Below are 56,632 nucleotides of genomic sequence, written 5' to 3' on the forward strand. Positions count from 1 at the left end.
GCGCCGCTCAGGCTGACGCCCGTGCTGCTCGTCTCTTCCCAACTGTAGCTCAGCGTGTCGTCCTCGGGGTCGCTCGAACCGCTGCCATCGAGATTGACCGTCGCGCCAGAGGCCACCGACTGGCCCGTCCCCGCATTCGCCGTCGGCGCCGTGTTCGGCCGCGCCGGCGGGTTCACCGTCACCGTCACGCTCGCTTCGGACGAAAACTCCCCGTCGCTCACCACAAGCCTGAACACCAGATCGACCGGGCTGTCCGACCACAAAAGCGTCGGCGCCGTGAAGCTTGGCGTCGCAGTCGACGCGCCGCTCAGGCTGACGCCCGTGCTGCTCGTCTCTTCCCAACTGTAGCTCAGCGTGTCGTCCTCGGGGTCGCTCGAACCGCTGCCATCGAGATTGACCGTCGCGCCAGAGGCCACCGACTGGCCCGTCCCCGCATTCGCCGTCGGCGCCGTGTTCGAGCTCGCCCTGTACAATGTCGCAGGAGAAGATTGCCCGGACGTGATTGCAAAGCTGCTGTTCAACCCGGAGGCCGATGCGGACACGACCGTCGATGCGGAGGGGCTGGCCGGCGCGGTCCAGTTTGCCGTACAGCTTGCCGCCTGTGTCTCTTCTTTATTCCCGTGCGAAATCGAGAGCGTAGCCGTGCATGAGATCGGGTTCGGGATTCCATCAGGATTGCTGATCCCGGTGATAGAGATCGGAATCGAGTCGGGGCACCGTTGGCTATTGTTTCCTGTCGAGGCAACCGTGTACTGCACGCGGAACGTAAGGGTCGTCCCTTGCCCCCCGCCGGCAGCGGGATAGGTATAGCCCGACGGGTAGGTCACGGTCAGCACCGGGTTGGTGGCGGTACAGGCGGCCATAGCCCCTGCGGCGGACCCCACGACTCCGGCAAGACCCAGGACCAAGATGGCGCCTCTCCTCGCGAGGCGGCGCAACACCGCCCGACCGGAGGCCGCCCGCAACGTAGAGAAACCAGAAATTCGCTTAATACGCATGTGCTCAATACCTCAGCCTGAACCGATCGGCCAGATCGAGTAAATGGTTAACAAAGTATTAACGCAATGAATCGTTGCGCGGCGGCACGCATGCCCTGCGACTGTGACAGCGCCGCCACGAGGAGCCGCGCAAAATGCGTTTCATTCTTGGGTTTCTTGCCACGACACCGCACCGAAAGAGGCCGTTTGGTGCGTCGATCATCCCCACTCGAAACGGCGGATCGATTACCGGCCCGAGCCAGCCGAAACCCATGCCCTCGGCGCACAGACCCATTCACTCCGTTGCCCGAGCAATCGAACTCGACTACCCTCGCGCAAGGTATTGGCACCCCTCAAGCGGGCAATGGATTGCGTGGAGGCGATTTGATACTGTTCGGGCTCAGGTCACCGCTGGTTGTGGATTACGAAATAGCGGCGACAAGATCGGGAACCGATATCGCCTATGGCGTCTCGGTCGCGGGCCATCCCCGTGTTCTGTCCGACATCGAGATCGTGGAGCTGGCGGCGCTTGGCGACCGGCCCAGGGGCGCCGCGATGCCCTGCGCCTTCGCACCCGACAAGCGCGACGAGCTGGCGCAGCTGGCTCTGGAAGCCGGGTTTTCGTTGGCCGATGCGCTGATCGACCCTACCGCGATCTTGCCGCCCAAGCTGCGCATCGGACCGGGGAGCTTTATCAACGCGGGTGCGGTGATCGGCGGCGGATGCATGTTCGGGCAAGGCGTTCTGATCAACCGCAGCGCCTCGATCGGGCATCACACGGTGCTTGGGGACTGGGTCAGCATCGGGCCCGGTGCGATCCTGTCGGGGAACGTCCGGATCGGCGCGAACAGCATGATTGGCGCCGGTGCCGTCATTCAATCCGACGTGCGGATCGGCGCGAACGTGCGCGTCGCGGCGGGAACCGTTGTGCGCAAGCATGTCGAGGATAACGCGCTTGTTTCGGGCAATCCGGGCAAGGCGGTACGGATGCGCGCGGTTCCGTCCTCGCTCAACCGGGAGGGGGCGGAGTGAACGATCTTTCCGCGCGGCTGTGGCGAAACCTGACTGACTCGGGTTCGCGCGACTTCCTTGTCACCCCCGATCAACGGATTGGCTATCGCGATATCGCGCGCGGCATTCGCCAGTGGCTGGCCATGTTCGACGCGGCGGGGCTTGTATCCGGCGATCGCTTCGTGCTGCGCACCGCGCAGGACGAGGTCGCCTGCGCGGCCTTTCTGGCGGGCCTTGTCGATGGGGTGGTGCCCGTTCTGCTGGAAGGCAGTTGCCCCGACAACCGCCTGCGCGCCATCGTCGAGATGGTCGAGCCGGGGCTGGTTCTGTCCGACAACGCCCTGCCCGAGCTTCCCCAACCGACCGTGACACACCTGCTCGCACAGCGTAAGCCGGGCGGGCTGCGACTGTTCGGGGCGCGCAGGGCGTCGGCTGAATTCGGGCTTGAGATCGCCGAGACCACCCGCCCTGCCCGGCAACCGGGCGATGACGGGCTTGCGTACCTGCTGTTCACCTCGGGGACAACCGCAACACCGAGTGGGGTCGAGATCACGCGCGCAAACCTTGCCGCGAACCTGACCACCCTGACCCGGCTGTTCGATTACGGCCCCGAGGCGCGGATCTTCAACGACATGGTGCTGGCCCATGCGGACGGGATGATCCAAGGACCGGTGCTGGCCGCCTGGAACGGCGCTGCTGTGCTGCGCGCCGGGGGCTTCAAGATCGGCGCCATCGAGGACTGGCTCGGCGCGGTGCGGCGCCTGCGCGCGACCCATGTGCTGACCGTCCCCACCGTCTGGTCGATGATCGACCGGCTTGCCGCGCATGATGACTACTTCGACGCGCCCGAATGCCGGATGCTGATGACCGTGGCGGCCAAGATGCCCATACCGCTGTGGGAGCGGATCGAGAAACGCTTCGGGCGTCCGCTTATCAACCACTACGGCCTGACAGAAACCGTCGCCAGCGCGCTTTATGCGGGTGACGGGCCGGAACTCGGGGCGCGTGGCACGATCGGCAATCCTGTCGACTGCGAGGCGCGCATAGCCGATGGTGCCGCGCAGGGTGAGTTGCAGCTGCGCGGAGCGAACGTGTTTCACGGCTACTGGCGCAATCCGCAGCGCACCTCGGACAGCTTCACTCAGGACGGTTGGTTCCGCACCGGCGACCTTGCCCAGATGCGCCCCGACGGCAGCTACGAGATCATAGGTCGGGTCAAGACCGCGATCGTAACCGGCGGCGTGCTGATCCATCCCGAAGAGATCGACGACGCAATGCTGCGCCATCCCGACGTGTCGGAAAGCGTCACGGTCGGCCTGCCCGATGAGCTTTTCGGCGAGATCGGCGTCACCTGTGTCATCCTGGCCCGCCCGTGCGACGAGACTGCCCTGACCGAGCATCTGCGCCAGTTCGTCGAGCCGCGCAAAGTCTCGAAGCATATCATCGAGCTGCCGACGATTCCGCGGGGCCTGTCGGGGAAGCCACAGCTCGACAAAGTGCGTGCGCTGGCGACCGCCCGCCTGGCAGAACGTAGCACGGGTAAGCAACGCCCCGACCACGCGCAGACCGTGCTGGAGATCGCCGCCAAAGTGTTCCGCGTACCGCTATCGCAATTGACGCTACAAACCACGCCGCGCGATCTCGCGGCCTGGGACAGCTTCACCCAGTTGAACCTCGTGCTGGCGATCGAGGAGCATTTCGACTGCCGCATCCCCGCCGCTCGGGTCAGTGCGCTGCGCGCCCTTGGGGATTTCGCACAGGCGGTCGAGCACCAGCCATGAAGCATCCTTCTGGCCGGATGATGACCCTTGCCTGGGTTGCGGCGATACTGCTGGTCGCAGCCCTGTTCGGGTACACGAAGATCGCAAGCCAGCGCGCTCTGGCAAGCACCTTTGCGGGACACGAGATGGCGTTCATCGGCACCTCGCTGATGCGCGATGCCGTGCCGAACGCGGATGATGGGAGAACCGCACAGAAATTCTTTTCCGATACGTTCATTCGACTCGGGATCCCTAGCGCTAGAGAAGGGCAGCTTCTCTCGCTAGCGCGAGCAGCGGTGAGTGCCCGGGTCAAAACTCTTTATATCGAGGTCAACCCACTCGTTACACGGTTGGCCGGGCGAAATCCCGGTTGCGGATCACACTACAAGCTGGAGCGGATCTCTTACGACATCAAAGGGTTCGCCAAACCTGCGCTGCTGGAGCGGGATTTCCCACAGCGTTACTTGCAGGATTCTCGCGAACAAGCCCCGCGCGAACCTGACCTCGAAAGGATCGCGGCAAGCTATCCGCTGCAGTTCCCCCCGCTCTGCCACGAAGCTGCATGGCAAGAGCTGAGCACGAAGGCGCGCGGCACGCAGATCATTCTGGTCGCCATGCCCCGCGCCCCGGTCGCGCGCGAACATATCGGCAGTGTGGACATGGCGCGCTTTCATCGCGCGGCTGCGGCGCTGGCCGAGCGCCTCGGGGTGCAACTGTTCGTGGTGGATCCGCAAGGCACGTGGGAGAGCGATCTGTTCAAGGATCAGGCGCATGTGAATGCCCGTGGCTCGGCGCGCTTCATAGACGCACTTGCGGCCTGGCAAGGGGCGCAATCGTGATCGGCGTCGATTTCCTGCTTTTCATAGCCTTCTCGCTGGCTTGTGTGCCGCTTGTCTGGCTGGTCCCCCGCACCTATGCGTTCGACGCCGTGGCAGCCTGGACACTGGCGGCGCTGCTGGCCTATTCGCCGGCAACGGCAGCCTGGGTCGCCTCGATCGCGTTCGGACTTCCGATGCTCCTCACGCATGGCGCCCGGCGAAAGGACACGCTGGCGGCTGCGCTGAGCCTGCTCATCGCAGCCGCTTTCGTCTTCTCAAGGCTGACGCCGGGTTGGGGATGGATCGGCGGCGCCTTCTTCACCCTGCGCGCATTGCATGTCGTGATCGAGTGGTGGATGGGTCGCCTACGCGCGCCGGGCCTGCGTGAAAGCCTGCGGTATTTCCTGTTCCTGCCGGTCTTCGTTGCTGGGCCGATCAACCGCCTGCCCCATTTCCAGCACCAACTGCGCCGCTGGCGATGGGACACCGCCGCCTTCATGACCGGGGCCGAGCGACTACTGCTTGGCCTCGTTTTCATCTATTTCATCGCGGGGGGGCTGGTAGCGGAGCTTCATCGCGGGGTCGTGAAGCTGAGCGAGGGGGCACCCGCCTTCTGGTCAAGCTGGGCGCTCTCAGCGGTCGACTGGATCAACCTCTACTTCGTTTTCGCGGGTGCCACCCATGTTGCCCTCGGCATCTCGCTCATGATGGGGCTGACGCTAGAGGAGAATTTCGACCGTCCTTGGGCTGCGCGCTCGTTGATTTCGTTCTGGCAGCGCTGGCACATGTCGCTGACGCTTTGGGTGCGCGACTATGTCTTCCGCCCGCTTGCCGCACTGACGCGCAGCCCGCTCTTGGGGCTTGTGGTCGCGATGCTGGCGGTGGGACTATGGCACGAATTCTCGGTCTATTACGTGCTGTGGTCATTATGGCAATCCCTTGGCATTTTGGCTGCGCGCTTCGTACCGCGCTGGATTGGCATCGACCGGCTTGGCCCGCGCGCGATTGCCGTTCTGGGTCCGCTCTCGGTGTTCGCTTGGCTATCCGCCGCGCGCCCCGTGATCGGCCTGTTGGGAGTGATGCAATGACACCATTGGTGCGCTTCTACGCAAGGTTTCTGCCCGCACAGGCGATCTGGCTCGCGGTCACGCTGACCTACGCATTGGGGATCGTCTCGGTTCTCTTCTTCGGCAACGAGTCCGCCCGCGACGTGATCTACATTGACATGGAAAACGACAGATGAGCCGAGGTGACACCCCCTTCCGCCCACGCCGTGTTCTGGTCATCGGCGCAAGCTATGGGCTGCTGCCCGCAATCAAGATCGCGGCGGCGGATCATGCCGTCACTGTCGTGGGGCATCCGTCAGAGGTTGCCCTGATCGCGCAACACGGTGCCTCGCTCGACTTCGGCGAAGGGCGCGTCCTGCGCCCGCCGCTTGGCGACACGGCACTCAGCTTCACAACCCCCGGGGCGGTAGACCCATCGGGCTACGAGATCGCTTTCCTCGCCATTCAGGAACCGCAGGCGCGCAGCCCCGAGATCGCGTCGCTGCTCAAGCGGATCGGCGGGGTGATGCCCATCGCCTCGCTGATGAACATGCCGCCCCCGCCGTTCCTTGACCGCATTCCCTCCCTACCGCCCGCGATCCGCGCGGGCGTTTACGGCGCGGCCGAGGTCTGGGCAGCCCTGCCCGCCGAGCGCATGACACTGGCAAGCCCCGACCCGCAGGTCTTCCGCCCAGACCCCGCGCGTCCGGGCGATCTGCGGGTGACGCTAGCGTCGAACTTCAAGTTCGCCCCCTTCGCACGACCCGAGGATCAAGAGATCCTCGCCCAGATCGCCCGCGATGCCTCGCGGGTCGAGGCGGTCTGGGGCCGCGTGCCGGTGCATCTGCTCGCCAAAGGATCGATCTTCGCGCCGCTGGCCAAATGGCCGATGCTGATCACCGGCAATTGCCGCTGCCTCAGGCCCGATGGCTCTGCCATGTCGATCCACGATGCGATTGGCAGCCACCCCGAGGAAAGCCGCCGGATCTACGACGCGCTCAGCAAAGCACTTCTGGCCATTGGCGCATCACCGGCGGCTTTGGTGCCCTTCGACGCCTATCACCGCGCGGCGGGGCAACTCGTGCGGCCCTCGTCTCTGGCGCGCGCGCTGGCCAGCGGCGCCCGCGAGGTCGAACGTTATGACCTGCTGGCGCTTGGCCTGTTGCGCGAGACTGGTGCCGCCCCCGAGATGATCGAGGCTCTGCGCCGGATCAGCGCTACGATTTCCGAGCGGCTCGACCAGAACCGCGCGGCCCTACAGCCGTAAGGAGGTTGCCGGGGGCGCGAACGCCCCCCTTGCGATCAATGTGCGATCATGACGTGGCGCACGACCGAGTAATCCTCGAGTGCATAGGACGACAGATCCTTGCCGTAGCCCGACTGCTTCAACCCGCCATGCGGCATTTCGCTGGTCAGCATGAAGTGGGTATTCACCCAGGTGCAGCCGTATTGCAGCCGCGAGGCGACTTGCAGCCCCTTAGAGACATCCTTGGTCCAGACCGAGGACGCGAGGCCGTAATCCGAGTCATTCGCCCAGGCGATGGCCTGATCGGCATCGTCGAAGCGGGTGACCGAGACGACGGGGCCGAAGACCTCGCGGCGCACGATCTCGTCGGTTTGCAGCGCGCCCGCGATGACGGTGGGCTTGTAGAAGAAGCCGGGCCCATCGGGGATTTCGCCGCCAGTGGCGACCTCGATGTGGTTGGCCTCGCGCGCACGGGCGACGAAGCTGGCCACCCGGTCGCGCTGACGCAGCGAAATCAGCGAGCCCATCTCGTTTTGCGCATCATCCGCCTGCCCGTATGCGATGGACGAGACCGCGTCGCTCAGATCGGCGACGAAACGATCATAAACCGCGCTATGCGCGTAGACGCGGCAGGCAGCGGTGCAATCCTGCCCGGCGTTGTAGTAGCCAAAGGCGCGCAGGCCCTGAACGGTGGCCTCGATGTCGGCGTCGTCGAAAACGATGACCGGCGCCTTGCCGCCCAGTTCCAGATGCGTGCGCTTGATCGTCTTGTTCGCGGCCTCAAGGATCTTGCGCCCCGTCGCAATGTCGCCGGTCAGCGAGATCATCGCGATCTTCGGATGGTTGATCAGCGCCGAGCCCACCGTCTCCCCACGCCCGAGGATAATGTTCACGACGCCTTCGGGCAGGATCTCGGCAAAGATCGCGGCCATGCGCAGCGCGGTCAGCGGGGTCTGCTCCGAGGGTTTGAAGACGACCGTATTGCCCGCGCCGATGGCAGGTGCAATCTTCCAGGCCATCATCATCAGCGGGTAGTTCCAGGGCGCAATGGAGGCCACGATACCGATCGGGTCGCGGCGGATCATCGACGTGTGCCCCGCCAGATACTCCCCCGCGACCGGGCCGGTCATGCAACGCACGGCACCGGCAAAGAAGCGGAAGCAGTCAACGATGGCAGGGATCTCGTCGCCCAGTGCCAGATGGCCGGGCTTGCCGCAATTCATCGCCTCTAGCGCCGCAAGGCTTTCGGCCTCGGCCTCGATCCGCTCGGCGATCTTGAGCAGATAGCCCGAACGCTCGGCCGGTGTCGTGCGCGACCATCCGGCAAAGGCCTTCTCGGCGGCGCTGACGGCAGCCTCGACCTGCGACAGCGAGGCCTCGGGCAGCGACACGATCAGCTCGCCGGTGCGCGGGTTGAGGATCTGCTCCTCGGTCTCGGTGCCGCTCACAAGGCTGGCTCCAATCAGCATCTGGGTGTCCATCTCAGTCTCCCTGTTCTTGTCTTATTTCTCTGCGCCAGCGGTGTGTTCGCCGTCGCGGGTCAGGTAATAGGCGGCAAGGATCGGCAGCACCGTCACCAGCACGACGGCCATGGCGACGACGTTGGTCACCGGGCGCTGGCGCGGGCGCACCAGTTCCTCAAGCATCCAGATCGGCAGCGTGGTCTGCTGCCCCGCGGTGAAGGTGGTGACGATGACCTCATCAAAGCTGAGCGCGAAGGCGAGCATCCCTCCCGCCAGCAACGCGGTCGCGATATTGGGCAGGATCACCAGCGTGAAGGTCTGCACCCCGTCCGCGCCCAGATCCATCGCCGCGTCGATCAGCGCCCCCGAGGTGCGCCGGAACCGCGCCACCGCGTTGTTATAGACGATGACGATGCAGAAGGTCGCGTGACCCAGCACGATGGTCCAGGTGCTGAACGGGATCTCCAGCAGAGAAAACGCCGAGCGCAGCGAGATCCCGGTGATGATCCCCGGCAAGGCAATCGGCAGGATGACCAGGAGCGAGATCGTCTCGCGCCCGAAAAAGCGCGACCGGGCCACGGCGGCGGCGGTCAGCGTGCCAAGCGCCAGCGCGATGACGGTCGAGATCGCGGCGACGCGCAGCGACAGGAACAGCGCCTCCCACACGTCGGGACGGTTGAGGGTGACACCGATCCATTTCAGCGTGAAACCGGGCGGCGGCCACTGAAAGCTCTTTTCCTCGGTCGTGAAGGCATAGACGAAGATCAGCGCGATCGGCGCGAGCAGGAAGAACAGCCCTCCGGCGGCGGCCAGCTTGAGCGGAAGCGGTGCGCGGTTATCAGAGTGCATCGAAAGCCCCCATCTTGCGCGCGCCCCACAGGTAAAGCCCCATGATCACGATTGGCACCACGGTGAAGGCGGCAGCCAGCGGAATGTTCCCCGCCGTGCCCTGCTGGGTATAGACCGCCTGCCCGATGAAGAGCCGCGACGAGCCGATGATCTGCGGGATGATGTAATCGCCAAGCGTCAGCGAGAAGGTAAAGATCGACCCTGCCACAATCCCCGGCATTGCCAGCGGGAACAGCACCATTCGAAACGACTGGCCCGGCGTTGCCCCCAGATCGGCAGCGGCTTCCAGAAGCGGCGCGGGCACACGCTCCAGCGCCGCCTGAACCGGGATGATCATATAGGGCAGCCAGATATAGACGAAGACGATGAAGGTGCCGAGATAGCTGACCGAGAGCGAGTTCCCCCCCACCACCGGCAGCGCCAGCGCGGCCTCCAGCGCCCAGGTCAGGTGCAGCTTGGCAAACAGCCAGTTCAGGATGCCCTCTTTGGCCAGAACCAGTTTCCAGGCGTAAACCTTCACAAGGTAGCTCGACCACAGGGGCAGCATGACCCCGATATAGAACAGCGCCTTCCATTTGCCGCGCGCATAGCGGGCCGCGAAATAGGCGATCGGGAAGGCGATCACCGCCGAGGCCAGCGTCACCGCCGCCGCCATCGACACCGTGCGGATGATGATGTCGAGATTGTAGGAGCGGAACAGCTCGGCATAGGTCTTGAGCGTGAACTCATGCACGATCAGGCCGGAATATTCGTCGATCGAGAAGAAGCTCTGGATCAGTAGCGCGATCAGCGCGCCGATATAGACGATGCCCAGCCAGAGCGTGATCGGCAGCACCATCAGGAAGACGAACATGCGCGGGTGGCGGATCACCCAATCGACCGCGCGCGACAGCGGCCCCGAGCGCGGGGCGAAAATGGCGGGGGAGATGGCGCTCATGATCCGCGCTCCATCAGGTGAACCCGCGCCGGATCCCAGGCGATGCGCGTGGCTTGGCCCGCATCTGGCAGGTCGTCACGCGGAGCAACCAGCGCGGTCAGGGCCTGGCCGCCGACATCCAGCGCCAGTTTCACCACGCGGCCATGGAAATAGCGCCCGGTCACCACCGCCTCGCGCCCGGCGGGGTCAAGGGTGATGTCCTCGGGGCGCAGGCTCGCCCATTGGCCCGCGGCGCCCACGCCCGCGAAATCAGCCGGGATCACGTTCGACGAGCCCACGAAATCGGCGACGAAGCGCGAAGCCGGGCGGCGGTAGATGTCCTCGGCGCTGCCCACCTGCTGGATCCGGCCCTCGGCGAAAACCGCGACGCGATCGGCCATCGAGAGCGCCTCTTCCTGGTCATGCGTCACGAAAACGAAGGTCAGCCCAAGCGCGCGTTGCAGCTTGCGCAGTTCCTCCTGCATCTGTTCGCGCAGCTTGAGGTCAAGCGCGCCGAGCGGCTCATCCAGCAGCAGCACGCGGGGCTTGTTGATCAGCGCGCGGGCCAGAGCCACGCGCTGGCGCTGGCCGCCCGACAGCTCGCCCGCGCGACGGCTGCCGTAGCCCGCCAGTTCGACCATCGAGAGCGCCTCTTCGGCAGCCTTCAGGCGCTCTGCCCGGCTCACGCCCTTGACCCGCAGCCCGAAGGCCACGTTGTCGAGCACGTTCATATGCGGAAACAGCGCGTAGCTTTGAAACACGGTGTTGACGTTGCGCAGATAGGGCGGCACGCCATCGGCGCGCTCGCCGAAAATCTCGATATGGCCGGCGGTCGGCTGCTCGAAGCCCGCGATCAGGCGCAGGCAAGTCGTCTTGCCCGAGCCGGACGGCCCCAGCATGGCAAAGAATTCTCCGTCGCGGATCTCCAGATCCACCTCGTCCACGGCCCGTACGGGTCCGAAATGGCGCGAAACGCCACGGAAGGTCACAGCATCAGTCATGTCAGTTCTTTCGGGGGGAGGCTCCCGGACCGGCAGGGTGCCGGTCCGGGGCTTTCAGGCGGGGATCAGCGGCCGCCGATCACGCCGATATAGTCGGACACCCAGCGATAGTAGGGGACGCAGGTGCCCTGGCTGTCGCATTTCGAAACCGGCGTACGCCAGAAGTTGATGCGCTCGAAATCGCCCAGCCCGTTCGTAGCGCAGCCTTCGGCGTTCTGCATCCCCGAGCCGTCGGTGCAGGCCTCGGGAACCGAGGGAACCGCGCCGAACCAGACCGAAAGGTCCGATTGCAGGTTCGAATTCAGCGAATGCTCCATGAACATATAGGCGCAGTTCGGGTGCTCGCTGTCGGCATGCAGCATCAGCGTATCGGCCCAACCAGTCGCGCCCTCTTCGGGGATGACCGAGGCCACCTTGGCACTGTCAGCTTGCAGCAGGTTCACCTGGAACGGCCAGGAGGACGATGCCACGACCCCTTCGTTCTTGAAGTCGTCAATCTGGATGAACGCGTCATGCCAGTAGCGCGAAACCAGCGTGCGCTGACCGCGCAGCAGGTCAAGCGCGGCGGCGTATTGGTCCTCATTCAGCTCATAGGGGCTCTTGATGCCCAGTTCGGGCTGATGCGCCATCAGATACATCGCCGCGTCGGCAATGTAGATCGGGCCGTCATAGGCCTGCACCCGGCCCTTGTTCGACTTGCCGTCGGGCAGGTCCATCTCTTTGAAGACAACATCCCAGCTTGTCGGCGCCTCGGGGAAGGCCTCGGTGTTGTACATCAGCACGTTCGGACCCCACATGAAGGGGGTGCCATAGTGCATCCCGTCCACGGTGTGCCAAGGCGCGTCCTTGAGGCGGTCATCGACACGCGACCAGCTGGGGATGAGGTCAACGTTAACCGGTTGCAGGCGCTTGCCCGCGATCAGCCGCAGCGAGGCGTCGCCCGAAGCGGTGACAAGGTCAAAGCCGCCCTCGTTCATCAGCGCCACCATCTCGTCCGAGGTATTGGCGGTCTTGACCTCGACCTTGCAGCTGGTAGCCGCTTCGAACTTGGTCACCCAGTCGAAGGCCGGATCGGTCTCGCCGCGCTCGATATAGCCGGGCCAAGCCACGATCGAGACCGAGCCCTCGCCCGCGCCAAGCTCGGTCAGCATATCGGCAGCACCCGCAGGCAGCGCCATCGCCAGCCCAAGCGCCAGCGCCGAGGTGCATCCCATGTAGATCTGTTTCATCAGCGTCATCCCTGTTGCCATGGGAGCTTCGACTCCCTTGGCGCAGAGCCTGCGCGCGATGAACCGATTTCACAAATTCAATAATCTGGTTGGCGCTATCGGTGTTTCCGATAGCGGAATTTTACTTCGCATTATTATGAACTTGCGCAGCCAGAACGAACTCGCGCGCGGCGCGCGACAGGGGCGCACCCTTGCGCCAGACCACACCGACCTGCACCACCGGCAAGCTGCCGGACACGTCGCGCGACACGATCCGGTCGCCTTCCAGCGACCAGCGGCGATAGACCATCTCGGGCAAAAGCGCGATCCCCGCACCCGTCGCCACCAGCGAACGCACCGCCTCGACCGAGCGGGTGCGGAAGGCCACGCGTGGCCGCGCGCCAAAGGCCGACAGCAGCTTGCGCGTAGCCTCCTCGATCTCATCGACGCGCAGCATGATCATCGGTTCGTCGATCAGATCGCCAATCGAGACCGAGGTGCGCGTGCTCAGGTCATGCCCGTTTGGCAGCCACAGCTGATAGGGAGAGACGTCGATGATCTCGGTTTGCAGCGCCATGCGGTCGCGCATGTTCGAGGTGACCATCACGGCCACGTCCAGCTCGCCGCCGACCAGAAGGTGCTCAAGGTAATCGCCGCTATCTTCGACCGCATTCACCTCGACCTTCGGATTGGCGCGCCGGAACCGCGCCAGAATGTCCGACAGCACATAGCCCGCCACCAGCGAGGTCACCCCGATATGCAACGTGCCGGTAATGTCCTCGGCCTCGGTCGAAAGCGCGTGCCGCGCGTCCGAGACATTGCTCAGGATGCCCGTCGCATGGCGCAGGAACTGGTGGCCTTTTTGGGTGATGTCGAGGCCGCGCGGGTGGCGATCGAACAGCGTCACACCCAGATCGGCCTCAAGCTCTCGGATCGCCTCGGTCACTGCCGATTGCGAAATCGCCAGCGCATGGGCCGCGCCCGAGACCGTGCCTGCCTCGGTCACCGCCACGAAATATCGAAGCTGCTTGAGTGTGAAGGCCATCGCGCCCCTGCCCCTAACCTGCGCCGGATAGCACCACGAAGCCCGCCTGGGCTCAAGCACCTTCGCACGGCGCAATTCTCCTGCAAGTAGCGGATCGGTTCGACCGACAAGGCGAATACCGGGAGGATTGCACATGCCCCTGCGCGCCAGCCTACGTGTCATAAGGAGAAAAACCGTGGGCGAGCCTGGAACTATTCAATCATGCTGAAAGGAAATAACGGCTCGCCCACGAGGATCGCCGCAATTGCGACCCCACCAGGGAATGGGAAGTAGGTAAACACTCACGAACTACCAACGGACAATTCGGGGGATCTCCGGCGTGGCCGCCATCAAACCCCGATCTGACACCCTCATTTGGGGCACATCGGGTCGGCAGGTCTGTTCCTTGGGGAACATAAGGCGCATTTTTCTGAGATTTCCTGCAATTAGCCTGAACCTCGATCTTCAGCCATTTGAGGAGAATGGCCAAAACACCTTGCCGCCCGGGAGCGAACGGCGACCTTGCCGCCCGATGCACTTCACGGGTCGACCCACGAAGGCCGGAGCGCTATCCGGGCCTCGCGGGCCAACCAATCCATCGGGATGGGGCGGCCGCGCACTAGAAGCCGCGACCGCGCTGCATTCTTACTTCGGCGGCACATGGACCGCATAGCTGCGGCGCGGCGGGCCAACATCCATGCTCGCCGCAGTCATCGCCATTTCGGACCGCGGCGTGAGAACGCGGTGGTTCGGGCTGCCGCTGACCACAAAATCGAGTGCTGTCGCGGTGGCGCCACCCGCGGCGGATGCGCCCGACGGCGAAACCGCCGTAGCCCGGATCGGACCGCCGTCATCCGAAAACTTCAGCGCGCCGGGATCGAAGGTCAGCAGCATCGCCAAGGCGGCCGCAGAGCCGATAAGGGCAATCATCGGCCAAGAAGAGTGATGGTGCGCGTTTAGGATCGACATTTGTGTTCTCCCTTGCAGTAGGTATGACGTATCGCTTCCTGCTCTTGGATAAGGCAGGCTATCAGGGGCGGTCTGTCGCGGTGCTCCCTGCACAATCGAAGCCGGGTGACGAGGCGCGAAGGCGCGTTCTTGATTGGTTGCCGCGCGGGCGCCTTACATTACGCGAAGTAACTCTTGACCAGACGAAGATGCGCCGAGTCTCAGCCACAGGCTGTTTCTCAGGTAACGTAGGGTCAATTTTTTGCTGACGGGGCCCCGAAGACGTGGCTTGTTAAGCTCAGGCCGCCCATGGGGTTCACCTCTTCTCTCTTGCGGGACATGGCGCAGGTGGCGCAGAAACAAGCAGAGCAGCTGACGTGAGTGGAAATGGATAGTCTGGGTTCCGACGAGCGACGCAGGATCATCGAGCGCCTCCCCCTATTTGAGGGGCTCGGCGCCGAAATCGTTGCGCAGATCGACGAGCGCTTGCTGCCGCGCAAATGGGCACCGGGATCGACGATCTTTCAGCGCGGCGACGCGGGCGACTACATGATCATCGTCACCGCTGGCCGGGTCCGGTTGACGCTGGCGACGCCACATGGGCGCGAACTCGTGCTGCGCGATGCGTTACCGGGCGAGTGCGTGGGCGAGATGTCGGTGATCGACGGAGAGCCGCGTTCCTCCGACTGTACGACCCTTCAGGAACTGTGCGGCCTGACCTTGCACCGCCGCGACTACCTCGCGCTTTGCGCGCGACACCCGGACGTGCCGCTGGCGGCAGCACGTTATCTTTCGCTGCTGCTGCGCGAAACCAACGACAAGCTGGAGGCGCTGGCGCTTTACGATTTGCAGGCGCGCTTCGCGCGGTTCCTGCTGGCCATGCTGCGCCAACACCATGGCACCCGGATCGAAGCCGTGGCAGAACTCCCGTTCGATCTGACGCAGGGCGACATCGCGGCGATGCTTGGCGCCAGTCGGCCCAAGGTCAATCGCGCCCTGAACAGCCTCGTGGCCGAGGGCATTGTCACGCGCAAGGAAAAGCTGCTGATCTGCCGCGTCGCCGAATTGACAGAGGTTGCCGAGCGCGATCCGGTGCACGGGAACGGATAACTTCGCGTCATCTATTCCCCAGGGAACAGGGCGCATCCCCGGCGCGGACAACACTCACCTGATTGACCATGTAGTGAGTTTTGAATCGTGCGCGCCTTTAGCGATTGTCCGCTGCCTCCGGCCGCGAAGCCCCGGATTTCATTGCCTCGCAGCTTTTTCGCACCTAGGCTGTTCTGAGTATCGGAGTAAGGCGATTGTCAGCCAGTCACATTCTGATCGCGGTGGCGCTATTTCAGCTCAAGCACTACATCGCGGATTTCTTGCTACAATCCCGCCGGATGGTGGTGGACAAGGGCAAATATGGCCATCCGGCCGGGCTCTTGCATGTGGCTGTGCACGTTGCCCTGACACTCCCGATCTTGCTGTACCTCGGAGTGGCCGGCAAGGCGATTGCCCTGGCGATGCTGATCGAAGCCCTCGTTCACTACCACATAGACTGGGGCAAAGAACGGCTGACCGCTCTTAGACTCCTGACGCCAAGCGACAGCGCCTATTGGTACTCCCTGGGTGCAGACCAGTTGCTGCACCAACTGACCTATATATGCATCGTCGCAGTCTGGGCGGTCTGAGGCCCTCCCCTCTCTGACCCTGATTTGTCAGGCGCGTCGGGGGCGGCCATGAGCGATGAATCAGGAAAAGGTTTGAAATCCGTTAAGCGTTCCAACACACTCAGCTGAATGTGTTCCGCAGCGCCCGGCGCGGCTTTTCCGCGTTCGACGTTCTTTTTTCAGAAACCCCGCTCATTCGAAACGGTGGCCCGCCATGCCCAAGAACCATTCCTACAAGCGCACGACCGACGCAGCCATTTTCAGCCTTTGGGACACCCATCCCGAGGCAGTTTTCACCCAGCTTGGCCTGACGCGCGAGGCGCTGAAGGCCGCGCAATCGGCCATGGTGGGCAGGATCGTGATGCCCGGAGACCCGAGCTACGATACCGATCGGCTGCTCACGAACCCCGTCTTCAACCCCGCGCCCTGCGTCATCATCTATTGCGAAAGCGAAAGTGACGTCGGGATCGCGCTTCAGATCGGCAAGCGCGGGACCATGCCCTTTACCATCCGTTCGGGTGGGCATTGCACCGCCGGGTTTTCCGCAGGCTACGGCGTTCTGATCGACGTCAAGGGGCTCGACCATGTCGTCGTCGATCCCGCGATGAAGACCGCCACGGTCGGCGCCGGCTGTGATTTCGCGCGCCTCAACCGGGCGCTCGCGCTTTATGGCCTGCACGTGCCAAGCGGCGAATGCGACACGGTCCGCGTCGGCGGCTTCGTGCAGGGGGGCGGGCTGGGGTTCACCGCCGCCAGCTTCGGGATGAACTGCGACAACGTCCTGTCGATGAAGGTGATGCTGGCGGATGGCCGGATCGTCATCGCCACACCCAACCAGAACCGCGATCTGTGGTGGGCGATGCGCGGCGGCACGGGCGGCAATTTCGGGATCCTGCTCGAAGTGGTCTACCAGCTCTACCCGCTGAAGCAGGTCACGGGATGGGCGCTCGCATGGACGCTCGAGACCCCCGCGCAGATCGCGCTGGCGGCCGATGTCATGCTGCGGCTTCAGCGCGACTACATGGGGCCGAACGGGGTTTACGGCGACGCGCTGACCCTGCAGGTGCTGATCGTCTATCAGACCGAGCTGCAAAAGGGCGTGCCGATGCCCACGCCCGGTTACGTCTTCATGGTGCGCGGCCTGTGGGTGGGCAACCCGCAAGACGCGATTGCCTCGATGAAGCCTCTGGCGGCGATGCCCGGCGCGACGGTGCAATGGACGAAGACCGGCACCTATATGGAGGTTCTGGATGCGCTGCTCAACGAACCGCAGGATCAGCCCATCGTCGCGCATGGCATGCCGAACGAGGACAAGGCCTCTCGGTATGTCGCCAAGGATCTGTCCGCGGCCGAGTGGATCGAGGTACTGACCTTCTTCACCACGAAATCGCCCAACACCATGTCCTACATGTATCTGGAGGTCTATGGTGGCAAGATCGCCTCTTACCCGCTTGAAAACAGTGCTTTCGTGCATCGCGATGTGCTGTACGACGCTGTGCTGGATGTCTTTTGGTACATGCCCGGCGACCGCGCGGCGGCCGAGGCCTTCATGCATGACTGGATCCAGCTGATGGAGCGTTTCTGGAATGGCGGCGTCTATCAGAACTATCCCAGCATCAGCGTGCCGGACTATCCCCACAACTACTGGAAGTCCGCCCTGCCGGGGTTGAAGAAAGTGCGCCAGAAATACGATCCCGGGCACTCCTTCCGCTTCGCACAGGAGGTGCCGGTGCCCCTGAGCGACGAGACGCCCGGGCCCGACGAGATCCCCGCCGATATCTTGGCGGCTCTCGCGCTTCCGATCGACGAGGTCGGGGGCGCACAACCAATCCGGCTTGCGCTCTGAGGTCACTCAATGAGCCAGGAGAACGGCGCGGATATCGAGGAATGGCTGACGACCCTCGGGCTCGCGCAGTACACCGAGGCATTCCGCGCCAACGATGTCGATTGCTCCGTCCTGCCGCAACTGACCACCGAGGATCTGCGTGAGATCGGCGTCACCTCGGTCGGGCATCGGCGGCGGATGCTGTCCTCCATCAAGGCTATGGCAGCGACACCGCACGAGGCCGAGCGGCGGCTCCTGACGGTGCTGTTTTGCGATCTGGTGGATTCGACGTCGCTCGCCGCCGCCAGCGATCCCGAGGACTATATCGACTTCATCTCGCTGTTTCGGCGCGCGCTGGAGGCCGCGATCCGCCCACTTGGCGGCTATGTGGCCAAGTTTCTCGGCGATGGGGTCATGGCGACATTCGGCTATCCGACCGCATCCGAGCATGACGCTGAGCGCGCCGTGGCCGCCGGACTTGCCGCGCTGGAGAGAGTTTCGAAGCTTCCTACACTGGCGGGGCGGCGCGTGCAGGCGCGCATCGGAATTGCGACCGGCCTGACCGTCGTGGGCGCACATGATGCGGGTGCTGCCCTGCTCGATGACAGCGCAATCGGTGAGACACCGAACCTTGCCGCCCGGCTTCAGACCCTCGCGCACCCCGGCACCATCGTCATCTCGGCCCAGACACACGATTTGATCGGCAAGGTTTTCGATTGCGCCGATCTGGGGGCGCACCGGCTCAAGGGCATCGCCGAGCCGGTCCCCGTCTGGCAGGTCATCGGGCGCAATATGCGCACCAGCCGCTTTGACGCCCTGCGATCCAATCGCGGCAGCAGCATTTTCGTGGGGCGCGCGGCAGAGTTGGCGCGACTTTCGGCGGCACTGCGCGACAAGCGCGGCCAAACGTTGGTGGTGACTGGGGAATCTGGTATCGGCAAATCGCGCCTCGCACGCCGGGCTGTCTCGGCCTTCTGCCCCGAAGGGCGGCGCGCCATGATCATCCAATGCTCGCCCTACGGCGTCGATGTGCCGTTCGAGCCGATACGCTACCTGCTCGAAGCGGCGTGCCAACTACGTGCGGATGACGACCGGGAGCAGAGCCGCGCAAGGATCGGCGAGTTTCTCTCGGCCTTTCTTGAACCCGAGGAGGAGCGCATTGCCCTGCTGTGCATGTTGCTTGGCCGGCAAGCGCAGACGGATGGCCCTTTGGCCGCCATGGGCGGGCAGGAGATCCGCAACCGGCTTATGGCCCTGCTTGGACAGTTGCTTGTTGCGATGGCTGCGCCCTCGGCGCATGTGATCGTTGAGGATGCGCAGTGGCTCGACCCCTCCAGCTCCGAACTGCTAGAGCGCAACCGGGAGGCCATGGCAAACGCCGGGACGGTCGTGGTTGTTACCGCAGGCTCCGGTCTTCACAAATCCTGGCTCGAGCCGCCGCAGGCCGAGGTCATCGCGTTGGGCCGCCTGAACGGAGCCGAGGTCGCCGAACTGGTAAAGGCCGTCGCAGCCGATCGCCCGATCAGTGACGAAGCGCTTGCAACTATTGTCGCACGCTCGGACGGCGTGCCAACCTTTGCCGAGGAACTGGCGCGCGGTTATTTCGAGGCCGTGGGCGCTGGTGCGGCGGGTTCTGCGCCGGAACATGTTCCGGTGACGTTGTCACAGGCGCTTCAGGCGCGCCTTGATCGGCTGACCCAAGGCCGCCGCATCGCATGTCTTGGCGCCGCGATCGGGCGTGAATTTCCCGTCGCCCTGCTCATAGCGGTCTCCGACGTGCCCGCCGACACCGCCCGCTCCGCCATTGAGGAGTTGATCGAGGCCGAGATTCTCATCCCCGGGAAGAACGCCTATGGCGATGTGGTCCGCTTCCAGCACACCCTGGTGCGCGAGGCCGCCTATGACCTGCTGCTGAAACGACAGCGACCTGCGCTTCATGCGCGCATCGCAGAAGTTCTGACGACACAGTTTGTCGAAATCGCCGACAAGCAACCTCATATCATCGCGATACAGCACGCCAATGCCGGCGCCCATATCCCGGCGGCGGCGCAGTGGCTGCGTGCTGGTCGTCGCGCCTTCCAGCGATCCGCCTATGCCGAAGCCTCGGCCTTCTTCTCGAAGGCGCTGGCCGAGATCACCCTGGCCGAGCCCTCAAGGCAGCGCGATTCAGATGAGCTTGAAATCCGCCTAAACCTGCTCAGCGCGATGATCTGCGTTTCCGGCTACCAGTCGCTAGGTGCCTCCGAGCAGACCGAGCACGCCATCCGCCTCAGCAAGCAACTGGGCGACTCTGACAAGCTTATCCCGGCGTTGCAGGCACGTTGGGTTCATCTTGGAAGCGGAAACGAGTGGCGCGCGGCCCTGCAACTTGCGCGACAAGCGCATGAGGTCGCCGCCGAGGGATCCGATATCGACCGGCTCTTCGCCCATCGCATGTGCGCCACTTCGTTTCTTTTCGTAGGCGAGATCGACCAGGCGCTGCATCACTACCTTGCGTTCATGGCGCTTTTCGACCCCGAGCAGCACGGCGAGATGATGCGACAGGGGCATTCGGACCATGTCACGATGGTTATGCTGGGACTGTCCGAGGCCTATCTGCTGAAAGGCGACACCGCCAATGCCGAGAGCTGGCGCAATCGCATGTTCGATTACGCGCGCACGATGCGGCGGGTCCATGACAGCGGGCATATACTTGTTTTCGTCTCGATGCATTCCGAGTTCCTCGGCCGCCACGACCTGACCAAGGGCTATATTGCCGAGCTTGAGGCGCTGATGGCCCAGCACTCCCTGCCGAACTGGGTCGGCTATCGCGACCTGTTCGTCGGACTCCTGCGCGCCCGCGAGGGCGGGGTTGATGAAGGCCTGGCCAGAGCGCGCGAGGGAGTTGAGCGCCTGATCACGGTCAAGGCTTTTGGCAACTGGTGGTATCTGCTTTATGCCGAGGCCTGCGCCAAGGCCGGTCGCTGGCGCGATGTCGCATGGGCGCTCGATCATGCCCGCGCCATTTCCGATGGCGGAGATCTGCGCTTCGCCGGAGAGCTGTACCGCCTGGAAGCGCATCTGAACTTCGAGCGCGACTGCGACCCAGACGCCGCCCGCGCGCTGATGGAGCAGGGCCTCAAGATTGCCCGCGCCCAATCGGGGGAGCTTGTCGCCACACGACTGGAACGGGATCTGCTGAAGGTCTCGGCGCGTCTGACGTTTTGATCCATCGCCCCGCGATCGGGCGTCGGCCCCACGAGATGAGGACCGTGCTTCACGTGGTCTGCCGTGCAGATCTTAGCCCTGCGCGAGGCGCCAATCGCAGTTCCGCCTCAGGAAGTCCCGCCAAACCCGTGCTGCTAAGCGCTCGCCCGCCGATCGATAGCCCCAAGCAATCACCCTGAAGGCCCCACGATTGAACCTTGCGCACGGTCGCGCTACAGGTTGCCCGTAGTTCAAAGAAATGCTCTGCGGGAGGCGCGCGTGGCCCTAATCTCGATCGCGACCCTAGATGGAAAACATCATAGTGTATCCGTTCTGAAATCGATGGACGCGATCTGGCGTGAGGCGGGCCACGAGGTCCGCGTCGGCAAAGACTTCGACCCGGCCGCAGACGTCGCGATCCTGCACCACAACATTAGCCTGATTGATCCGGCGCTGGTGCCTCCGGCCCCGAAGGGCGTTTACGTGATCAACGGTGCAGCACGGGACATCCGTAAACGCGGCTACTCCCAACTACAGGTTTCCCAAGACACAGACTGGAACGGGCCGGTGCTCGTAAAGACGAACGACAACCACTTTGGCATTCCCGAGCGGCGGATTTACAAATCGCGCCATGTCGAGCGTGTATGGGACATGCTCGCGCAGTGGAACTGGAAGCTCGCGCGGCGCCTGCCCTATCGGACCTACCCGGTTCTGGATCACGTCCGCGATGTTCCCGATTGGGTATGGCGCGACTCGGCCTATCTGGTCGAGCGCTTCGTACCGGAGCGCGAAGGGGACCTCTACAGCATTCGCGGATGGATGTTTCTGGGCGATCGCGGCTACGGGTGGCGGATCTTCGCGCACGACCCGATGGTCAAGACGGGGACGATGGTTCGTTATGAGTATCTTGAAGAGGCCCCGGAAGAGGTGCTCGCGGCACGCGCGCGTTGCGGCGTCGATTTCGGCAAGATCGACTATGTAGTGCACGACGGGCGCGCGATTGTTTTCGACGTAAACAAGACCCCGAGCTTCGCGGGCGATCCCGCCTCGCCGCGCCTGCGCAATCTTGCATTAGGTATTGAGGATTTTCTGAAATGACGCTCGTGCCATCGGTCTCGCAAGACGTACTCTATCCCGCCGATGCGGCCTGGATGGCCCGCACAGACCTGAAGACGACGCGGCTGCTGGGGTATACCGACGTCAACATCGACTCGGTGACCGGGGTTACCATCGGGATTCTCGGACGGCAGCCTTCCGTGCGGCACGCCTCAATGGTGACCGACGAGATCCTTGAGTTTCTTGGCAACGCGCGGTTATCCGTCGAAGAGGACATGCGGGTCTACCGCTCAGAAAACGAGGCGATCGCTGCCGCCAGATCCCTGATCGCAGAAGGATATCGGCTGTTCTCGCCCTACCCGCTTCCCGCCGGGCTTTACCCGGATGATGCCTCGGTGGTGCCCGCCCCGCTCTGGTATCGGCTGAACGCCAAGGCGCGCATGTCGGAACTATTTCCCGCAGAGCATCTCGCGCCGCGCCAGATCGTGAATGACAACTCAAACATCGCCCCACCGGTCTACCTGAAAGCCGGGGGAGCCGCCGTTACCGGATGGGCCTATGCGGTGCGTTACTGCGAGACCCAAGAAGAGATCGAGGGGGCCCTGAAGTGGTTCCATGAAGCCGGAGCCGCCGCCGATCTGGTTGCCGAGGACGCGCTGAACGTAATTACCTGCTGGTGCGCGCATGTGGGCTGCTCGGACACCGAGACGGTCTATCTTGGTGCGGCCGAGCAGACCTTTTCGGCCCCGGCCCGGCAAACAGGCAGCATCATCGACGCTGCGCGGGACTTTCCCGAAGCAGGTCGTCGGATCGTACGCGCAGCAGGCGAAAAAGCGCGCCAACTTGGCTATCGCGGCATCGCTGCCTTCGACGTGGGCCTTACCGATGATGGGCGCCTGATCGCCTTCGATCCGAACTTCCGGGTCAACGCCTCGACGACGCAGGTCCTTCTGCACGAGGCCGCTACCCGAGGCACAGCCTGGAGCACAAGCCAGTCGGTCGGCGGACCAACCCTGCTGCCGATCTCCGAGATCATGGCCCGGCTCGACGGCCCAAGCCGCGAGGGCTGGTTCGTGCCGACGAGGCTGCTGGATGCCACGCTTCTCGACGCCGCAAAGGGTAACTCGCTTTGGACAGGTTTCGTGCTGGGCAAGGACCGTCAGGAGACGGCAGATCGCGGCGCGGCCCTAGCCGGGATGCTGGCCGAGTGGGACTGAAACCCACCGTGCGCAGCGAAGCCGCCCTCGGACCAGACGCGGTCGGCAGCGGAGGCGCGGGCTAGTCGCGGAACTCGGGTGGCGGCTCCGGTCAGCGCCGCCGACCTACGCGCCTCTTCGGCCAGCAGGCCTGGATCACACGATCCTCTCCACGAGTTTCCAGATCTTGCGCTTTATCGGGCCGTAGGGCGGCGAGGCGAGGAACGTGCCGTTTACTCTCCGCTGTGCAAAAACAGACTTCATGTGACTGAAGGTCTCGAAGCCCCGATCACCGTGGTAGGCGCCGTTTCCGGAAGCACCAACTCCGCCGAATGGTAAAGTATCGCATCCGACATGAACGATCACGTCGTTGATGCAGACCCCACCCGAATGCGACTGCCGAAGCCAGACATCCCGATCGTCTTGGCTTTGCGTAAAGAGATACAAAGCCAGCGGCCGGTCGCGCGCGGCCACAAAATCGAGCGCTTCCTGCCGTGTGTCATAGGGAATGAGCGACAGGAGCGGCCCGAAGACCTCTTCCTGCATCACCGCCAGATCGCAAGACGGGTTGACGATTACCGACGGAGGCAGCTTGCGCTTGGAGGGCTCACCTGCGCCCTGCAATTGCAGAACCGTCGCGCCGCTGCGCCGCGCCTCGTCGATCATTCCTTCCAGGCGGAGCAGATGGCGCTCCGAGATGATCGCGGAATAGTCCTGGCTGGTCGCTCCGGCCGGATGCTGCTCTTGCCAGGCCGACAGAACCCGGGCGGCGAAGTCATCGATGACCGCGCGTGGAACCAGTGCATAGTCGGGCGCAACGCAGATCTGCCCCGCACTCGCCGCCTTGCCCCACGCGATCCGCCGAGCCGCGACGTCGAGATCGGCGGACTGCGTAACAATGACCGGGGACTTGCCGCCAAGCTCAAGCGTCACGGGGGTAAGGTTCTTGGCAGCGGCAAGCGCAACCTTGCGCCCGACCGCGGTGGATCCGGTGAACAGCAGATGATCGAAAGGCAGTTCCGAGAAGGCCCGCGCCACATCCTCCCCGCCGTTGATGACCATCGCCTCCTCGGGCGAGAAGCGCTCGCCGATCATCCGGGCCAAGATATCGGAGGTGCGTGGTGAGAGCTCCGAAGGTTTCACCATCACCCTGTTGCCGGCTGCGAACGCGGTCGCCATGGGCGGCACCACCATGAAAACAGGGAAGTTCCACGGTGCGATGATGCCAACGACACCCAGTGGCTGCGGAAAGATGCGCCCGCTCGCGGGTAACAGATGCAGGGGCATCCCAACCCGACGCGGCTTCATCCAGCGCTTTAGATTCCGCCGAGCGAAACGCACCGCCCCCAGAGACGCCGTGATATCGTAGATTCGGCTCTCGTGCGGGCTCCGATACGAGAAATCCTCGCTCATGGCCTCAATCAACATATCGGAATAGTCGCGCAATGCACGTTCCAGGCGGTCAAGCCTGTCACGCCTGACATCGATGGCGGGATATGGCTCGGCTGCGAAGGCGGACTTCATGAGCGCGAGCGCCGCGCCGGGCACGTCCGCTTCCGTGGCAGGTTCAGCATGAGCAGTGGTATTCAGCATTGCGCTTCTCTCAGGGCGTATCGAAATGGCCATAGACCGGTTGCAAGCCAGCGGGCCAGTACCAAAGGACGTGCTACCCTCGGCGATCGCGGGCGTCGGAGCAAGTCGCTTGGTCGCAACGGTGTTGAGGGCGGAACCTATCATCGTCGCCCTGCTTCGACGCCCCGAGCGCCCCCCATTGCCAGCGCGGCAATTCTGCTCCGGATCCGCTGGGGCATGGGTTCGAACAGCGCCACAAAGCTGGCTCCGAATGCTGTTCTGGCAATCAAGGCTTCCTCGGTCTTCAGGACGTTCGAGAGCGCGACAATCCGGTGCAACTCGCAGCAACGTAACGCCCCGGTCTAGAAAGTGCGGCGGGCACCGCCTTGTGTGAAGGCAGTCCCCCTCGGGGACACAACATGATCATCTCTGCTTTATGCAGAGCGTATCCGCAGCTTGATGAACCCACGCACACTTCGCAAAAGCAAATGGCCGCGACGCTAAGTCACGGCCATTAAAAGGTAATTCTGGTGGGCGATAACGGATTTGAACCGCTGACATCTTCGATGTGAACGAAGCGCTCTACCGCTGAGCTAATCGCCCGGTGGAGGGGCTTTTAGCCTCACTCCGCCCCCTCCGCAAGAGGGTCCGCCGCGCTTTTTTCATCCTTTTGCGCCACCGCCCCCGACGCATCCGCCGAACCGCGCTTGAGCTTGATATGCAACACCGAGGCGCCATTGTTCACCGCCGTCCGGGTGACGCGCATCTTGCCCAGAGGCGGCAGGGCAATCGTTTCGCCCTTCTCGAGCGCCTCCGAGAGCACCTGAAGCACCGCCTGCGCGACATCGCGCGCCACGGCCTTCTTGGCGCCCGAGATCTTGGCGACGCGCTCCACAAAGTCCTTTTTGCGCAGCGCCGAGGCCGCAGCCGCCTGCGCAGGCGCTTCGGGCGCAGCTTCCGTTTTCTTGGTGGTCTTTCGGGTGGCCTTTGCCATGTCATCCCCCTGGGTGTCCGAATCGAGCGCAGGTTACGCAGGAACGGCTGCCACCACCACGGGCATGTTCAAAATGAAGACGCGCCCCGACGGGCGCGTTTCAGATCGTTCAGTGGGCCGTGGCGCCCTGCCCTTCGCGGGCCGAGGCCGCAGCGGCCGCGGCGGCGGCCTCTTCGGCCGCCTCGTCCCATTCGACAGGCTCGGGCATCCGCACCAGAGCACGCGGCAGAACCTCGCGCACATGGCTGACGGGGATGATATCCAGCCCCTCCTTCACGTTCGCGGGGATGTCGGCCAGGTCCTTCTCGTTCTCGGCCGGGATCAGCACGGTCTTGATCCCGCCGCGCAGGGCCGCCAGCAGCTTTTCCTTGAGGCCGCCGATCGCCAGCACGTTGCCGCGCAGCGTAACCTCGCCGGTCATGGCGATATCCTTACGCACCGCGATCCCGGTCAACACCGAGACGATCGACGTGACCATCGCGATCCCCGCCGAGGGGCCGTCCTTGGGCGTCGCGCCTTCCGGCACGTGGACGTGGATATCGACCTTCTCGAACTTGGGCGGCTTCACGCCAAGCTCGGGAGAGACCGAGCGCACATAGCTCGATGCCGCCTCGATCGATTCCTTCATCACATCGCCGAGCTTACCGGTGGTCTTCATCCGCCCCTTGCCGGGCAGTTTCAGCGCCTCGATTTGCAGCAAATCGCCCCCGACCGAAGTCCAGGCAAGGCCCGTCACCACGCCGACCTGATCCTCTTTCTCGGCCAGACCGTAGCGGAAGCGGCGGACGCCAAGGTAGTCGCCCACCTTCGCCTCATCGACGATGACAGACCTGACCGCGCCCTTGCCCTTGATGATCTCGGTCACCGCCTTGCGGGCGAGCTTGGCGATCTCGCGCTCAAGGCTGCGCACCCCGGCCTCGCGGGTGTAATAGCGGACCACATCGTTCAGCGCGCCATCGGTGATCGAGAACTCGCCCTTGCGCAGCCCATGCGCCTTGATCTGCTTGGGGATCAGGTGCTGGCGCGCGATCTCGCGCTTTTCGTCTTCGGTGTAGCCGGCGAGGCTGATGATCTCCATGCGGTCCAGAAGCGGGCCGGGCATGTTGTAGCTGTTCGCCGTGGTCAGGAACATGACGTTCGACAGGTCGTATTCCACCTCGAGGTAGTGGTCCACGAAGGTCGCGTTCTGTTCCGGGTCCAGCACCTCAAGCATCGCCGAAGCCGGATCGCCACGGAAGTCCTGCCCCATCTTGTCGATTTCATCGAGCAAGATGAGCGGGTTCGTGGTTTTCGCCTTTTTCAGCGCCTGAATGATCTTGCCGGGCATCGAGCCGATATAGGTCCGGCGGTGGCCACGGATCTCGCTTTCATCGCGCACGCCACCAAGCGAGATGCGGATGAACTCGCGCCCCGTCGCCTTGGCGACCGAGCGGCCAAGCGAGGTCTTACCCACGCCGGGCGGGCCGACGAGGCACATGATCGGGCCTTTCAGCTTGGCCGAACGCGCCTGAACGGCCAGATATTCGACGATCCGCTCCTTGACCTTCTCAAGCCCGTAGTGATCGGCATCGAGCACCTTCTCGGCCCCGCCAAGGTCTTTCTTGACGCGGCTCTTGACGCCCCAGGGCAGCGACAGCAGCCAGTCGAGGTAGTTGCGCACCACCGTCGCCTCGGCCGACATCGGGCTCATGGACTTGAGCTTTTTCAGCTCGGCATCCGCCTTGTCACGCGCCTCTTTCGAGAACTTCGTGTTGGCGATGCGCTCTTCCAACTCGTTGATCTCGTTCTGGCCATCCTCGCCGTCGCCGAGTTCCTTCTGAATGGCCTTCATCTGCTCATTCAGGTAGTACTCGCGCTGCGTCTTCTCCATCTGGTTCTTGACGCGGCTCTTGATCTTCTTCTCGACCTGAAGCACCGACACCTCGCCCTGCATCAGGCCATAGACCTTCTCAAGGCGCGCCGAAACGTCTAGCGTTTCCAGCAGTTCCTGCTTTTGCGCGACATCGAGGCCAAGATGCCCCGACACGAGGTCGGCCAGCTTGTCGGCCTCCTGCGTCTCGGAAACGGCGGCCAGCGCCTCTTCGGGGACGTTCTTCTTGATCTTGGCGTAACGCTCGAACTCCTCGGCGACCGAGCGCAGCAGAGCGCGGATCGTGTCGCGGTCGCCCTCGGCCTCTTCAAGCACCTCGGCATGGGCCTCGAAGAAGGTCTCATTCGGGACGAATTCGGTGATCATCACGCGGGTCTTGCCCTCGACCAGCACCTTGACGGTGCCATCGGGCAGTTTGAGCAGTTGCAGCACGTTGGCCAGAACGCCGGTGCGGAAGATCCCATCCGCAGTCGGTTCATCAACCGAAGGGTCGATCTGGCTGGCCAGCAGAATTTGCCGGTCATCCGCCATCACCTCTTCCAGCGCACGCACGGATTTCTCGCGCCCGACGAAGAGCGGCACGATCATGTGGGGAAACACCACGATGTCGCGCAGCGGCAAAACCGGATAAGTCGTCGAGAGGGTCTCGGTCATATTCATTCCTCTTTGGCGAAAGGACACCGACCCCGCTTCGCGGCAGTCCCGGCCCTTCCCGTATCCCCCCATATTTAGGGGGGCAAGCGGGTCGCTTCAACCAGACCACCGAAGGACCAGACTTTCTGCCCGTCACATCGGGGTTACATTGCCCCGCACCTCGCAGCGGAGCAAGGCCAGAACGACCCCATCGGCATCATGGGCGTGTTTTCCTTACCCGCACCTTAGCGCGGCAGCACCAATTCGGCGCGCAAGCCGCCAAGGCGGTCGCTTTCGCCAAGCCGCAGGCTGCCGCCATGGCCGCGCAGGATGTCAGCCGCGATCGACAGGCCCAGCCCGACCCCCTGCCCCCGATCCTGGTTACGCGCGGGGTCAAGGCGCGTGAACGGCTTTATCGCCTCCTCGCGCCGCTCGGGCGGAATGCCGGGGCCGTCATCCTCGACAATGATGCGCACCATCCGCGGGCCAAGCTGCACCGAGACATCGGCGCGCGAGCCATAGCGCACCGCGTTGCCGATCAGATTCTCGACGGCGCGGCGGATCGCGTCAGGGCGGCAGGTGATCTCGGCCAGACCGGGGCCGGGGCATTCGTGCAGGCGCACCGGCTGCCCACCACGCTCGGCGTCACCGACGATCTGCGCCACCAGTTCACAGGGGTCTATCAATTGCGACTCATCCGCCGTCGCATCGTCGCGCGCGAAAGCCAGAAAGGCATCGACTAGCTTCGCCATCTCGGCCACGTCGCGCTCCAGTGCGGCGACCTCATCGCGGGTTTCGGGGTCGTCGGGCAGCATCGACAGCCCGAGACGCAGACGCGTGAGCGGCGTGCGCAGATCATGGCTGATCCCAGAAAGCATCAGTCGCCGCTGCTCGATCTGTCGCTCGATCCGCGCCCGCATCTCCAGAAACGCTGCCCCGGCCGAGCGCACTTCGGTCGCGCCCGCGGGACGGTAAAGCACGACCTGCCCGCGCCCGAACGCCTCGGCCGCCTTGGCAAGGCGCCAGATCGGCCGCAGCTGGTTGCGCAGGAAGAGATAGGCGATAATCGTCATCAACAGGCTGACCGCCACCATCAGCACCAGAAGCTGATGCGGGTTGGAGGCCGACACCCGCCCCCGCCCGAAACTCAGCTCCAACACTCCTTTGGGCGTGTCGAGCGTCAGCTGCACCTGCGCCCCCACCCGCAGATCGACTGAGCGCAGACCCGCCAACCCCTCGCGTAACGTGTCGATCACAACGATCCCGGTGAAATCGCCAAACCGCCGGAAATCGCCCTGCTCTGCCGCGGCCTCGGGTGTCGCGGGCAAGATGAACTCCAGCCCCAGCGGCTCGGCCAGTGTCACGCCCACAGCCTGCGCCGCAGCAAGGTCGGCGGCCTCGCCCACCCGTTGATCAAGCAGGATGATCTCGCGCAGCATCGTCTCGGTCATCTGCTTGGTGACGCGCTCAAAATGGCGCTGAATGAAGACCACAGACACGACAAGCTGGATGGTCACGATCGGCACGATCAGGATCAGCGCGGCACGCCCATAAAGCCCGCGTGGCAAGATCTGTTTAAGCCAATCAAAATTCATGCCAAAACCCTAGCCGGGAGCAGAACGAAGGAAAAGCGGAAGATGCCGGAGAGTCATAAGGTTGAAATCATGGAACCCGGTCTGCGGCGGATTGTGGCGCCGAACCCCTCTCCGATGACACTGAACGGCACCTGCACCTATATTCTGGGTACCGGATCGGTTGCGGTGATCGACCCGGGTCCCGCCGATCGCGGCCACATCGGGGCGATTCTGGCAGCCCTCGCACCCGGTGAGCGGATCAGCCATATCCTGGTCACCCATGCGCATCTCGACCATTCTCCCGGCGCACCGCTACTGGCAGAGGCTTGCGGTGCCAAGGTCCACGCGTTCGGCCCCGCCTCTGCCGGCCGCTCGCCCATCATGGAGCGCCTCGCAGCAACCGGCCTCATGGGCGGCGGCGAAGGCGTGGATCGGGCCTTCGCACCCGACATCCTGATCGCCGATGGCGAAGAGATCATCGGCGGCGATTGGAGCCTGCGCGCCCTGCACACACCGGGCCATTTCTGCAACCATCTGAGCTTTATCTGGGGCGATGCCATCTTCACCGGAGATCATGTCATGGGGTGGTCATCGACCCTGATCTCTCCGCCGGACGGCGACTTGGGCGACTACTTCCGATCGCTCGACAAACTGGCCCAGATCGGTGCCCGCACATTCTACCCCGGCCACGGCGCCGCGGTCACGGGCACGGCGGCGCGGATCGCCGAACTGGCCGCACATCGACGCGAGAGAACCGCCCAGATCGCCGCGCATCTGGTAGCCGGAGCCGCCACTGTCGCGCAGTTGACCGAGCTTATATACCAGGAAATACCCGCTGCCCTCATGCCCGCCGCATCCCGCAACGTCTTCGCGCATCTTGTTGAAATGACAGCCACAAATCAGGTTGCAGCTGTACCTGAGATACGCCTGGACGCTGCCTTTTCGTTGACCTGAAAAAATCCGAAAAAATCCTTCACGCCCCTCTTGCACCCCCGAAACACCGCCGCTATACACCGCCTCGTGTTCCGGCGTAGCTCAGCGGTAGAGCAGTTGACTGTTAATCAATTGGTCGTAGGTTCGATCCCTACCGCCGGAGCCATAAAATCCCATAAAATCAAGCTACAGCGTGCTGACTAAATCAGCCAGCGGCCGATGTCCTTCGTCGGGCTGTAGCGGTGGGCCAGGAAAAGCGCCACTGGGCGAGGCGTTTTCTGGTCTGGCGAGCGCATGCCGGAAAGAGCAGCCACTGACCAATCCTAGGCCTGATCGGATATCCTGACTAAGCAAGAGGAATCGGAAGGGCGGACTCAGGCGCTGATGCGCTTTGTTATTGGGCTGCGCCACCTTCGCCACGGGGATTGCCGGCCTGTAGGTGATCTCGCGCGAAAGCCCGCTGACCGCTCCATTCATCGGATCGCTCAGGCTTGATTCACGTGTCCAACATGAAGAAGCCGCCACATTCTTCTGATGTCGAAGCGGAAATTATCGGCTACTGATGGGGTGCGGCGATGCGGCCCATGACACAGACCGAAAAATGACGACGCGCAGGCCGAGAAGGAGACAGCATGACGTTCGCAGCACTCAAGAGATCCGCAGCACGCGGCACGGCGGCCCTTCCTGCCCATCAGAGCGGCCTCGCGATCGCGGTAGCGCTTCTGATTGCGTCTGCCGGCGCCTCCACTGCTCAGGAGACGATACTTGAGCGCGAGTTTTCCAATGCCGCCGTGATGGGGCAGACGGACGTCGGCATCAGCAAGGGCTCTGTCGTCATCGCCCCGATCCCGTTCTCGAACCCGATGATCGAGCACGGGCTGACCCTTGGTGCAGGATACCTGTTCAACCTTCCCGGCTCGAAGCCCTCCGGCGCGGGTATCGCCGCCCTCAAGACCAGCAACGGTAGCGAAGGGATTGGCGGCGGCTTCAACGTGAACTTCGCGGACGGCCTTTGGTCGGTGGGCCTGATCGGCGGCGAGGCCACCCTTTTTTATGACTTCCCGCTGAGCAATACGGCCGACCTTCCCCTGAAGCAGACCGGCAAGCTATATGCTTTCACCGTCAGCCGTGCGGTAAACAGCAAGCTGTCGGCGGGAGTGTCGCTCAGTTATCTGGACTCAACCCTTGGTCTTGACGTGCCCGGCTTTGAAGATCTGCCCCCGATCCTGAGGCCAGATGCCAATGTGACCGTGGGCAAGATCAACATTCACGCGGCATATGACACCCGCGACGACACCTTCTTCCCCACGCAGGGTACGCTGATCAAAGGCTCGCTCGCCTATGGAGAAGAACTGGACGCGATTTTCGACGGCGAAATCCCTGTGATCGACCGGCACTATTCCAAGGGTGTGGCCTCCGCATCGCGCTATGCGCCCTTGGGCAAGAATGGCATTCTGGCCGCGAATGCCTCTATCTGCGGCGCCTCCGACTCAGCACCGTTTTTCGACGGCTGCGGCGTCGGCATGGCAAACGGGCTGCGCGGTTTCGGCACGCTCGATGATCTCGCCTCCTGGTCGGCGGGCGCCCAGGTCGAGTATCGCGGGCGTCTGACCGAACGTATCGGCTATGTCGGCTTTGCGGGCCTTGGCATCGGCGGCGACACTTTCGCCGACATGTCGCTCGATCAGGGCGGTTTTGCTGCCGGGTTTGGCCTGCGCTACCGGATATCGAAGCAGTTCGGGCTCGACTATGCGATCGACTATGCGCGCAACGACGCGCAGGAGGAGTTCTTGTACATCACCCTGGGCCAGCGATTCTAAGATGCGCGGGCGCGGCGTGAGCCGTAGTTACGGGAGAAAGACAGATGCCTGACCAGACACCCCAGTCCAGCGTCGGCCGCAAGAGATTGCACCGCCGCAGCTTCATCGCCCTTGCGGCGGCCTTTCCCTTTGCGGCCCATGCGGATCAGGATCTGGGCGAAGACTGGATCGTGCTGGTCGAAAGCAAGATCAACCTGCTCAAGAACTTCTCGATCATCCCGGTCACCCTGAACAAGGGGCTTTTTGCGGGCCTTGTGATCGAAGCGGTCGACAACCCGATCTTCATCGAAAGCGTGGAAGTCACCTTCAGCAACGGGGAGACGACCGAACTTGCAGTCCGCTCGATCATCAGCGAAGGGCGCCGCACCCGCAAGATGCTCCTGCCCGGCCTCGTGCGCGGAATTCGCCTGATCAAGATCATCTACAAGCGCGTGCCCGTGGGCGGCACCACCACTGTGCGCATTTACGGGCGGCAGGTCTGATCTTAGACTACCGGGCCGTCCATCCGGAGAGAACGAATGCTATCCTTCCTGCTCAACATTCTGAGGCTGTTCAAAGCTATCATTCGTTCCTGGCGCATCCCGACGTTTCGCGCCACCCTCAGCCTTGCGGGGATCCTCTTGCTCACCGGAACAGTCTTCTATCACCGCACCGAGGGCTGGTCCTGGATCGACTCGCTCTATTTCAGCACCACGACGATGTCGACCGTGGGCTTTGGCGACCTGACGCCGCAGACCAATGTCGGCAAGCTGTTCACCGTGGTCTATATCTTCGTCGGCGTAGGGGTTTTCGTGGCGCTTTTCACGCAACTCGCCCGCGCCCTGCTGAAAATCGAGGGACCCGCAGACAGCCCCACGGCGAAAGAACCCACCAAAGACTAGGAACGCGCGTCGATCCGCTGTGCCACCAGTTCCTGCAAGAGCCACAGACCTTCGTCATGCATTCCGCGGGCCTCCAGTTGCGTGACCGTGTTCAGCAGGTATTCGGCACCGGTTCCCAGATGACCACAGCTTTGCGACAGCACATCGGCAACCTCGCCGGGCGTCAGGTCTCCGGCATACTGCGGTGACTCGCGGTTCATCACGAAAACCAGCGCGTTGACTGGCCCGTCCCCGGTTTCAACGCGCAGCCATGTCGGAATATTGGTGATCGGCTTCACCGTGAACTCGCGGCGGAACAACTGGTGGAACTGTGCCTCAAGATCGGCTTTGGGCAGCTCGAAGAGGACGCCCTCACACTCCCCTCCCCGGTCGAGCGACATCATCAGGCCCGGGTACTCCGGCGAGCCGCGAAACCGCCATTGCCGCAGGCAGAAAGACCGCCGCCACCCTGGCAGACGCGCGCATTGCTCGCCCCGATGGTCGATCTCGGGGCGCCAGATCAGCGAGCCATAGGCGAAAAGCTGGGTCGGGCGATCGGGCGCCGGATGGCTCGCCAGAATTCGATCCACCCATTCGGCATAATCCTGATCGGTCTGGGGAAGCAGGCCCGCGGGCTGGCCGCCATCCTTGATCTCGCGATGCACGCGCGCCACGTGCCCCGGGGTCAGCGATAAAACTCTGGGTCCGTCAGCCATGTTCAGCCCCCCGTCACCCAAGGGTGCGGAGGGACCGCACAATTTGCAAGCCTTTTACGGCGCGGCCAGAGCACACGAGCCCCGGCGCCGCCGACTTCACGCCAGATCGGCGGGCAGAACGCTGGCCGGGATGTTCTGATAGCAGACCGGGCGCAGGAAGCGGCGGATCGAGAGCGTGCCGACCGAGGTCGCCCCGAAGTTGGTCGAGGCCGGGTAAGGCCCGCCATGCACCATGCTGTCGCACACCTCGACACCCGTCGGGAAGCCGTTCGCCAGTACCCGCCCGGCCTTGCGCTCAAGGATCGGCATCAGCCGCCGCGCAAGACCTGCGTCGGCGTCGTCCATATGCAGCGTCGCAGTCAGCTGACCGCCAAAGCTGCGCGCCACGTCCAACATCTCATCCATGTCGCGCGCCACAACCACCAGCCCGAGCGGTCCGAACACTTCCTCGGCAAGGGCATGGTTGCCCATCCAGTCCTGCGCCGAGACACGGAACAGGAACGGCTTCGCCTCGCGCCGGTCGCACATCGAGGTCAGCAGGCCCTGAACGCCGGACTGCGCCCCCATCTGCGCAGCACCCGAGACATAGGCGCTGGCGATCCCGTCGGTCAGCATGACCTGCGCGCCCGTCGTTGATAGCGCCGCGCGCGCGGCCTCGACGAACGTGTCGGCCTGCGGGCCGTTCAGAACCACGGCGATACCGGGATTGGTGCAGAACTGACCCGCCCCCATCGAGAGCGACGCCGCCCATCCCTGACCAAGCGCCTCACCGCGCCGCGCGACCACCTCGGGCAACATGAACATCGGGTTCACCGAGCCCAACTCGCCGAAGAACGGGATCGGCTCTGGGCGCTGCGCGCAAAGGTCGAACAGGGCGCGCCCCCCGGCGAGCGAGCCAGTAAAGCCCACCGCCTTGATTAACGGGTGCTGCACCAGCGCCTGCCCGACATCGCGCTTGCCGCCCTGCACAAGCGAGAACACGCCGCGCGGCATGTCGCATTTGACGATGGCCGCAAGGATCGCCTCGGCGACGATCTCGCCCGTGCCCGGATGCGCGCCGTGCCCCTTGACCACAACGGGGCAACCGGCGGCCAGCGCGGCGGCCGTATCACCGCCTGCCGTCGAGAAGGCCAGCGGGAAATTGGAGGCGCCGAAAACCGCGACCGGCCCGATCGGGCGCTGCATCATGCGCAACTCGGGGCGCGGCAAGGGCTGCCGATCGGGCATGGCCGCATCGTGGCGGCGATCGAGGTAATCGCCCTTTAGGATATGCTGCGCGAAAAGCCGCAGCTGGCCGGTGGTGCGGCCACGTTCGCCGTTCAGGCGGGCTTCGGGCAGTCCGGTTTCCTGCGTGCCGATCTCGGTGATCGCCTCGGCGCGGGCCTCGATCTCATCCGCGATGGCCTCCAGAAACGCGGCCCGTTCCGCGCGCGAAGAATAGCCGTAGCTCCAGAAGGCGTCCTCGGCTGCACGAACCGCCTGATCCACCAGTTCGGGCGTTCCGACCGAGAACGCATGGGCCGCACGATGCGCGGGCTCCGACAGGAACCTCTGTTCAGTCGCGCGCCATTCTCCGGCGATCAGATGCTTGCCGTGGGGTGTGAAAGTCATGGGAATCCCTTCCATTTGCCGCCGCGAGGGCATTTTCGCGCCCGCGATCGCTGCCGTTCCGGCCCTGGGCGCCGCAATCGGCCGTTTTTTCTCGAACGAAAATTCAAGCAATTGCGCTCACTTGCATCGATACTCAAAATTTTCTCGACGCGCCAGTATTTTTCTTATATGAAAATTTCTTGCAACAAAGAAGAAAACATTTCATGTTCGCTCAGGAATCAACAGAGGGGTTCAACCAATGAAAAAAACCATCATGGCTACCGCGCTGATCGCTGCTACCGGCTTTGCCGGTGCTGCTCAGGCCGACAAGCTGGACGACATCATCGCTTCGGGCACGCTGCGCTGCGCAGTCGTTCTCGACTTCCCGCCGATGGGGATGCGCGATGCGAATAACGAGCCGGTCGGCTTCGACGTCGATTACTGCAACGACCTTGCCGCTGCACTTGGCGTGAGCGCCGAGATCGTCGAGACCCCGTTCCCCGAGCGCATCCCCGCGCTGATGTCGGGCCGCGTGGATGTCGGCGTCGCCTCGACCTCGGACACGCTTGAACGCGCCAAGACCGTGGGCTTCACGATCCCCTACTTCGCCTTTGAGATGGCCGTGACCGCCAATGACGGCGCAGGCATCGCCTCGTATGAAGGCATGAAGGGCCACACCGTCGGCGCCGTCGCCGGCACCTACGAGGCCATCGCGCTTGAAAAGCAGGTGCAGGAGTGGGGCGAGGGCGAGTTCCGCCCCTACCAGACCCAGGCAGACGTGTTCCTGGCACTCAGCCAGGGTCAGCTTGACGCGACCGTCTCGACCTCGACCGTCGCGATGGCCAACGTCAAGACCGGCAACTTCCCGGGCATCTCGGTTGTCGGCAAGGCCCCCTTCGATACCGATTATGTGGCGCTGTTCACCAGCCGCAACGAGTACGGGCTGATCAACTACCTCAACCTGTTCGTGAACCAGCAGATCCGCACCGGCCGCTATGCCGAACTGTATGAAAAGTGGGTCGGCGGCGAGCTTCCCGACCTGACGGTTCCCAACGCCTATCGTTGATCGGAACCCGGAGCCAATGACGGCGCGGAGCCCCCGCGCCGTTTTTCCTTCCGCATCCGACCAGGCAGGAAACAGCAATGTTCGGTTACACCTTCCAATGGAACCAGGCGCTTGCCCGGCTTCCCAAGATGCTGGACGGTGCAGTGGTGACGATGGAAGTGGCGGTATTGTCGATGCTGATCGGCATCGCTTTCGCCATTCTCCTGACACTTCTGCGCCTGTCCGGCTCTCGCCCGCTTCGGGCCATCGCGACCGGCTGGGTCGAGATCGCGCGCAACACCCCGGCCCTGTTCCAGATCTATATGGCGCATTTCGGGGTGGCGAGCTTCGGCATCCATTTCAGCCCTTTCGTGTCGCTGCTGATCGGGATCACCTTCAACAACGCGGGCTACCTGGCCGAGAACTTCCGCGGCGCGCTCAAGGCAATTCCTGACACGCAGACCCGCGCGGGCCGGTCTCTGGGCATGTCCCAGTTGCAGGCGTTTCGCTACATCATCCTGCCGCAGATGCTGCGTATCTCGTTCCTGCCGATGACCAACCAGATGGTCTGGGCCGTGCTGATGACCTCACTTGGCGTCACCGTCGGGATGAACTCGGATCTCTACGGCGTGACGCAGGATCTCAACGCGCTGACTTTCCGCACGTTCGAGCTCTTCGCGATTGCCGGGGTGATTTTCTACATCATCACCAAGGCCATCACCCTGAGCGCGCGGCTGCTCGCTGCCCGCCTGTTCCGGTACTGAGGGAGGACCGACCATGTTTGATACCGCCCTCACCACCGCCGATCTGATGTTCCTCGCCAAGGGCGCGGGCATGACGATCCTGGTCACCGCGATTTCGGTCGCGATCGGAACGGCGCTCGGCATCGCCTTCGGGGTGATCCGCGTGCAATTCGGCTCAGCGCTGACAGCGCCGCTGACCTTCGTGCTCGACATCTTCCGCTCGGTGCCGCTGCTGATCCAGCTGGTGCTGGCCAATGCCTTCCTTGGCATGGTGCTGAAGCTGCAATTGTCGGGCTTCTTCGTCGCCTGCATGGTGCTTTCGCTCTACACCTCGGCCTATTGCGCCGAGATCGTGCGCGGGGGCATCGACGCAGTGCCCGCCACCACCCGGCGCGCGGCGCGCTCTCTGGGGATGAGCTGGGGCCAGGACATGCGCTACATCGTGATGCCGCTGGCAACGCGCGTGGCCCTGCCGTCCTGGATCGGGCTTGCGCTTGGCGTCATGAAGGACTCGGCGCTGGTCTATGTGGTTCAGGTCACCGAACTGCTGAAATCCACCCAGATCCTCATCACGCGCCTGCAAGAGCCGCTGTTCCTGCTCATGATCGGCGGCGCCTTCTACTTCCTCATCAGCTTCCCGCTTGCCCGTTTCGGCGGATATCTCGAAAAAAGGTGGTCCAATGATTGAGATCCAGAACGTCCACAAATCCTTTGGCCATCTCGAGGTTCTCAAGGGCATCGACCTGACCGTCGAAAAAGGCGAGGTGGTCACCGTGATCGGTGGCTCGGGGTCGGGCAAGTCCACGCTGCTGACCTGCATCAACGGGCTTGAGCCGATCGACTCAGGCAAGATCCTTGTCGATGGCGTCGAGGTTCATGCCAAATCGACCAACCTCAACAAGCTGCGCCAAAAGATCGGCATCGTGTTCCAGCAGTGGAATGCCTTCCCGCACCTGACCGTGCTGGAGAACGTCACGCTTGCGCCGCGCAAGGTGCTCGGCATGGGCAAGGCCGAGGCCGAAGCCATCGCGGAAAAGCAGCTCAAGCACGTGGGCCTGGGCGACAAGCTGTCCACCTACCCCTCGCGCCTGTCGGGCGGCCAGCAGCAGCGCATGGCGATTGCCCGCGCGCTGGCGATGTCGCCCGACTACATGCTGTTCGACGAGGTGACCTCGGCCCTCGATCCGCAGCTTGTGGGCGAGGTGCTTGAAACGCTGAAGATGCTGGCCGAGGAAGGCATGACCATGATCTGCGTGACGCATGAAATGGCCTTCGCCCGCGACGTGTCGAACCGCGTGGCCTATTTCCACAAGGGCATCATGGCGGAAATCGGCGCGCCCGAGCAGCTCTTCGGCGACCCGCAGCACCCGGAAACCAAGAAGTTCCTGGCCAGCGTACGCTGAGAGGACACCAAGCAAACAAGAAAGGCGCGGGTCGCAACCCGCGCCTTTCTTGTTTCTAAAGCGATAGGTCCACCGACGCATGGCGCCACGGCGTCACCCTTTTCAGCACCCGGGCAATTCCCCCGGCAAGATCCCGACCTCGCGGCCCGCGCCGGAACCTCCCATGGGCGTTTCGCGGATCGAAAGCTCATAGCCCGAACCGCGATACTCTGCCCGGACGTCATAGGACATACCTGGCCGCACCGGCAGATAGCGTGCGCTGTCAATCATCGAGGTCGAGTTCAGCGTCCTGCGGGTGAACTCGACCGACAGATAGACCGTCTGCCCCGGCGCAATGACCGTGGTCACTCCATTCTCCTTGAACGGAAGGGTTCCGGCGAGCGTATGCGTGCAGGCATCCTTCGGCCGATAGACAAGGAATCGCCCACTTACGCTGGAGAGCGCGCCGCCTTCCGCCACGCCGGACAGCCTCACATTCGTCGGACCCGGCGGGGCCTGATAGGCAGGCAACGTCCCAACGCAGCCCGCCAAGGTCAGTGCCGCTGCCGCAAGCGCGCAGGCAATCTTCGAGAAACGGGCCCGCATGATCAAATCCGCGACAGGTCAGGGCAGCTTTGCGAGCTCCCCTCGGCCCAGGCTAGAAGCGACGGTAGCAACTTGGTGCCGGTCAGCTTGACGTTACGAATATCCAACCGGGTATGTCCGCTGTCGATCTGTCGAATGTCGGCCAGAACGAAGTACTGCGGCCCCTCATGCGACGGGTCGAGATAGACCATATTCAGGGCGGTCATCTCACGCTTGATGACGAGGCTCCGGATCCCCCCTTCGGTGACGATGCGCGCGTAGTAATAATCCTTCGAGACCTGATAGGACGTCCCGCCCGTTGTGGTCGTCTGGAATGCCTTGCCGTCGATACAGGTGCGTGCATAGCGGTTCAACGATGCCTCAACCGCAGACGCAGGGCGCGCAACTGTGTGAGAGCTGCTGCCAACGATCGACGGCGCGCTCCGAAAACCGGCATTGGTAGAAGGGGCCGGCATACAGGCCGCGAGAAGACCCGCACAGCAAAGGGCAACAGGGGACAGGCGCGTTTTCTTGGAAATCACTACTCAACTCCATGAAGAATAACTTGGCGTACAATGCACGCATTAGCAGATCGGATTAATGCATCTTTCCGAGCGTCACGCGAGGCATTTCTTTCAAGAATACAAACACCTGCCAGGAGGCTATCCTGGCAGGTGTCGCAACTATCTGAATCAAGTGGCCCCCATCAGATAGGGGCAGAGTCGCTCAGCCGGAAACGGCGGCCAGACCCAGCGTCTCGAACCGCGCAAGCTGCGCGAGCTCGGCATCGCTCAGGGTAATCCCGTCCCGCAGCGCCTTGGCGCGCGCCTGAAAGCGGCGCTGCGAGGGCAGACGCGCGCCCTGCCCGCTGATCGCGGTCAGCAGCCGCTCGCCCTCGGCAATCGGATCGCGCCCGCTGCGCGCCGCGAAGACCTGCGGGTCGAGCGCCAGCACCAGCGCGCCGTGACGCGGCAGCAGGTCGGTGCCGCCCATGAAATCGAGCGCCTCCTTGCTCATGAACTCGCCCAGCATCGCGCCGGACAGCAACTCGACCATCGTCGAGATCGCCGAGCCCTTGTGCGACCCGAAGGTCAGCATCGCGCCCTCAAGTGCCGCTTCGGGGTCGGTCGTGGGGTTGCCGTCGCGATCGACCGCCCATCCTTCGGGGATCGGCGTGCCCGCGCGGCGGTGCAACTCGATCTCGCCGCGCGCAGCGACGCTGGTTGCGAAGTCGAAAACATAGGGGGCCTCACCCCGGCGCGGCCAGCCGAAGGCGATGGGGTTGGTGCCAAGCAGCGGCTCCTTGCCGCCCGCGGGCGCCACGAAGGAGTAGCTCGGGCACATCGACAGCGAGGCCAGCCCCTCTTCGGCCAGCGCCTCGACATCGTGCCAGAGCGCCGAGAAATGCAGACAGTCGCGGATCACAAGCGCGGCAAGGCCCGTTTCGCGCGCCCGCGCCACCAGCAGATCTTTCGCCGCATAGAAAGCCGGGTTCGAGAACCCGCCCTTCGCATCGACCTCGATCACCGATGTGCCCGCATCGTGAATATCGGGAACGGCGAGGGGCTCGACCTTGCCGGCCGCCAGCACGCGCAGGCAGCCCTCGATGCGGTAGATCCCGTGCGACTTGCAGTTGTCGCGCTCTCCCGCAACGATCACGCGCGCAACATCGCGCGCGCTTTCCGGGCGCACCCCGGCACGCACAAAGATGGCCTCGACGCGCGCCAGAAGCGCATCGAAGGTAACGGTATTCTGCTCAGCCATATTCGGCAGTCTCCCTTGCGGATTTGGAATGTGGCCAAGCGCGGGCGGGCGCCCTACTTGTCCACGTCGATATAGGTGCAGGCCCAGAAGATCTTGGCCTCGTCATCGTCCAGCGCGCGCAGCCCGTGCTTGAGCGTGCTGTCGAAATAGGCGCAATCGCCGGGTTCTAGGATGACAGGCTGGTAATGCTCGACCACCAGCTCGATCCGGCCCGAGAGGACATAGAGCGTCTCTTCCCCATCATGGGATTCCAGATCCTCGGGGCGCAGCGGCGCGCGTTGATCGACCAAGGTCACCAGCGGGATGATCTTCTTTTCCGCCAGCGCATTGCAGAGCACTTCGTATTCGAAGTTCTTCGAGCGCACCTTGCGCCCCTGCCCCGCCTTGGTCACCGTCATGCGCGTGGTCTGATGCGCCTCGTGATCGGCCGAGAACAGCCGCTCCATACCGATGTCATAGGCCCGTGCGATTCGAACCAGGTTCTCGTAACTCGGCGAGACGCGCCCGTTCTCGATCTTGTGAATCGTCGAAAGCGCGAGGCCGGTTTTCTGGGCTGCAACCTCAAGCGTGAAGCCGCAAGCCTGGCGGACCGCCTTCATGCGCGCACCCAGATCCGAGCGCAATTGCATGCGTTCCGCTTCCCAAGCATCATCCGCCTCGGGTGCTACATCACCATGCGAAGATTTTTCCGTTTGCGACATATTTTTCTTTTCTTACCAGTTGTGATCGTTTAAGCATATTTTTGTAGTGAGCGCAAGATTAGCAAGTAGCCAAAAGCAAAGGGAATCCAAAAACGCGGCTTCACTCTTCCGATTCCGGAAAAATGGCCGAGATGCCGGATTTCTTGCCCGCAACGAGGTGACTCATGGCAACCAAGATCGTTTCAGCATCCGTTCAGGGGCCGCTCCTTGTCTGCGAGGAGGGTCTGAGCGTCTGGGGTGGGGTGAACCCGTCCACCGGCCAGATCATCGACGCGCACCACCCACAGCACGGGCGCACCCTTGCGGGGCATATCGTGATGATGCCCACGAGCCGCGGCTCGTGCACCGGCAGCGGTGTGCTTCTGGGCCTTGCCTTTGCGGGCTCCGCCCCGCGCGCACTGATCTTCCGCGAGGGCGAGGACATCCTGACCCTTGGCGCGCTGATCGCCGGGCGGCTCTTTGGGCACGCGATCGCGGTGCTGCGCCTGAGCGCGGCGGAATATGACGTGCTGGCGCGCGAGACCTCCGCCGAGATCACCGAAACGCATCTGAAGGCGGGAACCCATGCCTGGCCGCTCCACCCCGCCGGATCGGCGCCGCTGGAACTGACTGAAAGCGACCGCGCCTTCCTTGACGGCGCGCATGGCGAGGCCGCGCGACTGGCGATGGAGATCATCGCCACGATGGCGACGGCACAGGGCGCCACGCGCCTGACCGATGTGAGCCGCGTGCATATCGACGGCTGTATCTACGCCAGCCCCGCCTTCCTCACCTTTGCCCGCGCGATGGCCGACAAGGGCGGGCGGGTGCGCGTGCCGACCACGATGAACGCGATCTCGGTCGATCATGCGAACTGGCGCGCGCAGGGGGTGAGCGAGGAATTCGGCACCCCCGCCGCGGGCCTTGCCGATGCTTATGTCGAAATGGGAGCAAGGCCGAGTTTCACCTGCGCGCCCTATCTTCTCGAAGACCGCCCAGCAGCGGGCGAGGATATCGCCTGGGCCGAAAGCAACGCGGTGATCTATGCCAACAGCGTGCTTGGCGCGCGCACGGTGAAACACGCCGACTTCATGGATCTGTGCATCGCTCTGACCGGTCGCGCCGCCCGCGCGGGTGTCTATCTTGAACAAAACCGCGCGCCCCGGCGGATCATCGACGTCACGCTGCCCGAGGGCTATGACGATGCCTTCTGGCCGATGCTCGGCTGGCTTGTCGGTCAGGCCGCGCCTGACCGCATTCCGCTGATCCGGGGGCTTGAGGGCACTGCCCCCTCGGACGACGATCTCAAGGCGCTTTGTGCAGCCTATGGGACGACCTCGGCCTCGCCCATGCTGCATATCGCGGGCATCACGCCCGAGGCCTCGCTGCCACCTGCCCCCGACGCCGACACCACCCGCGTTGGCTGCGCCGATTTCGCCCGCCTGTGGGACGAGTTCAACCAAGGCGCTGAGCAGGTCGATCTGGTCGCGCTTGGCAGCCCACATTTCTCGGCCAGCGAATGCGCCGCCTTTGCCGCGCTGATGGATGGCACGCAAACGCACCCCGATGTGGCGACCATCGTCACGCTTGGCCGGGGAACGCTGGCCACCATCACCGAGAACGGTGTGAAGGCCCGGCTGGAGGCGTCGGGCGTCAAGATCATCCCCGACCTGTGCTGGTGCTCGATCTCCGAGCCGGTCTTCCCGCCGAGCGCCAAGGTGCTGATGACCAACTCGGGCAAATACGCCCATTACGCCCCCGGCCTGAGCAACCGCGCGGTGCGCTTCGGTTCGCTTGCGCAATGCGCCGAGACCGCGCGCAGCGGTCTCGCCCCCTCCTCACCGCCCGACTGGATCGCCAGACAGGGCCACTGAACACACAATCGCGGCACTCCCTCCGCGCCCAGAACAACCAACGGAGTCCTTCGGATGAACAAAGACGTATTCTTCGGCACGATCCCCGCGCTGCTGACCCCCTGCACCGCCGAGCGCCAACCCGATTTCGACGCGCTGGTGCGTAAGGGTCAGGAAATGATGGATGCCGGCATGTCGGGCGTCGTCTACTGCGGCTCCTGCGGGGACTGGCCGCTGCTGACCGACGAGCAGCGCATGGAGGGCGTCGAGCGCCTGACCAAAGCCGGTGTGCCGGTGATTGTCGGCACGGGTGCGGTGAACACCAAATCCGCCGTCGCCCACGCGGCACATGCCCAGAAGATCGGCGCTGCGGGCCTCATGGTCATTCCGCGCGTGCTTTCGCGCGGTCAATCGGTGGTGGCGCAGCGCAACCACTTCAAGGCCATTCTCGATGCGGCCCCCGATGTGCCCGCCGTCATCTACAACAGCCCCTATTATGGCTACGCCACCCGCGCCGATCTGTTCTTTGCGCTCCGCGCCGAGCACAAGAACCTGATCGGTTTCAAAGAGTTCGGCGGCAAAGCCGACATGAGCTATGCGGCCGAGCACATCACCTCGCACGATGACGAGGTGATCCTGATGGTGGGCGTCGATACCGAGGTTTACCACGGCTTCGCGAAATGCGGCGCGGCGGGCGCGATCACTGGCATCGGCACGATCTTCCCGAAAGAGGCGCTGCTTCAGGTCGCCCTGTCGCGCCGCGCCGCCGAGGGCTGCCCCGAGGCCGACCTGCGCGCCCGCGAACTGGCCGAGGCTTTCTCGGTTCTGGCCAAGTTCGACGAGGGCGTTGACCTGGTGCTGTACTTCAAGCATCTCATGGTGCTGAAGGGCGAAGAGGAATACCGCCTCAACATCTACGAAACCGATGCGCTCTCGCCCTCGCAGGCGAAGTTCTGCGAGGCGCAGTTCCATCAGTTCAACAGATGGTTCGCCAACTGGTCGAAACAGGGCGGAGTGATCGCCGAATGCATGTGATCGACAGCCATACCGGCGGAGAGCCCACGCGGGTTATCCTCGACGGCGGCCCGGACCTTGGGTCCGGCCCGCTGGCCGAGCGCGCGCAACGGCTTGCGACCGAGTATCGCGACTTCTACCGCTCGGTCATCCTCGAGCCGCGCGGACAGGTCGCGATGGTCTGCGCGCTTCTGGTCGAGCCGGTCGATCCGAGCTGTGTGACCGGGGTGATCTATTTCGACTCCGAGGCGGTTCTGGGCATGTGCGGTCATGGCACGATCGGCCTCGCGGCGACGCTGGTGCACATGGGGCGCATCGGTCTGGGCCAGCACCGGATCGAGACGCCCGTCGGCGTCGTCACGGTGGACGTCATCGACGCCAATACCGTAACCGTCACCAATGTCGAAAGCCGCCGCTGCAGCACAGGCGTAAAGGTTGAGATCGACGGCATCGGCACCGTGACCGGCGACATCGCCTATGGCGGCAACTGCTTCTTCCTCGTCGATCCAAGCCCCATTCCGGTCACCGCCGCGAATATCCGCCAACTGACGGATGTGACGGTTGCGGTGCGCGAGGCGCTTCTGGCGCAGGGCTGCGGCTGCGATAACGGCGCGCCGGTCGATCACGTGATCTTCTATGGCCCGCCAGAGACGCCTGAAGGCCACAGCCGCAACTTCGTGCTCTGCCCTGACGATGCCTACGACCGCTCCCCCTGCGGCACCGGCTGCTCGGCGCGACTGGCCTGCCTTGCCGCCGACGGCCGTTTGGCCGAGGGGCAGGAGATCGTGCAGGAAAGCGTGATCGGCAGCACCTATCGGCTCTCCTATCGCAAGGGGCCGAACGGCGGGGTGATCCCCTCGATCACCGGCAAGGCCTATGTGATGGCGGAAAGCAAACTGATCTTCCTGCCACAAGACCCGTTCAGCAAAGGGATCGTCCTTTGATCCATGCCGCCCGGCGCCATGCAGGCGCCGGGCATTTTCGTTTCACTTCCAGCCCGACCGAGGTCCGCCATGGCCCAATCCGAACAAGTTGAAATCCTCGTCATCGGCGCGGGGATCATCGGCGTGACCAGCGCGCTTGCGCTTCAGGCGCAGGGGCACCGCGTGCGCCTGCTCGACCGCAAGGGGGTGGCCGCCGAAACCTCGCGCGGGAACGCGGGCGCCTTCGCATTCCCCGAGGTCGAGCCGCTGGCGACCCCCGGCATCATGCGCAAGGCGCCAAAATGGCTGCTTGACCCGCTTGGCCCTCTGTCGCTGCGCCCGGCCTATGCCGCCCGGATCGCGCCTTGGATGCTGCGCTTCTGGCGCGCCAGCTGGAAAGACCGCTACGAGCCCGCCGTCGCCGCGCAATCTTCGCTGATGCGGGTGTCGCAAGCGGCGCTGGAGCGGCTGATTCCGCGCGTCAATGGCGAAGCCTTCATGCGCCGCGAGGGGCAATTGCAGCTTTACGAGGGCCGCGCACAATTCGAGGCATCGCTGCCCGCGTGGAAGCTGCGCGGCCAGCACGGCATCGCCTTCGACCTGCTCGAAACCCCCGCCGCTATCGCCGAGATCCAGCCTGGCCTCAACCCCCGGTTCACCCATGCGGGCTTCACCCCAAGCTGGCTGAACGTGACCGATCCGGCACTCTGGACTGAACACCTTGCGCGCCAGTTCGTGGCCGCCGGGGGCCAGATCGAGATCGTCGAGATCCAGTCGATCACCCCGACCGCCTCGGGCGTCGAGATCGCCACCAATGCCGGGCCGCGCCGGGCCGATCAGGTCGTCATCGCGGCGGGCGCCTGGTCGCACCGGATTGCGCGCACCCTTGGCGACAAGATCCCGCTTGAGACCGAGCGCGGCTACAACACCACCTTCCCCACCGCCAGCTTCGATGTCCGCACGCATCTGTCGTTCAGCAGCCACGGCTTCGTGGTCAGCCGCATCGGCGAGGGGCTGCGCGTGGGCGGTGCAGTCGAACTTGGCGGACTGGAACTGCCGGCGAACTACAAGCGCGCCGAAACGCTGGTGCGCAAGACGGTTGAGTTCCTGCCCGGCTTCGACCCGAACGGCGGCACGCAATGGATGGGGTTCCGCCCCTCGCTGCCTGACAGCCTGCCGATCATCAGCCGCTCGCCCCGCTCGGATCGCGTGATCTATGCCTTCGGCCACGGTCATCTGGGCCTGACCCAATCGGCAGGCACGGCCGAGCTTGTCGCATCCCTTGTTGGACGGCGCGAGGTGGAAATCCCGCTCGGCCCCTTCGACATGCGTCGCTTCTAAGGCGCAGGGCCTGCCCGATCCGCTCCGGCAGGCCCTTGTTTCACTTGAACAGCCGCGGCCAGGTATCCGAGATCCGGTAGCCGCCCGGCCATGGGTCGCCGGGATCGAGCATGTGCTGATGCGTCCCGGTGATCCAGGCGCGGCCGCTGATCTCGGGGCGGATCGCGTCGCGTGTGCCCACCCTGGTGGTGCCCAGAATGCGGCCGTGGAACTCCGAACCGATGATTGACACGCCGGTGAAGCGGTCCTGCGGCCCCATCTCGCCGCGCGCGCGCAAGATCGCCATGCGCGCCGAGACGGCGGTGCCGGTGGGCGAGCGGTCGAGCTTGCCGGGCTGGATCGCGACGACCGAGAGCGCACGCAGTTCCGTCCCATGCCGGGCGATCTTGCCCGCGAAAAGACAGAAGGAATGATGCGCCCAATCGGGCTTTTCCGGGTGCTCGAAACGGAACTGCGCGTTCGCGGCATTGGTGATCCGAATACCAAGCGCGGCAATTTCGCGCGCATTCTCGGCGATCAGATCGACGCCAAGCGCCTCGGGATCGACGACAACGAAGCTGTCCCCTCCGAAGGCCGTGTCAACGGTGATCACCCCCAGCCCCGGCACCTCGAGTGGCACCCCCAGCCGGGTCGCGAACGAAGGCAGGTTCTCGACATAGATCCGCTCGGCCTTGCCATTCGCACAATCGGCACGGACACGCACGAGGCCGCCGGGCGCCTCCAGCACCATTTCGGTCACCGGCTCCTGCATGGGCAGAATGCCGCTGTCGAGCAGAACCGTCGAGACGCAGATCGAGTTCGAGCCAGACATCGGCGGGGTGTCCTCGGGCTCCATGATGATCCAGGCGGCCTGCGCCTCGGGGTGTTTGGGGGGCACAAGCAGGTTCACATGGCGAAACACCCCGCCGCGCGGCTCGTTCAACACAAAATTGCGCAGCACCTCATCCTCGGCGATCCATTTGCGCTGCTCCCAGATCGTGTCACCGGGGGGCGGCGCGACCCCGCCGACGATGACATCGCCCACCTCCCCCTCGGCATGGCACGAGACGACATGGATAACCTTGGTGCTTCGCATGTTTTTCTCCGTTCTGCGATCCGCCGCAGGCCCTTACAGGGACGAATCTCTTATTTTGGATATTGTATCCAATCCTGGCCGGCCATGCTATTCTCCCCGTAGCCCAAAGCGGAGTTTTCAGGCATACCCGCCCCATGAAGTTCGAACGCACCGACCTGTCGCAGACCCGATCCGCCGCCGATATCGTCTTCGCGGCGCTGCGCGATGCTATCGTGAAGGGTGATCTGGAGAACGGCGCGCAGCTCCGTCAGGAAGAGATCGCCGCCGCCTTCAACGTCAGCCGCATTCCGGTGCGCGAGGCGATTGCGCGGCTTGAGCAACTCGGTCTAATCGAGACACGGCGCTACAAGGGCGCCTTCGTCACCGACCTGCCGATCCAGGAGATCGAAGAGATTTTCCGCCTTCGCGCGCTGGTCGAAAGCGATGCGATCCGCCGCGCGGTAATCGACATGGACCCCGCCGCCCTGGCCGAGGCCCGCGCGGCGCATGACGCCTTCGCGCAGGCCACCGACCCCGCCGCATGGATGGAGCAGAACCGCCGCTTTCACTGCGCGCTTTACCGCGCGGGCCAGCAGCGCCACTACATGGGCGTGATCGAGAACCTGCTGAACCTCAGTGACCGCTACCTGCGCGCGCAGCTGTCGCTGACGGACGGCCAGCAAAAAGCAGTGGCCGAACATGCGCTAATCCTTGCGGCCTGCGAAAACGGCGACGCCGATCTGGCGGCCCGCCTGACCGCTCAGCACATCGAGGATGCGAAAACCTCTCTGCTCACCCGCCTGAGTGAGAAACGTACCGCAAGCGGCTAGAGCATCCACTCCAGCGGCAGGTATTGCAGCGCCACCATCAGCCAGCGCTTGATCGGCCCCACGCCCGGCTCGGTCGTGTGGCTTGGACCGACGCCATCCAGCGGCGCCCATTGAAGCGTGCCATCGGGCGCTTGCGTGACCTCATAGGCCGCGCGCGTTTGGTCCAACTCGTCGGACAGGCCGCGTGCCAGACGGGGGCTGTCGATGACAAAGCCCATCTCGGTATTCAGCGCGGCCGAGCGCGGATCGAAGTTGAACGACCCTACGAAAACACGCTTGCCGTCGATGCCGAAGGTCTTGGCGTGAAGGCTGGAGGCCGAGCTGTGCAGCAGATGCTCGACGCTTTTCTGCCGTTCGACATCGGGCTCGGCGCGCAGTTCCAGAACACGCACCCCGGCATCGAGCAGCGCGGGGCGGTATTTCATATAGGCGCTATGGACGAGCGAGACATCCGTCGACTCAAGCGCATTGGTCAGCACCCGCGTCTTCACACCCTTGCGCGCAAGCGAGCCAAGCAGTTCCGCGCCCTTCTTGCCCGGAATGAAATAGGCCGAGACGAGATCGAGTGATACCTCGGGGTGATTCAGCAGCTTCGGAAGCTGGTTGATCAGCAGCGCCTCGGGCGGCGCGTTCCCCAATGCCTTGATCGGATCGTCGGCCACCATCTGAATCTTGGTCCACTCCAGATCGGGCGTTTCCGAGAGCAACCCTTGGACCGTGGGCGAGGCCTCGATCGCCCGAACGTAGTTCGATCCCATCAGACTCTCGCGCGCATGCGCGCCCTGCGCCTGCAAACCGGCAAGGCCCTCCGGCGCCGGCGGCAGGATCGCGGCGGCGGGATAGGCCGATGCGCTCGCCCAATAGGCGTCGAACGAGGATTGCACCTCCCCCACGATCGGGCCCACGGCCAGCACGTCGAGGTCGATAAACTGGGTCTCTTCACCAAAGGCAAAGTAGATGTCGCCGATATTGCGCCCGCCAACGATGGTCGCCGCCCCGTCGAACGTCATCGACTTGTTGTGCATCCGATGGTTTAACCGGCTGAAGGCAAAGACATAATTAAGTATCTTGGGCGAACGGAAGGTGAAGGGGTTGAACAGCCGCACCTCGACATTCGGCTGCGCGTCAAGCGCGGCCAGCGCCGCATCCAGGCCGGGGACGCCGTTATCATCAAGCAGCAGGCGCACACGCACACCGCGCTCGGAGGCTTGCCGCAGCTCGTCCAGCAGCATCCAGCCGGTCGTGTCGGTCTGCCAGATGTAATACTGCACGTCGATGCTTTCGCGGGCCTGCCGCACCAGCGCGACCCGCGTGGCAAATGCCGCTTCGCCCGCGCCAAGAGGCGCCACACCATCCATGCCCGGATGATCCGCCGCCAGTGCCGACATCTGCGCCCCGAGCGGCGTCTGATCCGAGAGCGGAATGGCACGCGATACTGCGTCCTCGTCGCGCGGCGGCAGAGGGAAGGCCCATCGCATGACAACCACGCCGACCGCGACCACGATCACAATCCAAAGCAGAACTCTTACGAATCCCATGGCGGAAGCCCTCCAACTCAGGCGGGGCCGTAACTCGGCGCCTTCGGCGCGGCATCGGCCTCGGATAATGCATCCTGCCATAGTGTTAACGCGTCATGACGCACAGGGCCACCCGCGAGCAACCGCGAGTGGCCCCGGCACTGATTGAAGCGCGCTCAGGCGGCCTCGGCGTCATAGACGACGCCCTGATGCAGCGAAAAGAGCAGCTCATGGATATCCACGTCAGGCGCGCCGATCACCTTGTAGGCAGAGGGAATGGTCCGGGCCAACTCGGTCTTGGCGAAGGCTTGCATGGCCTCGACCGACTCCCAGATCAGGAAACCGCCGAAATGGTTGGGTTTGGCGAGCTTGAGGTAGAATTTCTGCACGAGGCCCGGCGTTGCCGCATAGGCGGGCACACGCTCCTTGGCGATGGCGATGGCCTCTTCCTCGGTCAGGGCGCTTTCGAATTGCACGAACTGGACGATCATCTGTCTTCTCCCATGTTGCGTTTGCGCCGGTCTGTTCCGGCCATGAGAGAAGTCTTGCATGTTTATTTTTGCGCCAGAATTCGCCAATGTGGAAATGTCAGCTTGCAAAAACGGACAGGTCAAACATGCCTCAGACCGATGATGCCGCCCTTAGCCGCCGCGATCTGGACTGGAGCGATCTGGCGATCATTCTTGCCATCGGCCGCGCGGGAAGCCTGTCGGGGGCTGCGCGGGCCTTGGGCAAGACGCACTCGACGATCTTTCGCAATATTACCGCGATCGAAGAGAAAACCGCCGTGCGGTTCTTCGACCGTTTCGATAACGGCTACGTCCCCACCGACGCCGGGCGTCTTGCGCTGCAATATGCCGAGCGGGTCGAGAGCGAGTTTCATTCCATGAGCCGCGAGATCCTCGGGCAGGACACTCGCCTCAGCGGGCGCATCCGCGTCACCTGCCCCGAGGTTTTCGCAAGCGACCACGCGCCCGGGCTGATGGCGCGCTTCATGGCGGAGCACCCCGATATCCGCGTCGATGTCATCCCCGGACATGGCGCGGCCGACCTGAGCCGCCGCGAGGCCGAAGTGGCCATCCGCGCGACCAAGGCACCGCCCGAGACCACCTTCGGGCGCAAGGTCTGCGCCTTCCGCTTCGCGCTCTACGCCTCCCCCGCCTATATGGAGCGCCGCGCGGACACCCCTCTGGCCGAGCACGCCTTCTGTCTGATCGAGGGCACGGCCTCCTGGCTAGTTCCGGTTGTGTGGAAATCGCGCCAGCAGGGAGAGGACCGCGCGGTCTTTCAGTGTCGGGCCTCGCGCGCGGTGCAAAACGCCGGGGCCGAGGGATTGGGGATCGCCTTCCTGCCTTGCTATGTCGGCGATGCCGATCCCCGGCTTGCGCGCGTGTCGGACCCGCTCGCACATCTCGACATGCAGCTTTGGGTCCTGACCCATCCCGATCTGCGCAACACGGCGCGGGTGCGGGCGATGATGGCCTTCCTTTACGACACGCTCGGCGCTGATGCCGACCTCTGGGGCGGGCAGCGCAAGTCGGCGGATCGCTGGAACCTGGTGCCTCGTGAGGGCTGGCGCCGATAGGCGCGCAGCCTGCCTAGCTTTGCCCCGAAGCTTCGAGGGCAGCGGCAAGCTCGGCCACGCGCTCGGCATTCGTTGCGGCGACGGACAGATCGGTATTGAGACGATTGTTCTCGAACCCGATCCGAGCCTTTCCGCCCATCTTGGCTGCCGCAATCAGGCACGCCGTTTCCTGCGCGCCAAATGCACAGACGGCCCAATCTGTATCCGGAAGCAGCCCCAGCAGCACCCCGGCGGGCGCATCGAGGTCGGAGGGAGCGGATTTCTGCCCCGCGCTGTATCGCCCCAGCACGATCAACGCCCGAAGGCCCGCACGCGGCACATCGCCCTGATCGACGAGGCGCGCAAGATGCTCGATATCCGCGACATCGTAGAGGATATGCTGCACCTCGATCCCGGCTTCGTGGCAAAAGCCGAAGAAGCGGGCAGTCTCGGCCGGCTCAGCGTCCAATGTGATCTCGCGCAACGCCACGGACACGGCCGCAGGGCGCACTGCATGAACCAATGCCCGCTGTTCGGCCGCAGAGTAGCGCCCGACCGCCTCGGTCGTGATCTGCGTATAGAAACCCGGCAGCACCAGATCCAACTCGGCCAGCAATTCCCGATAGAGCCCGGCATCGAGAACATGCGCACCATCTGCATCGCGCACATGGGCGTGGATACCGTCAGCCCCGGCCTTATGGCTGGCAACCGCGCAATCCGCGATCTCGGGGATGGTCACGGGAACGCCGGCGTGATCGGCCTTGGTCAGCCGCGCGCCGTTCGGGGCGACCATGATGCGGGGAAGCGGCCTCATGCCGCAAGCGCCCGGTCGATGGCACCCGAGAGCTTGCCGACAAGCTCGTCGATCTGCGCGTCCTCGATGATGAAGGGCGGCGCGAGCAGGACGTGATCGCCCGATTGCCCGTCGATCGTGCCGCCCATCGGGTAGCAAATGAGGCCCGCCTTGAAGGCCTCGGCCTTGATCCTGGCGTTCAGCTTGCGTGCCGGATCGAAGGGCGCCTTGGTCGCGCGGTCTGCCACCAGTTCGACGCCGCGAAACAGGCCGCGCCCGCGAATATCGCCGACATGGGGATGATCACCGAAGGCATCGAGCAGCGCCGCTTGCAGCTTTTCGCCCTGCGCGCGCACCCGGCCCAGCAGATCCTTTTCCAAGATCTCCGCCAGCACGGCATTCGCCGCCGTCGCCGCCATCGCATGGCCCATGTAAGTATGACCGTGCTGGAAAAAGCCCGATCCGGCGGCGATAGCATTGTAGATCCGGCCCTGCACCAGCAGCGCGCCGATGGGCTGATAGCCCGCCCCCAGCCCCTTGGCGATGGTGATCATGTCGGGCGCGACGCCGTCTTCCTGACAGGCGAACAGGTAACCCGTGCGGCCCATGCCGCACATCACCTCATCAAGGATCAAGAGCACGCCGTGGCGATCACAGATCTCGCGGATGCGCTTGAGGTACCCCTTGACCGCAGGCACCGCGCCCGCCGTCGCGCCCACGACCGGTTCGGCCACGAAGGCCATCACGCTCTGCGGCCCAAGGCGCTGGATCTCGGCCTCCAGCTCATCCGCCGCGCGCAGCCCGTAGGCCTCGACGCTCTCGCCTTCCGCCCTGCCCCGGTATTCGTAGCAGGCCGAGATATGGCTGGTCTCGATCAGCATCGGCGCGAATTGCGCGCGGCGCCATTCGTTACCGCCGGTTGCCAGCGCCCCTAGCGTGTTGCCATGATAGCTTTGGCGCCGGGCGATCACCCGGTGCCGCTGCGGCTGGCCGATCTCCAGGAAATACTGTCGCGCCAGCTTGAGTGCTGCCTCGACCGCCTCGGACCCGCCTGAGACAAGATAGACGCGCTCGATCCCTTCGGGGGCATTCGCGATCAGCGTATCGGCAAGCTGCTCGGCCGGTTCCGAGGTGAAGAATCCGGTATGCGCGAAAGCCAACCGATCAAGCTGGTCATGCAGCGCCGCGCGCACAGCCGCATTGGAATGCCCAAGACAGGACACCGCCGCCCCGCCCGATCCATCAAGATACCGCTTGCCGCTGGCGTCGATCAGATAGCAGCCATCGCCCGCCACAGCGACCGGTAGAGTGCCCTTGGTGGAGCGGCCAAAGATATGATCGGACATGCGCAGATCCTTATGCAATTCCGGGGCAGACCGGCTTTCGACTGGGACTATCCCATCCGCCAGTAATTCATATGCTTTATTTATTGATGCGTAAAGATGCGTTTGCATTTTTCGCAAAACTGGTCTTTGATATGTGCCAGAGCCACCGCCAAGAAAGCCGCAAGCCCATGATGTCCGAAGAAAAAATCCAGTCTGCGCTGCGTGATCTGGCGCAAACTGCGCCGCCCAAACTTGGCGCCTTCGCATTGTGGCTGCTTGAGCACTGGAACGATATTGCCTTCAACTCGATTCGCGGGCTGGCGCAGAAGGCCGGGGTCGATGCGAACCTTGTCACCCGCACGTCGCGCGAGTTGGGCTACGAAGGCTACGACGCTTTGCGCGCCGATGTTCAGCGGCTGCTTCAGCGCGGGGGCGCCACCTATGGCGGCCGCGCGCGGGCGCTGCGCAACCTGCCCGATGCAGACATTTTCACGCAGGTGCTCTCCGCAAGCGGCGACAACCTCCAGCGGCTCTCATCGCCCACGCTGCTGGAAACCGCGAATGACTGTATTGCGCCGCTACTGGAAGCGCGCCACGTCTATTCCGTGGGTGTACGCAGCTGCTACTCGATCGCGCATTACCTGTCCTATGTCGGCGGGATGGCTTTCGATAATTTCGTCCCCGCCCCCGCCGCGCCGGGCGCAATCCTTGACCAGGTGTCGCAAAGCACCCCCGAGGATGTCGTCGTCGCGATTACCTACGCGCATTATTCCGCCGAGGTCGTGCGCGCCTGCCAGATCGCCCGCGACTGCGGCGCGCGGGTTCTGGCGCTGACCGATGCGCAGACCTCGCCCATAGCTCTTGGCGCGTGGAAGGTAATTTGCCTGCCGATGTCGGGGCCGCAGCTTATGCCCTCGCTCAACAGCGCCTTCCTGACGGTCGAGTTGATCCTGGCCGCGATGGCCGCGCGCAGCAACGGCGCGGCCGACCGGGTCGCGCGGTTCGAGGAGCGGATCGCCCGCTTTGGCGGCTACATGGCGCAGTAGGGTCTCAGATCAGATAGGGCATCAGCAGGCTGGCGAGGCTAAGCACAAGGAAGAAACCCGCCATATCGGTGATCGTGGTCAGGAGCGGCCCGGAGGCAACCGCCGGATCTTGCCCCAACCGCTTGAGGACCAGCGGCACGACGCCCCCGATGGACACCGCCAGCATGGTATTGAGCGCGAGCGCCGCCCCGATGACCGCGCCAAGCCAGACGTTGCCCTTCCAGAGCCACGCCACAAGCGCGATCAGCACGCCAAGGGCCAGCCCGTTGATCGCGCCGACCGACAGCTCCTTGAGCCAGACGCGCATCGCATCCTTGGGCTGCACCAACCCCAGCGAAAGCTCCCGCATCGTCACGCCCACCGCCTGATTGCCCGAACAGCCCGACATGTCCGACACCATCGGCAGAAAGACCGCGATGGCAATGACCGCGGCCAAGGTCTCCTCATAGGCCGCGATCACCGAGGCCGCGATCACGTTCAGCACGATATTGGCCGACAGCCACATCAACCGCCGACGCGAACGCAGCCAGAGCGGCATCGAGCGCAATTCATCCCCGACGCCCTGCAACTTCAGCGCCTCGCTCTCGGCGCGCTCCAGCGCGGCGGCATTGATCGCCGCCCGGGACACAACGCCGACCAGACGCCCGTCCGCTTCGACCACCGGCAGACCAAGGAAGCCATGGCGGTCGAACAGATCCTGCAATTCATCCAGCATCGTATCGACCGTCACGACGATCGGCTCAATCATGATCGCGCTGAGCTTTTCCGAGCGTTTCGCCACCAAGAGCCCGCGCAGCGAGACCACGCCCACAGGGCGCCCCTCGGCGTCGATCACATAGGGATGCTGACCGCGATAGCGCTCAAAGTCCTGATCCTCATCGACGAAACTGCGCAGTACCGCACCCACCGTCGCGGTGACTGGAAACTTGAAGGCCTCAGCCACCATCAACCCGCCTGCGGTATCGTCCTCATAGGCGACCAGCCGGCGCACATCGGCCGCGTCTTCGGGTTCAAGCTCGGCCAGGATCGCCTCGGCGTCCTCGCTGTCGAGATCGCCAATAAGGTCGGCCTGAAGGTCGCTGTCGAGCACGTCGATGATTTCGGCGGCGCGGTCCCATTCGAGGCGTTCGACCAGTTCCGTAGCGGCGGCATGGGGCGCCTCTTCGACCAGCGCGGCGGCCAGTTCGGTCGGCACAAGCTCCAGCACCGTGTCGCGGTCATCGGCCGAAAGCGTCAACAACTGGCGCAGCGCCGCCGAAAGCGGCAAAGGCTCCAGCAGGGCATTCAGTTGCTCGGCGTCGCGCGCGTCCACCGCGGCTTTGACCCGTTCTCGCAGGGTCGGCGTGGTGGGGTCACCATCCTCGGGCGTGGGCTCGGGACGCTCCAGCAGTTCGGTGTCTTCGGTCATTGCTCCCTTTCCGAG

Annotated in this window: 53 protein-coding genes and 2 tRNA genes (1 of these 55 cut by a window edge); 29 read left to right on the forward strand and 26 right to left on the reverse strand. The window is 64.0% G+C overall.

The annotated features are described in order from the left end of the window. Nucleotides 1–473: PKD domain-containing protein (locus N3C64_RS14250; RefSeq protein ID WP_260014957.1), on the reverse strand; the 473-nt coding region annotated here is incomplete at its 3' end. Between N3C64_RS14250 and N3C64_RS14255 the strand changes: the two genes are divergently transcribed. The 7 genes from N3C64_RS14255 to N3C64_RS14285 all read left to right on the forward strand — a co-directional run bounded on the left by N3C64_RS14255 (nt 451) and on the right by N3C64_RS14285 (nt 6,879). Beyond that, a complete protein-coding gene (locus N3C64_RS14255; RefSeq protein ID WP_260014958.1) occupies nt 451–804 on the forward strand; it encodes a hypothetical protein in 354 nt (117 codons plus the stop codon). The genes N3C64_RS14250 and N3C64_RS14255 overlap by 23 nt on opposite strands. A 557-nt stretch (nt 805–1,361) precedes the next feature. After that, nucleotides 1,362–2,009 (forward strand): acetyltransferase, encoded by a 648-nt coding sequence (locus N3C64_RS14260; protein WP_260014959.1) that lies wholly within the window; start codon nt 1,362–1,364, stop codon nt 2,007–2,009. Then, a complete protein-coding gene (locus tag N3C64_RS14265; protein WP_260014960.1) occupies nt 2,006–3,769 on the forward strand; it encodes an AMP-binding protein in 1,764 nt (587 codons plus the stop codon). The genes N3C64_RS14260 and N3C64_RS14265 overlap by 4 nt, the downstream gene beginning before the upstream one ends. Before the next feature lie 17 nt (nt 3,770–3,786). Further along, the gene (locus tag N3C64_RS14270; RefSeq protein ID WP_260014961.1) at nt 3,787–4,587 is read left to right on the forward strand and encodes a hypothetical protein; all 801 of its coding nucleotides are present in this window, start codon (nt 3,787–3,789) and stop codon (nt 4,585–4,587) included. Further along, nucleotides 4,584–5,654, forward strand: coding sequence for an MBOAT family O-acyltransferase (locus N3C64_RS14275; RefSeq protein WP_260014962.1), 1,071 nt, complete (start codon nt 4,584–4,586; stop codon nt 5,652–5,654). The genes N3C64_RS14270 and N3C64_RS14275 overlap by 4 nt, the downstream gene beginning before the upstream one ends. Then, nucleotides 5,651–5,809, forward strand: coding sequence for a hypothetical protein (locus N3C64_RS14280; RefSeq protein WP_260014963.1), 159 nt, complete (start codon nt 5,651–5,653; stop codon nt 5,807–5,809). The genes N3C64_RS14275 and N3C64_RS14280 overlap by 4 nt, the downstream gene beginning before the upstream one ends. After that, the gene (locus tag N3C64_RS14285; protein WP_260014964.1) at nt 5,806–6,879 is read left to right on the forward strand and encodes a ketopantoate reductase family protein; all 1,074 of its coding nucleotides are present in this window, start codon (nt 5,806–5,808) and stop codon (nt 6,877–6,879) included. Before N3C64_RS14280 ends, N3C64_RS14285 begins: the two co-directional genes overlap by 4 nt. A 35-nt stretch (nt 6,880–6,914) precedes the next feature. On the opposite strand, the gene N3C64_RS14290 is transcribed toward N3C64_RS14285, so the two are convergent. The 7 genes from N3C64_RS14290 to N3C64_RS14320 all read right to left on the reverse strand — a co-directional run bounded on the left by N3C64_RS14290 (nt 6,915) and on the right by N3C64_RS14320 (nt 14,249). Next, on the reverse strand, nt 6,915–8,339 hold the full coding sequence (locus tag N3C64_RS14290; protein ID WP_218629567.1) for a gamma-aminobutyraldehyde dehydrogenase: 1,425 nt from the start codon (nt 8,337–8,339) through the stop codon (nt 6,915–6,917). A gap of 21 nt (nt 8,340–8,360) precedes the next feature. Then, the gene (locus N3C64_RS14295) at nt 8,361–9,170 is read right to left on the reverse strand and encodes an ABC transporter permease (RefSeq protein ID WP_218629566.1); all 810 of its coding nucleotides are present in this window, start codon (nt 9,168–9,170) and stop codon (nt 8,361–8,363) included. Beyond that, nucleotides 9,160–10,107 carry an ABC transporter permease gene (locus tag N3C64_RS14300; RefSeq protein WP_218629565.1) on the reverse strand — a complete coding sequence of 316 codons (948 nt, stop codon included), beginning with the start codon at nt 10,105–10,107 and terminating at the stop codon, nt 9,160–9,162. Before N3C64_RS14300 ends, N3C64_RS14295 begins: the two co-directional genes overlap by 11 nt. Further along, entirely contained in the window at nt 10,104–11,087 is a 984-nt protein-coding gene (locus N3C64_RS14305) for an ABC transporter ATP-binding protein (protein WP_218629564.1), read from the reverse strand. The genes N3C64_RS14300 and N3C64_RS14305 overlap by 4 nt, the downstream gene beginning before the upstream one ends. A 65-nt stretch (nt 11,088–11,152) precedes the next feature. Beyond that, entirely contained in the window at nt 11,153–12,316 is a 1,164-nt protein-coding gene (locus N3C64_RS14310) for an ABC transporter substrate-binding protein (RefSeq protein WP_218629563.1), read from the reverse strand. A 121-nt stretch (nt 12,317–12,437) separates the two neighbouring features. After that, nucleotides 12,438–13,340 carry a LysR family transcriptional regulator gene (locus N3C64_RS14315; RefSeq protein ID WP_218629562.1) on the reverse strand — a complete coding sequence of 301 codons (903 nt, stop codon included), beginning with the start codon at nt 13,338–13,340 and terminating at the stop codon, nt 12,438–12,440. A gap of 624 nt (nt 13,341–13,964) precedes the next feature. After that, on the reverse strand, nt 13,965–14,249 hold the full coding sequence (locus N3C64_RS14320; protein WP_260014965.1) for a hypothetical protein: 285 nt from the start codon (nt 14,247–14,249) through the stop codon (nt 13,965–13,967). Between the two features lie 405 nt (nt 14,250–14,654). Here N3C64_RS14320 and N3C64_RS14325 point away from each other — a divergent pair, with 405 nt between their 5' ends. The 6 genes from N3C64_RS14325 (at nt 14,655) to N3C64_RS14350 (ending at nt 23,209) form a co-directional block, all read left to right on the forward strand. Further along, the gene (locus N3C64_RS14325) at nt 14,655–15,377 is read left to right on the forward strand and encodes a Crp/Fnr family transcriptional regulator (RefSeq protein WP_218629560.1); all 723 of its coding nucleotides are present in this window, start codon (nt 14,655–14,657) and stop codon (nt 15,375–15,377) included. Nucleotides 15,378–15,571: 194 nt separating this feature from the next. After that, the gene (locus tag N3C64_RS14330; protein ID WP_260014966.1) at nt 15,572–15,946 is read left to right on the forward strand and encodes a DUF3307 domain-containing protein; all 375 of its coding nucleotides are present in this window, start codon (nt 15,572–15,574) and stop codon (nt 15,944–15,946) included. A gap of 193 nt (nt 15,947–16,139) precedes the next feature. Further along, nucleotides 16,140–17,771, forward strand: coding sequence for an FAD-binding oxidoreductase (locus N3C64_RS14335; RefSeq protein WP_260014967.1), 1,632 nt, complete (start codon nt 16,140–16,142; stop codon nt 17,769–17,771). A 9-nt stretch (nt 17,772–17,780) separates the two neighbouring features. After that, on the forward strand, nt 17,781–20,957 hold the full coding sequence (locus N3C64_RS14340; protein ID WP_260014968.1) for an AAA family ATPase: 3,177 nt from the start codon (nt 17,781–17,783) through the stop codon (nt 20,955–20,957). Nucleotides 20,958–21,278: 321 nt separating this feature from the next. After that, the gene (locus N3C64_RS14345; protein WP_260014969.1) at nt 21,279–22,034 is read left to right on the forward strand and encodes an ATP-grasp domain-containing protein; all 756 of its coding nucleotides are present in this window, start codon (nt 21,279–21,281) and stop codon (nt 22,032–22,034) included. Further along, nucleotides 22,031–23,209: a hypothetical protein gene (locus tag N3C64_RS14350; protein ID WP_260014970.1), complete on the forward strand. Its 1,179-nt coding sequence runs from the start codon at nt 22,031–22,033 to the stop codon at nt 23,207–23,209. Before N3C64_RS14345 ends, N3C64_RS14350 begins: the two co-directional genes overlap by 4 nt. A gap of 135 nt (nt 23,210–23,344) precedes the next feature. Here N3C64_RS14350 and N3C64_RS14355 read toward each other — a convergent pair whose 3' ends face one another. The 5 genes from N3C64_RS14355 to N3C64_RS14375 form a co-directional block, all read right to left on the reverse strand. Further along, a complete protein-coding gene (locus N3C64_RS14355) occupies nt 23,345–24,781 on the reverse strand; it encodes a coniferyl aldehyde dehydrogenase (RefSeq protein ID WP_260014971.1) in 1,437 nt (478 codons plus the stop codon). Between the two features lie 507 nt (nt 24,782–25,288). Beyond that, nucleotides 25,289–25,363: transfer RNA gene (locus N3C64_RS14360), tRNA-Val, on the reverse strand. A 19-nt stretch (nt 25,364–25,382) separates the two neighbouring features. After that, nucleotides 25,383–25,754, reverse strand: coding sequence for an HU family DNA-binding protein (locus N3C64_RS14365; RefSeq protein WP_260014972.1), 372 nt, complete (start codon nt 25,752–25,754; stop codon nt 25,383–25,385). A 109-nt stretch (nt 25,755–25,863) separates the two neighbouring features. Beyond that, complete coding sequence (gene lon / locus N3C64_RS14370) at nt 25,864–28,278, reverse strand: endopeptidase La (protein ID WP_260014973.1); 2,415 nt, start codon at nt 28,276–28,278, stop codon at nt 25,864–25,866. A gap of 224 nt (nt 28,279–28,502) precedes the next feature. Continuing rightward, nucleotides 28,503–29,852 carry an ATP-binding protein gene (locus N3C64_RS14375; RefSeq protein WP_260014974.1) on the reverse strand — a complete coding sequence of 450 codons (1,350 nt, stop codon included), beginning with the start codon at nt 29,850–29,852 and terminating at the stop codon, nt 28,503–28,505. 69 nt (nt 29,853–29,921) lie between these two features. Here N3C64_RS14375 and N3C64_RS14380 point away from each other — a divergent pair, with 69 nt between their 5' ends. The 5 genes from N3C64_RS14380 (at nt 29,922) to N3C64_RS14400 (ending at nt 33,465) form a co-directional block, all read left to right on the forward strand. After that, nucleotides 29,922–30,785, forward strand: a complete 864-nt coding sequence (locus tag N3C64_RS14380; RefSeq protein ID WP_260014975.1) for an MBL fold metallo-hydrolase — start codon at nt 29,922–29,924, stop codon at nt 30,783–30,785. Between the two features lie 70 nt (nt 30,786–30,855). Further along, nucleotides 30,856–30,930: transfer RNA gene (locus N3C64_RS14385), tRNA-Asn, on the forward strand. Between the two features lie 466 nt (nt 30,931–31,396). After that, on the forward strand, nt 31,397–32,584 hold the full coding sequence (locus N3C64_RS14390) for a BamA/TamA family outer membrane protein (protein WP_260014976.1): 1,188 nt from the start codon (nt 31,397–31,399) through the stop codon (nt 32,582–32,584). 44 nt (nt 32,585–32,628) lie between these two features. Next, entirely contained in the window at nt 32,629–33,066 is a 438-nt protein-coding gene (locus N3C64_RS14395) for a DUF2541 family protein (protein ID WP_260014977.1), read from the forward strand. Between the two features lie 36 nt (nt 33,067–33,102). Next, the gene (locus N3C64_RS14400; RefSeq protein ID WP_260014978.1) at nt 33,103–33,465 is read left to right on the forward strand and encodes a potassium channel family protein; all 363 of its coding nucleotides are present in this window, start codon (nt 33,103–33,105) and stop codon (nt 33,463–33,465) included. Here the strand turns inward: N3C64_RS14400 and N3C64_RS14405 are convergent. Then, a complete protein-coding gene (locus tag N3C64_RS14405; protein ID WP_260014979.1) occupies nt 33,462–34,160 on the reverse strand; it encodes a gamma-glutamylcyclotransferase in 699 nt (232 codons plus the stop codon). The genes N3C64_RS14400 and N3C64_RS14405 overlap by 4 nt on opposite strands. A 96-nt stretch (nt 34,161–34,256) precedes the next feature. Next, the gene (locus N3C64_RS14410; RefSeq protein WP_260014980.1) at nt 34,257–35,771 is read right to left on the reverse strand and encodes an aldehyde dehydrogenase (NADP(+)); all 1,515 of its coding nucleotides are present in this window, start codon (nt 35,769–35,771) and stop codon (nt 34,257–34,259) included. A 238-nt stretch (nt 35,772–36,009) separates the two neighbouring features. Here N3C64_RS14410 and N3C64_RS14415 point away from each other — a divergent pair, with 238 nt between their 5' ends. The 4 genes from N3C64_RS14415 (at nt 36,010) to N3C64_RS14430 (ending at nt 38,941) form a co-directional block, all read left to right on the forward strand. Continuing rightward, nucleotides 36,010–36,816: an ABC transporter substrate-binding protein gene (locus tag N3C64_RS14415; protein WP_218629518.1), complete on the forward strand. Its 807-nt coding sequence runs from the start codon at nt 36,010–36,012 to the stop codon at nt 36,814–36,816. A 77-nt stretch (nt 36,817–36,893) separates the two neighbouring features. Further along, nucleotides 36,894–37,559, forward strand: a complete 666-nt coding sequence (locus N3C64_RS14420; RefSeq protein ID WP_260014981.1) for an amino acid ABC transporter permease — start codon at nt 36,894–36,896, stop codon at nt 37,557–37,559. A 13-nt stretch (nt 37,560–37,572) separates the two neighbouring features. Next, complete coding sequence (locus N3C64_RS14425) at nt 37,573–38,226, forward strand: amino acid ABC transporter permease (protein ID WP_260014982.1); 654 nt, start codon at nt 37,573–37,575, stop codon at nt 38,224–38,226. Beyond that, nucleotides 38,219–38,941, forward strand: a complete 723-nt coding sequence (locus tag N3C64_RS14430; RefSeq protein ID WP_218629515.1) for an amino acid ABC transporter ATP-binding protein — start codon at nt 38,219–38,221, stop codon at nt 38,939–38,941. Before N3C64_RS14425 ends, N3C64_RS14430 begins: the two co-directional genes overlap by 8 nt. 102 nt (nt 38,942–39,043) lie before the next feature. Here the strand turns inward: N3C64_RS14430 and N3C64_RS14435 are convergent, their stop codons facing one another. From N3C64_RS14435 to N3C64_RS14450, 4 genes are all read right to left on the reverse strand, one after another. Further along, entirely contained in the window at nt 39,044–39,526 is a 483-nt protein-coding gene (locus N3C64_RS14435) for a hypothetical protein (RefSeq protein ID WP_260014983.1), read from the reverse strand. Between the two features lie 2 nt (nt 39,527–39,528). Continuing rightward, nucleotides 39,529–39,879 carry a hypothetical protein gene (locus N3C64_RS14440; protein WP_218629513.1) on the reverse strand — a complete coding sequence of 117 codons (351 nt, stop codon included), beginning with the start codon at nt 39,877–39,879 and terminating at the stop codon, nt 39,529–39,531. Between the two features lie 352 nt (nt 39,880–40,231). After that, nucleotides 40,232–41,269, reverse strand: a complete 1,038-nt coding sequence (locus N3C64_RS14445) for an Ldh family oxidoreductase (protein ID WP_260014984.1) — start codon at nt 41,267–41,269, stop codon at nt 40,232–40,234. Between the two features lie 53 nt (nt 41,270–41,322). After that, nucleotides 41,323–41,898: a helix-turn-helix domain-containing protein gene (locus N3C64_RS14450; RefSeq protein ID WP_236021096.1), complete on the reverse strand. Its 576-nt coding sequence runs from the start codon at nt 41,896–41,898 to the stop codon at nt 41,323–41,325. Nucleotides 41,899–42,134: 236 nt separating this feature from the next. Here N3C64_RS14450 and lhpI point away from each other — a divergent pair, with 236 nt between their 5' ends. The 4 genes from lhpI to N3C64_RS14470 all read left to right on the forward strand — a co-directional run bounded on the left by lhpI (nt 42,135) and on the right by N3C64_RS14470 (nt 47,080). Continuing rightward, nucleotides 42,135–43,823 (forward strand): cis-3-hydroxy-L-proline dehydratase, encoded by a 1,689-nt coding sequence (lhpI, locus tag N3C64_RS14455; protein ID WP_260014985.1) that lies wholly within the window; start codon nt 42,135–42,137, stop codon nt 43,821–43,823. 54 nt (nt 43,824–43,877) lie between these two features. After that, nucleotides 43,878–44,837 carry a dihydrodipicolinate synthase family protein gene (locus N3C64_RS14460; RefSeq protein WP_260014986.1) on the forward strand — a complete coding sequence of 320 codons (960 nt, stop codon included), beginning with the start codon at nt 43,878–43,880 and terminating at the stop codon, nt 44,835–44,837. Further along, the gene (locus N3C64_RS14465) at nt 44,828–45,760 is read left to right on the forward strand and encodes a 4-hydroxyproline epimerase (protein ID WP_260014987.1); all 933 of its coding nucleotides are present in this window, start codon (nt 44,828–44,830) and stop codon (nt 45,758–45,760) included. The genes N3C64_RS14460 and N3C64_RS14465 overlap by 10 nt, the downstream gene beginning before the upstream one ends. Before the next feature lie 69 nt (nt 45,761–45,829). Further along, nucleotides 45,830–47,080 (forward strand): NAD(P)/FAD-dependent oxidoreductase, encoded by a 1,251-nt coding sequence (locus N3C64_RS14470; RefSeq protein WP_260014988.1) that lies wholly within the window; start codon nt 45,830–45,832, stop codon nt 47,078–47,080. Between the two features lie 40 nt (nt 47,081–47,120). Here the strand turns inward: N3C64_RS14470 and N3C64_RS14475 are convergent, their stop codons facing one another. After that, nucleotides 47,121–48,155 carry a trans-3-hydroxy-L-proline dehydratase gene (locus tag N3C64_RS14475; RefSeq protein WP_260014989.1) on the reverse strand — a complete coding sequence of 345 codons (1,035 nt, stop codon included), beginning with the start codon at nt 48,153–48,155 and terminating at the stop codon, nt 47,121–47,123. Between the two features lie 134 nt (nt 48,156–48,289). Between N3C64_RS14475 and N3C64_RS14480 the strand changes: the two genes are divergently transcribed. After that, the gene (locus N3C64_RS14480; protein WP_260014990.1) at nt 48,290–48,964 is read left to right on the forward strand and encodes a GntR family transcriptional regulator; all 675 of its coding nucleotides are present in this window, start codon (nt 48,290–48,292) and stop codon (nt 48,962–48,964) included. On the opposite strand, the gene N3C64_RS14485 is transcribed toward N3C64_RS14480, so the two are convergent. Then, nucleotides 48,961–50,502, reverse strand: a complete 1,542-nt coding sequence (locus N3C64_RS14485; protein WP_260014991.1) for a phospholipase D-like domain-containing protein — start codon at nt 50,500–50,502, stop codon at nt 48,961–48,963. The genes N3C64_RS14480 and N3C64_RS14485 overlap by 4 nt on opposite strands. Nucleotides 50,503–50,657: 155 nt before the next feature. Beyond that, the gene (locus N3C64_RS14490) at nt 50,658–50,972 is read right to left on the reverse strand and encodes a hypothetical protein (protein ID WP_260014992.1); all 315 of its coding nucleotides are present in this window, start codon (nt 50,970–50,972) and stop codon (nt 50,658–50,660) included. Nucleotides 50,973–51,097: 125 nt separating this feature from the next. Here N3C64_RS14490 and N3C64_RS14495 point away from each other — a divergent pair, with 125 nt between their 5' ends. After that, entirely contained in the window at nt 51,098–52,066 is a 969-nt protein-coding gene (locus tag N3C64_RS14495) for a LysR family transcriptional regulator (protein WP_260014993.1), read from the forward strand. Between the two features lie 13 nt (nt 52,067–52,079). Here N3C64_RS14495 and N3C64_RS14500 read toward each other — a convergent pair whose 3' ends face one another. After that, on the reverse strand, nt 52,080–52,859 hold the full coding sequence (locus N3C64_RS14500) for a beta-keto acid cleavage family enzyme (protein ID WP_260014994.1): 780 nt from the start codon (nt 52,857–52,859) through the stop codon (nt 52,080–52,082). After that, the gene (locus N3C64_RS14505; RefSeq protein WP_260014995.1) at nt 52,856–54,184 is read right to left on the reverse strand and encodes an aspartate aminotransferase family protein; all 1,329 of its coding nucleotides are present in this window, start codon (nt 54,182–54,184) and stop codon (nt 52,856–52,858) included. The genes N3C64_RS14500 and N3C64_RS14505 overlap by 4 nt, the downstream gene beginning before the upstream one ends. Before the next feature lie 170 nt (nt 54,185–54,354). On the opposite strand from N3C64_RS14505, the gene N3C64_RS14510 reads away from it, so the two are divergent. Next, the gene (locus N3C64_RS14510) at nt 54,355–55,209 is read left to right on the forward strand and encodes a MurR/RpiR family transcriptional regulator (RefSeq protein WP_260014996.1); all 855 of its coding nucleotides are present in this window, start codon (nt 54,355–54,357) and stop codon (nt 55,207–55,209) included. A gap of 4 nt (nt 55,210–55,213) precedes the next feature. Here the strand turns inward: N3C64_RS14510 and mgtE are convergent, their stop codons facing one another. Further along, on the reverse strand, nt 55,214–56,617 hold the full coding sequence (gene mgtE, locus N3C64_RS14515) for a magnesium transporter (protein ID WP_260014997.1): 1,404 nt from the start codon (nt 56,615–56,617) through the stop codon (nt 55,214–55,216). After that, nucleotides 56,614–56,632: the final stretch of a C45 family autoproteolytic acyltransferase/hydrolase gene (locus N3C64_RS14520; protein WP_260014998.1), read on the reverse strand. It continues 980 nt past the right edge of the window; only the last 19 of its 999 coding nucleotides appear in the window; its start codon lies beyond the right edge, outside the window — the gene reads right to left on this strand; its stop codon occupies nt 56,614–56,616. Before N3C64_RS14520 ends, mgtE begins: the two co-directional genes overlap by 4 nt.

This window comes from Sedimentimonas flavescens, from assembly GCF_025154035.1.
Lineage (GTDB): Bacteria > Pseudomonadota > Alphaproteobacteria > Rhodobacterales > Rhodobacteraceae > Rhodobacter > Rhodobacter flavescens.

Excerpts from the sequence above, each read along its gene's own strand:
- N3C64_RS14485 (WP_260014991.1), bottom strand. The coding sequence starts at position 50,502 with ATGGGATTCGTAAGAGTTCTGCTTTGGATTGTGATCGTGGTCGCGGTC.
- N3C64_RS14280 (WP_260014963.1), top strand. The coding sequence starts at position 5,651 with ATGACACCATTGGTGCGCTTCTACGCAAGGTTTCTGCCCGCACAGGCG.
- N3C64_RS14300 (WP_218629565.1), bottom strand. The coding sequence starts at position 10,107 with ATGAGCGCCATCTCCCCCGCCATTTTCGCCCCGCGCTCGGGGCCGCTG.
- N3C64_RS14480 (WP_260014990.1), top strand. The coding sequence starts at position 48,290 with ATGAAGTTCGAACGCACCGACCTGTCGCAGACCCGATCCGCCGCCGAT.
- N3C64_RS14425 (WP_260014982.1), top strand. The coding sequence starts at position 37,573 with ATGTTTGATACCGCCCTCACCACCGCCGATCTGATGTTCCTCGCCAAG.
- lhpI (WP_260014985.1), top strand. The coding sequence starts at position 42,135 with ATGGCAACCAAGATCGTTTCAGCATCCGTTCAGGGGCCGCTCCTTGTC.
- N3C64_RS14500 (WP_260014994.1), bottom strand. The coding sequence starts at position 52,859 with ATGAGGCCGCTTCCCCGCATCATGGTCGCCCCGAACGGCGCGCGGCTG.
- mgtE (WP_260014997.1), bottom strand. The coding sequence starts at position 56,617 with ATGACCGAAGACACCGAACTGCTGGAGCGTCCCGAGCCCACGCCCGAG.
- N3C64_RS14310 (WP_218629563.1), bottom strand. The coding sequence starts at position 12,316 with ATGAAACAGATCTACATGGGATGCACCTCGGCGCTGGCGCTTGGGCTG.
- N3C64_RS14380 (WP_260014975.1), top strand. The coding sequence starts at position 29,922 with ATGGAACCCGGTCTGCGGCGGATTGTGGCGCCGAACCCCTCTCCGATG.
- N3C64_RS14305 (WP_218629564.1), bottom strand. The coding sequence starts at position 11,087 with ATGACTGATGCTGTGACCTTCCGTGGCGTTTCGCGCCATTTCGGACCC.
- N3C64_RS14365 (WP_260014972.1), bottom strand. The coding sequence starts at position 25,754 with ATGGCAAAGGCCACCCGAAAGACCACCAAGAAAACGGAAGCTGCGCCC.
- N3C64_RS14350 (WP_260014970.1), top strand. The coding sequence starts at position 22,031 with ATGACGCTCGTGCCATCGGTCTCGCAAGACGTACTCTATCCCGCCGAT.
- N3C64_RS14325 (WP_218629560.1), top strand. The coding sequence starts at position 14,655 with ATGGATAGTCTGGGTTCCGACGAGCGACGCAGGATCATCGAGCGCCTC.
- N3C64_RS14355 (WP_260014971.1), bottom strand. The coding sequence starts at position 24,781 with ATGCTGAATACCACTGCTCATGCTGAACCTGCCACGGAAGCGGACGTG.
- N3C64_RS14460 (WP_260014986.1), top strand. The coding sequence starts at position 43,878 with ATGAACAAAGACGTATTCTTCGGCACGATCCCCGCGCTGCTGACCCCC.
- N3C64_RS14435 (WP_260014983.1), bottom strand. The coding sequence starts at position 39,526 with ATGCGGGCCCGTTTCTCGAAGATTGCCTGCGCGCTTGCGGCAGCGGCA.
- N3C64_RS14400 (WP_260014978.1), top strand. The coding sequence starts at position 33,103 with ATGCTATCCTTCCTGCTCAACATTCTGAGGCTGTTCAAAGCTATCATT.
- N3C64_RS14490 (WP_260014992.1), bottom strand. The coding sequence starts at position 50,972 with ATGATCGTCCAGTTCGTGCAATTCGAAAGCGCCCTGACCGAGGAAGAG.
- N3C64_RS14495 (WP_260014993.1), top strand. The coding sequence starts at position 51,098 with ATGCCTCAGACCGATGATGCCGCCCTTAGCCGCCGCGATCTGGACTGG.
- N3C64_RS14290 (WP_218629567.1), bottom strand. The coding sequence starts at position 8,339 with ATGGACACCCAGATGCTGATTGGAGCCAGCCTTGTGAGCGGCACCGAG.
- N3C64_RS14475 (WP_260014989.1), bottom strand. The coding sequence starts at position 48,155 with ATGCGAAGCACCAAGGTTATCCATGTCGTCTCGTGCCATGCCGAGGGG.
- N3C64_RS14340 (WP_260014968.1), top strand. The coding sequence starts at position 17,781 with ATGAGCCAGGAGAACGGCGCGGATATCGAGGAATGGCTGACGACCCTC.
- N3C64_RS14405 (WP_260014979.1), bottom strand. The coding sequence starts at position 34,160 with ATGGCTGACGGACCCAGAGTTTTATCGCTGACCCCGGGGCACGTGGCG.
- N3C64_RS14390 (WP_260014976.1), top strand. The coding sequence starts at position 31,397 with ATGACGTTCGCAGCACTCAAGAGATCCGCAGCACGCGGCACGGCGGCC.
- N3C64_RS14375 (WP_260014974.1), bottom strand. The coding sequence starts at position 29,852 with ATGAATTTTGATTGGCTTAAACAGATCTTGCCACGCGGGCTTTATGGG.
- N3C64_RS14410 (WP_260014980.1), bottom strand. The coding sequence starts at position 35,771 with ATGACTTTCACACCCCACGGCAAGCATCTGATCGCCGGAGAATGGCGC.
- N3C64_RS14320 (WP_260014965.1), bottom strand. The coding sequence starts at position 14,249 with ATGATTGCCCTTATCGGCTCTGCGGCCGCCTTGGCGATGCTGCTGACC.
- N3C64_RS14315 (WP_218629562.1), bottom strand. The coding sequence starts at position 13,340 with ATGGCCTTCACACTCAAGCAGCTTCGATATTTCGTGGCGGTGACCGAG.
- N3C64_RS14395 (WP_260014977.1), top strand. The coding sequence starts at position 32,629 with ATGCCTGACCAGACACCCCAGTCCAGCGTCGGCCGCAAGAGATTGCAC.
- N3C64_RS14510 (WP_260014996.1), top strand. The coding sequence starts at position 54,355 with ATGTCCGAAGAAAAAATCCAGTCTGCGCTGCGTGATCTGGCGCAAACT.
- N3C64_RS14420 (WP_260014981.1), top strand. The coding sequence starts at position 36,894 with ATGTTCGGTTACACCTTCCAATGGAACCAGGCGCTTGCCCGGCTTCCC.
- lon (WP_260014973.1), bottom strand. The coding sequence starts at position 28,278 with ATGACCGAGACCCTCTCGACGACTTATCCGGTTTTGCCGCTGCGCGAC.
- N3C64_RS14335 (WP_260014967.1), top strand. The coding sequence starts at position 16,140 with ATGCCCAAGAACCATTCCTACAAGCGCACGACCGACGCAGCCATTTTC.
- N3C64_RS14285 (WP_260014964.1), top strand. The coding sequence starts at position 5,806 with ATGAGCCGAGGTGACACCCCCTTCCGCCCACGCCGTGTTCTGGTCATC.
- N3C64_RS14465 (WP_260014987.1), top strand. The coding sequence starts at position 44,828 with ATGCATGTGATCGACAGCCATACCGGCGGAGAGCCCACGCGGGTTATC.
- N3C64_RS14295 (WP_218629566.1), bottom strand. The coding sequence starts at position 9,170 with ATGCACTCTGATAACCGCGCACCGCTTCCGCTCAAGCTGGCCGCCGCC.
- N3C64_RS14505 (WP_260014995.1), bottom strand. The coding sequence starts at position 54,184 with ATGTCCGATCATATCTTTGGCCGCTCCACCAAGGGCACTCTACCGGTC.
- N3C64_RS14470 (WP_260014988.1), top strand. The coding sequence starts at position 45,830 with ATGGCCCAATCCGAACAAGTTGAAATCCTCGTCATCGGCGCGGGGATC.
- N3C64_RS14450 (WP_236021096.1), bottom strand. The coding sequence starts at position 41,898 with ATGCAATTGCGCTCGGATCTGGGTGCGCGCATGAAGGCGGTCCGCCAG.
- N3C64_RS14430 (WP_218629515.1), top strand. The coding sequence starts at position 38,219 with ATGATTGAGATCCAGAACGTCCACAAATCCTTTGGCCATCTCGAGGTT.
- N3C64_RS14445 (WP_260014984.1), bottom strand. The coding sequence starts at position 41,269 with ATGGCTGAGCAGAATACCGTTACCTTCGATGCGCTTCTGGCGCGCGTC.
- N3C64_RS14415 (WP_218629518.1), top strand. The coding sequence starts at position 36,010 with ATGAAAAAAACCATCATGGCTACCGCGCTGATCGCTGCTACCGGCTTT.
- N3C64_RS14270 (WP_260014961.1), top strand. The coding sequence starts at position 3,787 with ATGATGACCCTTGCCTGGGTTGCGGCGATACTGCTGGTCGCAGCCCTG.
- N3C64_RS14345 (WP_260014969.1), top strand. The coding sequence starts at position 21,279 with ATGGACGCGATCTGGCGTGAGGCGGGCCACGAGGTCCGCGTCGGCAAA.